We start from the raw sequence: 57671 nt of genomic DNA, 5'->3' as shown, positions 1-57671 counted from the left end.
CATGGCGAAGACCGCCCGCTGCCGCGCGGGTCCGAGCGAGATTTCGGTCGTCCCGCGCCAGGCGCGCAGCGGGCCGAGCACTGTCACCCGCACATCCCCTGGCATGCCGTTCCATTCGCCGTGTTGACCGAGTTTACCGGTCGATCATGGACGCGAGTCCACCCCGGTTCACTCTCCTGCCGCACGCGCGCGGACCGGACTGGCCCGCCGGATGCCGTACGGCTGCATCCGTGTCTCGGCCCGCCGCACGTCCCAAGCCGCGCCGACCGAGGTGTAGCTGGTGAGTGCCGCGAGGAAAGCCGTGCGCGCCTCGTCGAGACGGCGGTACTCGGCGAGCAGGATCGCGGCGTCCTCGCTGGCGCGCGCGTGCTTGAGCATCCGTCCGGCGGCCTCGTAGTGCGTGGCGGCGCCGAGGATCGCGTCCGGATCCGCGGTGACTAGGCCCCGGCAGTGCGCGGAGGCCGCGGTGTGCGACGGCGGGGTGTCGTACCCGCTGGTGTCGCCCATCAGCCGCAACGCCCGGAACGCGTGCGGTTGGTCGCCGAGCTGCATGGCGAGCCGCGCGAGGTCCGGCAGCCACTGCTGGCGCGCGGCGGGCGGGTAGCTCTGTTCCAACAGCGGCAGCAGCGCGGCGAGGGCGGCTTCGGGGTCACCTTCCAGCTCGGCGAGCTGGGCGCGCGCGGCGAGCAGGTAATCGCCGCCGTTCGGTTCGAGACCGTGCGGGAACTGATGCCGGGCCGCCGCGTCCAGATGCGCGCGGGCTTCCTCCGGCTCGTCCCGGTGGCTCGCGATCAACGCGCCGACGCCGTGCACGAGCAACGCCGATCCCGGGCTGCGCAACACATACGACGCGGTTTCCGCGCCACCCCGGATCACCGTGTCGAGTTCGGAGAGCGCCTCGCCCCAACGGCCGCGCCAGTAGTAATGCACCGCGCCGGCCAGGTGCATCTCGCCCGGCACCGCGCGGGTCGCGGCCAGCCTGCGCGCGGTGCTCAGATCGGCGTCGTTGTCGAGGCCGTCCAGCACGCCCAGTTCGGACAGATCCGGCGCTGCGGCTTGATGATCGACGGCGAACCGTTCGATAGTCACGCGCAGCGTTTCGTGCCGGCCGCGCCACATCTCCGGCACCTTCGGATCGGCCAGCGTACGGCGGACTTCCGAGGAGGCTTCGGCGAATTCGCCACGGCGGTAATAGATGTAGGCGAGGATCCAGCGCATTTCCGCGGCCTGCCTGCTGTCCTTGGTGCGCGCCACGACCGACCGCGCCTCCGCCTCCGGTTCGCGGCCGAGCCAGAACAGCAGCCGGGCGAGCGTGGCGGTGAGCGGTTCGCGGGCCTCGGCGGGCAGCACGGCCTGCTTGACGACCTGTTTGAGCAGGTCCACCGCGACCCGCGGCGACTGCGCGGCGACCGTGCCGATGTGTTCGACCAGCCAGTTCGCGACCCACGGGTCCACCTGCGCGGGCGCGGCGGCGAGCTGTTCGGCGACGCGTTCCGCGCCCGCCCCCGCTCCGTCGAGCGCCTCGGCCAGCTGCCGGTGCAGCGCGACGCGCATCGCGGCCGGCGTCTTTTCGTACAACACGCGGCGTAGCAACGGATGCCGGAACGCGAGCAGATCGCCGGACTCGACCAGCACTCCCGCCGTGAGCGCCTCCTCGACCGCGGCGACGAGCGCGGTCGGTGCGCGTTCGGTGGCGATCGCGATGTCGGCGAGCGAGAATTCCTTGCCCAGCAAGGCTGCCCAGCGCAGCAGGTCCCGCGCGGAGCTGGAGAGGAAGATCAGGTACAGCGTGATCCGCGAGCCGAGCGGCGACGGGATCGAACGGCACGAGGAACCGTCGACGATCGCGTGCGCGCCGTCGAGCAGGATCATCGAGTTGGCGAGCAGCGTTTCGACGATTTCCGTGGCGTAGCGCGGATTCCCGGCGGCGTGGCTGAGCAGCAGCGAGAACATCCGGTTCGGCGGCGCACCGGTGAGGTCGGCCGAAATCTTCCGGATCTCGCTGTCCCGCAACGGCTCCAGCCGCAGCAGCGACGTCGCGCCGGACGACAGGTCCGCGGCCAGCCCTTCGAGCGCGGCCGAGCGGGGGAGCGGACGGCTCGCTCCGACGAGCAACAGCGGCAGCCGCCGGGTTTCGCGGGCGAGGTGCTGCCACACCTGCAGCGTCGTTTCGTCAGCCCACTGCAGATCGTCGACCACGAGCGCGAGCGGACCGTCCGCGCACAGCTGTCGGACCAGTCCGAGAATGCCCTGGACCGGGTCCAGCTCCGGGTTCTCGGCGAGCGCCACCGCCAGTTCCGCGCGCCGCAGATCCGAGGCGCGCGAATGCACGCCGAGCGCGTCCAGCAGCGGCCGGAGAGCAAAGCCCTGGTCGAGCGAATCGGCGGCGGCGAACAGCGCGGTGTAGCCGGTTTCGTGCGCCAGCGCGACGGTTTCGGCCAGCAGCGCGGTCCGGCCGATCCCCGGTTCTCCCTTGACCCACACCGAACGGCCGAGGCCGCCGCCGAGACCGGCGACGGCCTCGCTGAGCAGCTGAAGCTCGTTCTCCCGCCCGACAAACGTCGCCGGGCGCGGCGGCAGCACCGGCAACGGGAAGCGCGGGACCTTCGTGACCGGCGCGGGCGTGACCGCCTCGTCGGCGGCCAGCAGCTTCTCGTAAAGCTCCCGCAGCGCTGGCCCCGGCTCGGTCCCGGACGCTTCGACCAGCCGCTCGCGCAGTTCGGTGTAAACGGTGAGCGCCTCGTGATGCCGTCCCGCTCGGTCGAGCGCTCGCATGAGCAGACCGTGCAGCGGCTCGCGGAACGGGTGGTCCGCGGCGAGTTCGCCGAGCTGCGTGACGAGCCCGGCGGATTCGCCCGAGTCCATCGCCAGCTCGGCCCGGCGTTCGACGGTCGCCAGCCGGAGCTCCTCCAGCCGCACCCGCTGCGCACTGGCGTAATGACCGGACAGGCATTGCAGCGGTGTGCCGTCCCACTCCGCGAGAGCTTCGTCGAGCACGCTTCGCGCTTCGGCCCGGCGTCCCTCGGCGAGCAGCCGGTTGCCTAGATCGCGCAGCGCGCTGAAGCGGTGGACGTCGACCTGCTCCGGTTCGACGCAGAGCGAGTAGCCGGACCCGGTGGAGGCGATCAGCCGCGATTCGGCGCCTTTGCGGCGGCCCGGTTCGAGGACGCGGCGCAGACCGGAGATATAGGTGTAGATGCTCCCCTGCGCGCTGGCCGGGGGCGCGTCGCCCCACACCGCGTCGATGAGCACTTCGCGGGAGACCGTGCGGTTCGGGGAGAAGGCCAGTACGGCGAAGACCGTGCGCCGATGAGCAGAACCGAGGTCGAGCTGCCGGTCGCCGAGCCAGGCTCGTACCGGTCCGAGCAGCTGGATTTCCGGCGCCGGGACGCCGCCGGATGCCGACATCGGTCTCCCTTCACGCGCTGACGGATCGTCACACGCCGGATGCCACTGGTGAGCTTACGCCGAAAAGGTGACGTGGCGGGACCGCCCCGGGTTGCTTTTGCCGGTCTTGTCCAGCGAATTGTCCGGTGGACAGAGTCGAGGGGGCGGCCCCGCGGTGAACGCCGGGCAAACCGGCCGGGCGGTCCGGCAGGCACACCTCCCGCGACAAAGGGGCATCCGGCCCGCTCCCCGGTTTCCGAACCGGAATCCCTGCGGCAGCCTCGATGAGGAACCCGCGCGCTCGATCGCGGTCTTGACGTGCGGACGGTGAGGAGGAGGCGTGGACCCGGTCCCGGGCCTGCCGGAACAGGCGGTGCCGTTCGCCGCGGCGATCGACGCCGCGAACGCCTGTTTCGGCACGGTGAACAGCGAAATGGCGGCGCTGCAGGCGTCGTGGCGCGGCGAGGCGGCGGTCCGGTTCGGCCAGGCGATGAACGATTGGGAGCAGCAGTTCGATCGCATTCTGGGCAGTCTGGCAGATCTCGTGGACGTCGCGCGCGGTACGGCCGCGTCCTCGGCCGCTGAGTGCTCAAACGAGCGCTTGCGGTGCGCCGACCGTCGATGAGCGGCGATCCCGGCTTCGATCAGGCCGCCGAGGTGCTGTCCCGGATCCGCCGGACCACCGGCGACCTCGGCGCGGTGCTCGCCGAGCTGGAGTCCACAGTGGAGCCCGAGGTGGCAAGCTGGCCGTCGGCGGCGCGGGCCCGCTACCGGGAGGCCAAACGGGAGTGGTCGACCGCGCTGGACCGGATGCCCGAATGCCTCGACCGGGCCGCCGAGGCCTTCCGCGAGATCTCCGCCGAAGACCCGAAAAGAGGCGGCTGAGCTGCGAGAACCCCGGTTTTCTTCATCGGCCTTCACGAGCGCGCCAGAAAACGTGAAGTCTCGCCCTCCACACTGCGTGCAGGCAATGTGGAGGGGGTAGTCGTGAAGCTCGTCAAGGTCGCAGTTCTCGCCTCGGACCCGATCACCCGGGCCGGAGCCGCGAGCCTGCTGGGTTCGCGCCCGGAGCTGGTCCTGCTCGGCCAGGACGCGGCGAGCCAGGCGGACGTGGTCCTCGTGATGGAGGAACACGTCACCGACCGGGTGCTGTCGCAGGTGCGGGAGCTCGGCAGGCAGTCCGAGCAGTTGACCGGGCCGCATCTGGTGATCGTCGTCGACCATTTCCGCGAGAGCGACCTGATGACGGCCGTCGAATGCGGCGTCGTCGCGATCCTGCCGCGCCGCGAAACCGGCGGCGGCGAACTGGTCGCGGCAGTGCTGGCCGCGGGGGACGGCACGGCGACGCTGCCGCCGCGGCTGCAGGGCGCGCTGCTCGCGCAGGTCCAGCGGATGCGCCGCGACGTGCTGGAGCCGAACGGCCTCACGCTGTCCGGCCTGGCCTCGCGCGAATGCGACGTGCTGCGGCTGGTCGCCGAGGGCTACGGAACCGAGGAGATCGCGACGAAGCTCTGCTATTCGGAGCGGACGGTCAAGAACGTGCTCTACGGCTTGATGACCCGATGCGGTCTGAACAACCGCGCGCACGCCGTGGCCTATGCCCTGCGCGCCGGCGCGATCTAATGTTCTGATCATGGCGCAGACGGCGGTAGAAATCGCTCGCGGAGTGCGGGCGGGGGAGCTGGACCCGGTCCAGGTGACCGAAGAAGCACTCGCCCGGATCGCGGCAGCGGACGGCGTCGTCGGCGCTTTCCGCCGCGTGCGCTTTGCCGAGGCACGAGCCGAAGCCGCCGAAGTCGCGGCCCGCTCGGACCTGGCTTCGCTGCCGCTGGCCGGTGTCCCAGTCGCGGTGAAAGACGTCACCGAGGTCGCCGGCGAGTACATGGGCTGGGGCTCCGAAGCAGGCCCCCGCACCCTCGCCGACGCCGACGGCCTGATCGCCTCCCGCCTGCGCGCGGCCGGTGCGGTGATCGTCGGCCTGACCCGCGTGCCGGAGCTGTGCGTCTTCCCGACCAGCGACGATCCCGACGGCATCGCCCGCAACCCGCGCAACCCGTCCTTCACCGCAGGCGGCTCCTCCGGCGGAAGCGCCGCCGCGGTCGCGGCCGGCCTGGTCCCGATCGCCCACGGCACCGACGGATTGGGCTCCATCCGGCTGCCCGCCGGAATGTGCGGAATCGTCGGCCTGAAACCCGGCCGCGACGTGGTCCGCGAAGACACCCCCGGCTGGTTCGGCCTCTCCACCCACGGCCCGCTCGCCACCACTGCCGCCGACGCCGCTCTCCTGATGTCAGTCCTGGCCGACCGCCCAGACTGGGCCACGGTCGCGACTCCCGGCGCACAACGAATCGCGACCTCGACCCAGGTCCCGTTCACCCGGGCCCCGCTGCCGCGCCCCCTGCGCGCCACCGTCGACCAGGCAGCCGACCTCCTGCGCGCATCCGGCCACTCGGTCGATTCCGCGACCCCCGCCTACCCGCTCCGCGCCCTGGGCGGCCTGGTCGCCCGCTGGTTCGCCGGTCCGGCCGAGCAAGTCGCGGGTTCGTTCGACCTCTCGCGACTGCAACCCCGAACCCGCGTGCACGTCCGCCTGGGCCGCCTGACCTCGCGCCTGGTCACCGACCGGGCCCGCGACGAATGGCAAGCGATCGCGGCGCGGTTCTTCGAGTCGCACGACGTCCTGGTGACGCCGACTTTGGCGACCTTGCCGGTGAAAGCCCGCCGCTGGCACCGAGAATCCTGGCTGGCGAACGCGGTCCCGTCGTCGAGGGTGGCGTCCTTCACCGGCCCGTGGAACCTGGCCGGATACCCGGCGCTGTCGGTTCCGGTCGCCCGGCATCCTGTCCACGACCTGGCGATGTGCGTGCAGCTGGTCGCTCGCCCCGGCGGGGAGCCAGTGCTGCTGGGGCTGGCGGCGGAGCTGGAGTCAGCGAACCCTTGGCCGCGGACAGTCTGAGGCTCCGCCTGCATGCCGTGAAGGACTCCTTGAAGGAATCTGATTCCCTCAAGGAGTCCTTCACGGACCTCAAGACGCGGTCACCTGGCGACGAATCGGGCATTCCGGCGCTATTGGCGTCCTTTGTGGACGGTCAGCGGGCCGAGCTCACGCGACTTGAGTTCCTGGCATCGGGAATCAGAGTCCGTGAAGGTGGCCCTCACGGACTTGGCCCCACAACCGAGCGGCTCGCGACCTGGATCGCCCGCTGACTGCCCGCCGCCGTTCGGAGCGAAACGTCGTGGTCGCGCACTTGTCAGTCGAGCAGTCGGCGGACGCGCTGCTCGCCAACGTGCTTTCCCGAGCCGCAGGTCTCTGAGCAGGTTCCCGGCTGGCTGGGCGCGGCGGTGTTCGGCTTGCCCGCTGACGTGCCCTTTCCGGAGCCGCGCGTAGAAGTCTTGTAGCCGCAGCGAATGCCCGCCGGACCGTTTCCGGGCCGACGGGCTCACTGCGGTCCGCGGGTCAACTGCTCGGCTTGCCCGCCGTCTGCGGCTGGGACTTCGCGCCGTTCCCCGTCGAGCCGCTGCCGGTCTTCGCGCCGTTTCCGGCCGCGCTTTCCGTCGACCCGCCGTTCGCCGAACCGCCCTTTCCGGCGCCGCCATTCGCGGACGAGCCGTTCCCCGCAGGGGCCTTCGCGGCGGAACCGTTCTCAGCCTTCGGCTTAGGCGAGGGGGACGGAGCAGTCTTCGACTCGACCGGCGCGGGAGACGGGTCCGGCTTGGCCGGGTCGTCGCCGCCAACCAGCTTCGAGGCAGCAGGCAGCACCGATTCCGACGGCAGCGCGGTCAGCAGACCCTCGCTCCGGCCGAGCACCTCGTCCGCCATCGCCAGGTTCTTGCGGGCCTGTTCGCGGATCTCCGCGAGCCGCTCGACCTTCCGCGTCGCCGCGGTGGTGCGCTGGGCCGCCTGCGTGGTCGCCTCGTCGAGACGGCGCTTGGCCTCCGCCGTCGCCTCCTCGACGCGGCGGGCCGCCTCCGCGGTGGCTTCCGAGATCCGGCGTTCGGCCTGGTTCTTGCTGGCCGTGCGCTGGTCGGTGATCATCTTTTCGTGCGCGGTGCGCTCGGCGGTGATCTTCGAGTCGAAATCGCGCTCGATCTTGCGACGCTTGCGCTCGGCCTCGTTGTCGAGGAGTTCCCGGCGCTGCGCCGCCTCGACTGTCAGCCGCTGCACTTCGGCGCGGGTTTCCTTCAGTGCGGCCTCGTGCTCCGAGTGCAGCGCTTCGGCCTGCTTGTCCAGCTCCGCGACCAAGCGGTGGTACCGCTCGCGCAGCTTCGTGGACGCCTCGGTCGACGACGCCCAGTGCTTCTCGGCCGCCACCTGAGCGCGCTTGGTGATCTCGTCGGCCCGCGCGTGCGCGAGCGAGACGGTGCGCTGCATCCGCTCGTCCAGGTCCTCGAGCCGCTCCGGCGGCTTCAGCAGCTCCTCGACCCGGGACTGCAGCTTCGACACCTCGCCGCGCGCCGCCTCGAGTTCGCGCGACAGCGTGGCGACCTGCGTGGCAGCCGCGTCGCGGTCGGTGATCAGCCGGTGCAGCTGACCCTCGAGGTGGTCGAGGTACTGCCGCACCTCGGTGCGGTCGAAGCCGCGCCAGGCTTCGGTGTACTCGCGCCGCAGCGGGAGGAGGCCGTTGTCTCGCTCGGGAACCATGCCCACGACCGTACCCGCGCACCTGGCGTGCGTGCCGCCAGGAGTGGTGAATCACCGCCCCGGGTCGATTCTTCGTGGCGATCTCGCCTGAACGGCCTCACCCGCCGCGCGAAGCCGTCACTACCAGTGGAACCCGCGCGACAGCCGGGCCAGCGCCATCGCCGCGCGGGACAGGTGTTTCTCGCCCCGCCCGATCTTCAGTTTCCCGCTGCCGCCCGCCGCCGCGGAGTCCGGGAAAATCCGGAAACCCTGGTACGCGATCGCGTCGGTGAGCCCCGGCGCGAGCGTGTAGGTCAGCCCGATCGCCTGGCCCGCCGGGGTGCCGATGTGCTTCGGCCGCTGCACCAGCGCTTTCAGCACCATGTCCGCCGCCTGCTCCGGCGATTTCGTGGGGAAGGCGTCGTAGATCTTCGTCGGCCGGATCATCGGCGTGCGCACGAGCGGCATGTGGATGGTGGTGAAGGTGATCCCGTCGCCGTGTGTTTCGGTCGCCGCGATCCGGGAGAAGTAGTCCAGCGCGGCCTTCGACGCGGCATAGGCGGAAAAGCGCGGCGCGATTCCCTGCACGCCGATCGAGGAAACGTTGACGATGTGCCCGAATTTCCGCTCCGACATGTGCGGGAGGACCGCCAGGATCAGCCGCACCGCGCCGAAGTAGTTGATCGCCATCGCGCGCTCGTAGTCGTGCATCCGGTCGTACGACAGCTTGATCGAGCGCCGGATCGACCGGCCGGCGTTGTTCACGAGCATGTCGATCCGGCCGTGCTCGGACAGCATCGCGTCCACGGCCTTGCGCACCGAATCCTCGTCGGTGAGGTCCGCCGGGTACACCGACGCGGTGCCGCCCGCCGCGATGATCTCGTCGCGCACTTCTTCCAGTTCGTGCTGCCGCCGCGCGACCAGCAGCGGCACCCCGCCCGCCGCGGCGACCTTCAGCGCGGTGGCCCGTCCGATGCCCGACGACGCGCCGGTGATGATCACCCGGCGGCCGTCCAGTTCGCCGCGCGGACCGTGCTTGCGCGCGCGGAACGGGTCGAGGTGTTCGCGCCAATAGCGCCACAGCGTCGCGGCGTAGTCGTCGAGCCGGGGCGGCTCGACGCCGCTTCCGGCCAGCGCCTTCCGTGTTTCCGCGGAAGCGAACACCGAGGGGAAAGCCATTGTTTCCAGCAGCACCGGCGGAATGCCGAGCCGTTCCAGTACCGCGTCGCGGGCGATGGTGAACCCGGGAATGTGCTCGCTGAGCTTGACCAGCCCGACGATTCCCTTCGACACCTTGTCGCCGAGCTGCACCGTGATCGTCGGCGCCCCGGCGGCGCGGGCGAACGCGTTGTAGACCGACACCACCGGCTGCGGCTCGGGGTTCACCAGATGGAAGGCGCGGCCGTCGAGACCCGGCGTGGTGACCAGTTCCAGCAGTGCCTTCGCGACGTAGTCCACCGGAACCACGTTGGTGTCGCCCAGATCCGGGCCCGCGGACGGCACATCGGGCAGCCCGGCGAGCCTGCTGATCGCGGGGAAGAGGTAGTACGGGCCGTCGATCTTGTCCATCTCGCCGGTCTGCGAATCGCCGACCACGACCGCGGGCCGGTACACCCGCCACGGCACCTCGTGCTGGTCCCGGACGAGCTTCTCGGCCTCGAATTTCGTGCGGTGGTAAGGCGTGATCAGCCGCTGGCCGACGTCGAACATGTCCTCGGTGAACAGTCCTTCGTGGTCGCCCGCGACGGCGACCGACGAGACGTGGTGCAGGCAGCCGGCGTTCAGGTCCGCGGCGAGGTCGAGGACGTTCTGCGTACCGTCCACATTGGCCCGGACGCTCGTTTCGTCGTCGGCGGTGATGTCGTAGAGCGCGGCGAGGTGGATGACGTGGTCGACTCCGCGCAGCGCCTCCCGGTCCGCTTCGGACACTCCCATCAGCGGTTCGCCGAGGTCGCCGGTCACGAGCGTCACGCGGTCCGGATGCGGCCACCCGTCGACGAGCGCGGCCAGCTTCTCCCGCGACGACGCGCGCACCACGAGCGCGACCCGCTCCACGTCCGGCCGGGTGAGCAGCTGCCGGGTGACCTGGCGTCCGATCAACCCGGTCGCGCCTGTCACCAAGAACGTCGCCATCTCCATCACCCTCCGCCGTGCCGCCGCCTGGACCCATGGGCATTCTGCTGCATGGACGCCGCCCTGACCACAACGCGGCAGGGTGAGGTTACTTGCAAGTAACTTAGCTTCCGCACGGGGTGCCGCAGGTCGCGGCGGATTTCCGCGGGCGGCGGGCTGGCCAGAAACTGCGCGAATGGACCCCTCGCGCGGTTTCAGCGGGGCACGAGGGGACCCCTCACGCCGGGTCCGCGATCACCACGCGGTTCTCCTCGTACCCGTCGCTCCCGCCGATCCAGCGTCCGCCGCAGGTCACCAGGACCACCCGATGCGGACCGGCCTGCCCGAAGAGATCGTCGGCGCGGCTGGGCAGGTCGTTCTTGTGCACGGTGACCAGTTGGGAAATCCGGTACCGGCTCGTCTTGCCCGCGCGGTCCACGATCGTCACCACGCCGCCGATTCGCTCGCTCCACAGTTCCGAGAACGGGCCGGTCGCGCCGCGCCAGTTCACGTGGCCCGCGAACACGCTCGCGCCGCTGACCGCTTCCAGGTCCGCGCCCCACCACGCCGCCTGACCGATGTCCGACGGCACCGGAAGCGTGTTGCCCGGCCCGAGGTCCTGACGCACCATCGCCGCCGTCCCGCCGCCAGGCAGCCGGATCGTGCCCGGCGCCTGCGGTCCCGGTTCCGGCGCTTGCCGATGCTCCGCGGGCGCGGCAGGCGGCGGTGGTGCTGCCGCCGAACTGCTGGGCGGCGCCGCACTGCTCGACGGCGGCGGCGCGGGAGCCACTTGCTGCGGGGAAGCAGCCGGTACGGCGGCAGCGGCCGGGAACGCACTCCCGGCCACTGCCGTCGTCGGCGGCGAACTGATCACGACCGTCGCGAGTTCCACTGCCAGCACGCTTGCCGCGCCCAGCACGAACCCGCCGATCAGCCGTCCTTTTCCGGTCATTGCCCTTGCTGCTTTCGATTACCGCCGGGCCGACCGCCGAGCGGCGAACCCGACCAGCGCCGAACCGACGAGCACCAGCGCCGCGAGACCCGCGATGCCGCCCGTGGAGAAACTCGTCTCGACCGTGCCCTTGGCCATCGTCACCGGCAGATCGCCGGCGGGAATCGCGTGCGGCACTTCGTTCGGCGTATTGGCCACTGTCAGTGCGAGTGTGCCGCCCGGCGTCAGCGATCCGCACGCGGCGGGCGGGTTGTTCGGGTCGAACGCGTTGGTGTAGCCCGGCGGCGCGTTCACCTCGACCACGCAAACCTCCTGCGGCGCCAGCAGATTCTCGACGGTCGCGGTCCCGTTGTCGCCGCTGGTGGTGACCACCGCGGGCTGGCCGTCGGGCCCGTTGAGCGCCTTGCCGTCCTGACTAGTGGCCGCGGTCTTGCGGTCCTTGCCGGTGATCCGCAGGGTCGCGCCGCCGATGCCCTTGCCGGTCTTGGCGTCGGTCTTGGTGACCTGCACCTTGCCCGGCTTAGCCACGGCGACGACGCCTTGGGCGGTCAGTTGCTTCTCGCCGCCGGTGCCGACGACGCTCTGGATTCCGTCCTTGGTGTTGACCGGGTTCTGCACGGTCGGCTTGTCCGCGGGCGCGGACAACGAGGCGGCGAGCTTCGGCTGATCGCCGGTGGGCGTGACCTTCACCGTGACCGTGCCGTTCGCATCGGTCTTCAGCGTCGTGTCTTTCTGCGCGGCCTGGGGTGCGGAGTTGCCGGAAGAAGAGTCGGACGCCTTCTCTTCGTCGGCCTTCTTGTCTGCCTGGCCGACCGTCCCGTCGGTGGCGGTCAGCTTCACCGGAACGTCCGGGATGCCCTTGCCTTTGGAGTTCTTTACCGTGACCGTCCAGGTCGCTGGCTGGCCGAGGTGCTGATCGCCCTTCGGTGCGGCGACCGACGCGGTCCACGGGCCGCGGTTCGCCTCGGCCTCGGCCTTCATCTTGGCCACGTCGTCCTTGGCAGCCTGGGGGAGAGCGGTGAAGTATTTCTGCTCCGGATAGGCCGCCTTGTCCGCGGGTGTGCCGAAGTCCGTGTCGCCGGGCGTTCGGGACTTGGCGGTCCACGAGTGCAGCAGATGGGCCAGCGCGGCGGCTTCGTTGTTGTCAGAGGTATTGCCGTAGCGCAGCAACAGATACGAGATGTTGCCCGCGACGTCGGGCTCCAGCTTCTCGTTCCACTTCGTCCGCAGTTCGTCGCCTGGTTGGTACGCCTCGTCGCTGCCCGGTGCCTTCAGATGGAACCGAACGCAGAAGACGTCCTTGCCGCCCACCTTGTACGAGCCGAGCCAATCTTCGTAAGGGGTGCTGCCCTCGTTGTGGACGATCGGTAGGCCAGGGCCCTTAACCGGGTCTGCGGCGGCCGAGGCGATTCCCGGCGTGGTTACGGAGAGTGCGCCGAGCAGTGCGGTCGCGACCAGCCCGGTGGCCGCGCGCCAGCGAGCGCGCGGGCGTGAGATCCACCCCATGGTGTGTTGGCTCCTTCGACGTGCCTGCCGACGCTTGAACGGCGTTCTCGCAGTTCACCTGATCGAACAACTCCCCGACACGCGTTCGGTCACTTCCCGGACACGCGATGTGAAGGTTCGCGGGTCACCATGGGAGTTGTCTAGAGACCATCGGGTGACCTGCGGTGAACGGTCGTGACCTTCATCGCCTACGGTGGCCGTAACGGGGGTCGCCCCACCCGTGCGGGTGATGAGTAAAATCGGCTTTACCCGAACGGGAACCAGCGAGCCGCCGCGGTCGTTGAACCCGATGCAAGGTGCCATAAAGTCCAGGAGGACAGGTGCGTTCCAGCAGCAACCCGGCGTTCCGCAATCTCCCGCGCGGCGCGGCCGCGACCGGGCAGTACGGGCCGAACGTCGGCTTCGACCAGCCCTACGGCCAGCCGCAGGGCCAAGGCGGCGTCCCGGGTTACGGCCCTGGGCAGATGGGTACCGCCTCCGCCGACCGTCCGATGACGGTCGACGACGTCGTCATCAAGACCGGCATGTCGCTCGGCGTCGCGCTCGTCGTCGGCGTGCTCACGGCGATCTGGGCGCAGTCCCAGCTCGTCCGCGATTCCCTCGGCAGGCTTTCGCCGAGCGGTCCGCTCCTCGGCGCGCTGATCGGCGGGCTCGTGGTGGGCCTCGTCGTGTCTCTGGTGATCATCTTCAAGCAGAAGCCGAGCGGTCCCCTCACGCTCGTCTACTCCGGTGCCGAGGGCCTGTTCCTCGGTGCGCTCAGCGGCCTGTTCGAGGTGTTCCTGCCGGGCATCGCCCTGCAGGCGCTCATCGGCACCGCGGGCGTGTTCGTCGCGATGCTGGTCGTCTACAAGACCGGTGCGGTGAAGGTCACGCCGAAGCTCACCAAGTGGATCGTCGGCGCGGTCGCGGGCGTGGCCATCCTGATGCTGGTCAACCTCGTCACCGCGCTGTTCTTCGGCTTCAACCCGCTGCGCGACGGCAGCCCGCTGGCCATCGTCTTCAGCCTGGTGGTCATCGGCATCGCCGCGTTCAGCTTCCTGCTCGACTTCGACCAGGCCGACAAGATGATCCGCGCCGGCATGCCCTCGAAGTGGGCCTGGTACGCCGCCTTCGGCCTGATGACCACGCTGGTGTGGCTGTACCTCGAGATCCTGCGTCTGCTGTCTTACCTGCGCGACTAGCTTCTCGCACAGGTTGCCGGGAAGGGGCGCTCCGCGTTACGCGGAGCGCCTTTTCTGTTTTTCTGCACCGAACCTCTGCGAGCCCCCGCGACCGTCGTGTTGGATGTGCCCGGTCGGAATGTTTCTTTCGGGTTTGCGAGGTATCACGTGAGCGTCCCGCCGCACGGGCACGGACCGCAGCCGGGCTACGGCCAGAACGGGCCGTCGCCGTTCCAGCAGCACTACGGTCCGGGCGGGATGCCGCCGCGGCAGAGCCCGAAGCGAAACTTCCCGACCAGGACCGTGGTGCTCGTCGCCGTCGCGGTGGTGGTCGTGGCGGCTGGGGTCGCCATCGGGTTCTTCGCGTTCGGCAACTCGACCAGCAACACCCACGCCAGCGACTGCATGCACATCGAGAAGTCCGGCTCGACCACGACGACGAAAACCGTCGACTGCGCCGACCCCGGAGCGAACGTCAAGGTCGCCGTCGTCCGCGCCAGCCGGAGCGGAACCTGCCCGCACGGCGACTACTACCGCTACACCACCGGCGGCAAGAACCGCCGCGTGCTCTGCCTCGTTCCCAACGTGCAGCAGGGGGATTGCCTCTCCGGGCTCCAGACCGCCACGACGACCTACCAGAAGGTGCCGTGCACCGATCCGCAGAAGAACGCGGAGATCGTCAAGCTGGTACCCGGCGCGAAGGACCGTTCGGCGTGCGAGGGCAGTGGTTCGACCAGTGCCCGCTGGTACTCCGATCCCGAGGAAGCCATCTGCATCAAGAGCTGAGCCGGGGCGGTACAAAGGGGCCGTCCGGACGCCCGGTTTCGGCCGTTCGTCGCACTCCGTGGGACAGGCTGCGTCCAGGGCTCACCGGGACCTAACGTGGATCGCCGCCCGCCGCCGGGCGGGCCCGTTGATCCCCGACACCCCCAGGAGACGTGGTGGCGACCACCGATTCCCCTGTCGACGAGCGAAAGCTGCTCGATTTCCCGACCTCCTGCGAGGCTCCGGCACCGAAACCGGAGGAGCCGGTCAAGATCGTCCCGCTCGCCGCAGCCGCGGTGCTCGCGGTCGGGCTGACCGCCTACGTCTGGGCCGCGCACGGTGCGAAATTCGGGGTCCTGCTCGTGCTCGGGCTGCTGCTCGGCCTCGCCCTTTTCCACTCCCGCTTCGGGTTCACGTCCGCCTGGCGGCAGCTGATCGCCGTCGGCAACGGACAGGGCCTCCGCGCGCACACCCTCCTGCTCGGCACGGCCGCGACGCTCGTCGCCCTCATCTGCGGCACCGGCGCGGGGCTCTTCGGCAGCAAACCGGTGCCGGTGGCGAACGTCGGGCCGATCGGGCTCGCGCTGTTCGTCGGGGCCACGCTGTTCGCGATCGGCATGCAACTCGGCGGCGCGTGCGCGTCCGGGACGCTGTTCGCGGTCGGGGCGGGCCAGTCGACGATCGTGCTGACCCTCGGCGGTTTCATCACCGGATCGGTCCTCTACACGTGGGGCTACCCGCTTTTCACCGGCTGGCCGCAGGTTTCCGGATTCCTGCTGTCGGACCACGTCGGCTGGTTCGGCTCGTGGGCGATCACGATCGCGGTGCTCGTCGCGATCGTCTTCGCGACCCGGCTCGTGCAGAAGCGCCGCGTGCCGCCGCCGGTCGACACCGTGCCGACCGCGCGCGGGTTCGCCCGGATCTTCCGCGGCTCCTGGCCGATCCTCGTCGGCGCCGTCGTGCTCGGCGTGCTGGCCGGCGCGGTGTACCTGGTTTCCGGCGGGATCTGGGGCGTTACGAGCGCGTTCAGCCTGTGGGGCGCGAAAATTCTCCAGGTGTTCGGGCTGCACCCGGAGCAATGGGAGTTCTGGCAGCTGAAGGCGAACGCGACGTCGCTGTCCAAGCCGATCTGGCAGGACAAGACGAGCCTCACCGACATCGGCATCATGATCGGCGCGTTCGTCGCCGCGGCGGCCGCGGGTGCGTGGAAGATCCACAGCTCGATCCCGTGGCGCACCGCCGTCGCCGCGATTCTCGGCGGGATCCTGATGGGCGTCGGCGCGCGGCTGGCGAACGGCTGCAACATCGGCGCGTACCTCGGCGGCATTTCCGTCGGCAGCCTGCACGGCTGGCTGTGGGGCGTGTTCGCGCTTTTCGGCACCTGGATCGGGCTGAAACTGCGGCCGTTGTTCGGTTTGGGCAACCCGGTGCGCACGGACAGTATCTGCTGACCCCCGTGGGGGCTTTTCGCAGGTCATCGTGACTGCGCGAAAAGTCCCCACGTATTTCTTTCGCCAGCGAAAAAGGCTGTGGAGCCGCTTGCCGTTCGGCTAGTCTGGAGCGCGCGCAAGGGGGAACCGCTGTCGTATTGTCGCGTCGCGGGCTTGCGCTTCACCACTAACAGATGGGGTTCCGCATGTCCGCACCAGCGACTCCGGCCGCGCCGGATGCCGGTGACAAACTCGACAGGGGAGTGCTGAAGGTCGCTTCCGTGGTGGTGCTCGGCGCCATCATGGCGATCCTCGACACCACCGTGGTCAACGTCGCGCTTCAGAAACTCACCATTCAGTTCACCACGTCCTTCGACACCATCCAGTGGGTCGCGACCGGCTACATGCTGGCGCTGGCGACGGTCATCCCGGTCACCGGATGGGCGTCCGACCGGTTCGGCACCAAACGGCTGTACCTGCTCGCGATCGGCACCTTCCTGGTCGGCTCGATGCTGGCCGGGCTCGCCTGGAACGTCGAATCGCTGATCGCGTTCCGCGTCGTGCAGGGCCTCGGCGGCGGCATGCTGATGCCCGCGGGCATGACGATCCTGACCCGCACCGCGGGCCCGCAGCGGATCGGCCGGGTGATGTCGGTGCTCGGCGTGCCGATGCTGCTCGGCCCGATGTGCGGCCCGATCCTCGGCGGCTGGCTGGTCGACTCGGTGAGCTGGCGCTGGATCTTCTACATCAACGTCCCGATCGGCCTGATCGCCTTCGTGCTCGCGCTGAAGCTGCTGCCGAAGGACGACCCGGAACCGTCCGGCCGCTTCGACTTCCTCGGCATGCTGATGGTGTCGCCTGGCCTGGCGGCGCTGATCTTCGGCGTCTCGCGGATCCCGTCGACCGGCACCGTCACCGCGCTCGAGGTGTGGCTGCCCGCGCTGGCGGGGCTCGTGCTGCTGGTCGCGTTCGTTCTCCGCGCCCGGACAGTGGAGCATCCGCTGATCGACCTGAAGCTGTTCCGCAACCGGTCGTTCTCGGTCGCGATGATCACGATGGCCGTGTTCTGCATCGGATTCTTCGGCGCGATGCTGTTGCTGCCCACGTATTTCGTGCTGGTGCGCGGCGAAACCGCGCTGCACGCCGGTCTGCTGCTGGTGCCGCAGAGCCTCGGCGCGGTGGTGTCGATGCCGGTCGCCGGACGGCTGGCGGACAAGATCGCGCCGCGCAAGATCGTGGTGCCCGGCCTGGTGCTGATCGTCGTCGGCATGGTGGCGTTCACCCAGGTCACCGCGACCACGTCGTACCCGCTGCTGCTCGCCGCGCTGTTCGTCGTCGGGCTCGGCCTCGGCTGCACGATGATGCCGATCACCTCGGCCGCGCTGCAGACGTTGCAGTCCAAGGACATGGCGAAGGCCTCGACCGCGACGAACATCCTGCAGCAGACCGCGGGCGCGATCGGGTCCGCGGTGATGTCGATCATCCTGGCGGCGCTGCTCGCCGGGAAGTTCGGCGTCCCGACGAGCCAGGGCCAACTGGTCGCCACCGCGGCGACGATGAACCCGGCCACGCACGACGCCGCGGCCGGCCTCGCGGGCGAGTCGTTCGCGACGACGTTCCTGTGGGGCACGATCCTGCTGGCGCTGTGCCTGGTGCCCGCGTTCTTCCTGCCGAAGAAGCGCGTCGTGCCGACGGAGCCGGAATCCGGCGAGGTCGCCCCGCCGGTGCTGATGCACTGACGCTTCACCTGAGGAAAGGGCCGTCCGCGTTGCGCTCGCGGACGGCCTTTTCCGTTGCCAGGACAAGGAAAACCGCCTCGCTCTAGCGGGGACCGCCGCACGCACGCTACCGAGAAAACCCCAATGTGGCATTGGGTGCGTCAGACGCACCGAACGCCACATTGGGTGCGTGAGATGCACCCAATGTGGCATTGGGGCGCTTCCGGCCAGAAGCCGCGTCGCTCAGGAAAGCCGCTCCAGAACCATCGCCATGCCCTGTCCGCCGCCGACGCACATCGTCTCGAGGCCGAACTGCTTGTCGTGGTGCTGCAGGGAGTTGATCAGCGTCGAGGTGATCCGCGCGCCGGTCATGCCGAACGGGTGCCCGACCGCGATCGCGCCGCCGTTGACGTTCAGCCGGTCGAGGTCGATGCCGAGGTCGCGGTAGGACGGGATGACCTGCGCCGCGAACGCCTCGTTGATCTCGACGAGGTCGATGTCCGAAATGGACAGTCCGGCGCGGGACAGCGCCTGCTTCGACGCCTCGACCGGGCCGTAGCCCATGATCTCCGGCGACAGCCCGGTGACGCCGGTGGACACGACGCGCGCCAGCGGCGTCAGGCCCAGCTCGCGCGCCTTCGTGTCGGACATGATCACGACAGCCGCCGCGCCGTCGTTGAGCGGGCAGCAGTTGCCCGCGGTGATGCGGCCGTCGGGGCGGAAGACCGGCTTCAGCCCGGACACGCCCTCGATCGTGACGCCCGCGCGCGGCCCGTCGTCCTTCGACACGACCGTGCCGTCGGGCAGCGTGACCGGCGTGATGTCCTTGGCCCAGAAGCCGTCCGCGATGGCCTTCTCGGCGAGGTTCTGCGACCGGACGCCGAACTCGTCCATCTCCTCGCGGGTGACGCCCTTGAGCCGCGCCAGGTTCTCCGCGGTCTGGCCCATCGCGATGTAGACGTCCGGGAGTTGCCCGTTCTCGCGCGGGTCCTGCCAGCTGTCCGCACCGGACTCGGCGGTCGCCTTGGTGCGCGCCTCGGCGTCGGCGAACAGCGGGTTGTGCGTGTCCGGCCAGGAGTCGGAGCTGCCCTTCGCGAACCGCGACACGGCCTCGACGCCCGCGGAGATGAAGACGTCGCCCTCGCCCGCCTTGATCGCGTGCAGCGCCATCCGGGTGGTCTGCAAGCTGGAGGAGCAGTACCGGGTGATCGTGCAGCCGGGCAGGTGGTCGTAGCCGAGCTCGACGGCCACCGCGCGGCCCATGTTGAAGCCGGACTCGCCGCCGGGAAGGCCGCAGCCGAGCATCAGGTCGTCGATGTCGGCCGGGTCCAGCTGAGGCACCTTGTCCAGCGCCGCGCGCACCATCTGCACGGCGAGGTCGTCGGGGCGCATCCCGACCAGTGAGCCCTTCCCCGCGCGGCCGATCGGGGAGCGGGCGGTGGAGACGATGACGGCTTCGGGCATGACAGACACATCCTCGGGTCGGCGGCACTAAGCGGTTGCTCACCATCTTGCCGCCTCCGGCGTCCGTCCGAAAGCCGAAGGCGACATGCACCACCCTGCGCCCGTGGGAGGATTTCCGCCGTGACAGAGCGCAACCGGGTGTTGTCCACGCGCACGATCGCGTGGTGGGGGACCGGCATCGTGCTGCTCGCGGCGGTCGCGGCGGCGTTGCTGCTGTGGCTGCTCGGCGGCGGCACCCCGGCGGATTCGTCGCGGCTCGACGCGTTGCGCACGGCCTCGAGCATCGTCGTCGGGACCGGCGGCGCGGCCGCGCTCCTGCTCGCCGCGCGGCGGCAGCGGTCCGCGGAACTGGATCTGGAACAGAAGGACCACGACGCCACCCAGCGCCGGATCACCGACATGTACGGCAAGGCCGCCGACCAGCTCGGCAGCGACAAGGCCCCGGTCCGGCTGGCCGGGTTGTACGCGCTCGAACGGCTCGCCCAGGACTACGCGGACCAGCGGCAGACCATCGTCAACGTCGTCTGCGCGTACCTGCGAATGCCGTTGGACGGCACGGCCGAAGAGGTCCAGGTGCGCAAGGCCGCGCAGCGGATCCTGATGCTGCACCTGCGTCCGGGCGGCGGCGAGGAGCCGGCCGGGTCGTACTGGCCGGACATCGACCTCGACTTCTCCGGCGCGCGGCTCGTCGAGCTGACGCTGACCTACTGCCGGATCCGTTCCATTGTCTGCCACGAAACCACGTTCACCGAAGAATCGAAGTTTTGTTACACCGAATTCCGCACCAAAGCGGATTTCACCGATGCGACGTTCGAGAAACGCGCGGACTTTCGCGGCGTAGTCATCGGCGGCGAACGCGACGCATTCCGCGGCGCGAAGTTCGAACAGCACGCGGAATTCGCCGAGGACGCGCGAATCCGGCTCGCCGGAGCCCTCGCGAAGCCCGGATACCGCCGCGGCTGGCCCGCCGGATGGGCGGAGGAACCCGGTGACGACGGCTGGCTCCGCCTGGTCCCGCGCTAGCCGGTCCGGCACCCGTCTGTTTAGGCTGGTCGCGTGGAGTACGCAGAACACATCGTGGACCTCGTCGGCAACACCCCGCTGGTCAAGCTGAACTCGCTGGCCAAGGGGCTCAAGCCGCTCGTGCTCGCCAAGGTCGAGTACGTCAACCCGGGCGGCAGCGTGAAGGACCGGATCGCGCTGCGGATGATCGAGGCCGCCGAGGCCTCCGGAGAGCTGCGCCCCGGCGGCACGATCGTGGAGCCCACCTCGGGCAACACCGGGGTCGGGCTCGCCATGGTCGCCCAGCGCAAGGGCTACCAGTGCGTGTTCGTCTGCCCGGACAAGGTGAGCGAGGACAAGCGCAACGTGCTGCGCGCGTACGGCGCCCGCGTCGTCGTGTGCCCCACCGCGGTCGCGCCCGAGCACCCCGACTCCTACTACAACGTGTCCGACCGGCTCGTGCGCGAGATCGAGGGCGCGTGGAAGCCCAACCAGTACGCCAACCCGGAGAACCCGGCCAGCCACTACCACTCCACCGGCCCGGAGATCTGGAAGCAGACCGACGGCAAGATCACGCACTTCGTCGCGGGCGTCGGCACCGGCGGCACGATCTCCGGCACCGGCAAGTTCCTGAAGGAGGTCAGCGACGGCCGCGTCCAGGTCGTCGGGGCTGATCCCGAGGGCTCGGTGTACTCCGGCGGCAGCGGGCGGCCGTACCTGGTCGAAGGCGTCGGCGAGGACTTCTGGCCGGAGACCTACGACCGGAACGTCGCGGACCAGATCATCCCGATCAGCGACGCGCATTCGTTCGAGACCACGCGCCGGCTCGCGACCGAGGAAGGCCTGCTGGTCGGCGGTTCGTGCGGGATGGCGGTAGCCGCCGCGCTGAAGCTGGCCGAGGGGCTGACCGAGGACGACGTCGTGGTCGTGCTGCTGCCCGACGGCGGCCGCGGCTACCTCACCAAGGTCTTCAACGACGCCTGGATGTCGTCCTACGGCTTCCTTCCGCCGGACTCCTCCGGCGCGACCGTCGGCGACGTGCTGACCCGCAAGTCCGGCGCGCTGCCCAGCCTCGTGCACTCGCACCCGAACGAGACGGTCGCCGAGGCGGTGGCCATCCTGTCGGAATTCGGCGTGAGCCAGATGCCCGTGGTCAGCGCCGAACCGCCGGTCATGGCCGCCGAGGTGGTCGGCGCGGTCAACGAGCGCGACCTGCTCGACGCGCTGTTCACCGGCAAGGCCCAGCTCGCCGACCGGCTGGAGACGCACATGTCGCCGCCGCTGCCGACGATCGGGGCCGGCGAGCAGGTGAGCGCCGCGATGAAGGCGCTCGAAGGGGCCGACGGCGCGCTGGTGCTGATCGACGGCAAGCCGGCGGGCGTCGTCACCAGGCACGATTTGCTCGCGTTCCTCGCGGGCCGATAGGGCTAACCTCACGGCTGCCGGTCGGGGCGTCTTCGCGCGTCCCGGCCGGGCATCCGATAGCGTTACGGCCGAATAGAACTTTTTCGCGTCCTCGTCAAGGGGGTTCAAGACCCACATGAGTGCTCCGCAGCCACCGAACCAGCCCTGGGACGGCGGACAGCAGCCGCCGCAGGGCCCGTCGAGTGGTCCTACACCGCAGCAGGACAGTCCCTTCGGCGCGTCGGAGCCGACCCAGGTGGTCCAGCCGGGCCAGCCGCCGCAGCCCTCCCACGGCGGCGGCGCGTTCGGCGACACCCCGGAACCGACGCAGGTCGTGCAGCCGGGACAGCCGGCCGACGCGAACGCCACCCAGGTGGTCAACCCCGTGAGCGCCGAGGGCAACGCCGAGTCGACGCAGCTCGTCCCGCCGAGCCAGCAGCCGCAGAACATCCCGTACGCCCCGCCGCCGAGCGCCGCGGACAACCCGGCCGCGGTCGCCGGGTTCGGCGCCCCGCAGGGCTTCGGCCAGCCGGGTCAGCCCGGGCAGCCGGGTCAGCCGCCGCAGGGCTTCGGCCAGCCGGGCGGGTACGACCAGGGCGGCTTCGGCGCTCCGCCGCAGGGCGCGTTCGGCCAGCCCGGGCAGCCGGGTCAGCAGGCCTTCGGCCAGCCCGCTCCGTTCGGCGCGCCCGCCGCGCCCGCGAGCGGCGGCGGCAACGCGCTGTACGGCTACATCGCCGGCGGCGTCACCGCGGTGCTCGCCCTGATCGCGCTGATCGTCTCGTTCAGCTACATGAGCGACACCAGCGACTACTCGAAGCTGTACGACAGCTCGAGCCGGTACCAGAAGCTGTTCGACGAGGCCGGTCTCGCTTCGCCGGGCACGCTCTGGCTGTACGTGATCATGATCCTGGTCGGCGCGGTGGTCGCGCTCGCGGGCGGCGTCGCGCTGGCGATGGCCTCGCGGGCGGCTGTGATGCGCAAGCTCGCTCCGATCGCGGTGCTGGTCGGCGGCGTGCTGTTGCTGCTGTTCTCGATCCTGGCGAAGTCCGGGACGTCGGTCAGCAGCTCCTTCGCGGACAAGTACGGCGGCGCGGGTTCCAGCGCGACGAGCGGCGGCGGCATGCTGACGCTGATCCTCGGCATCATCATCCTGATCGTCGGCGTGGTCGCGATCATCCCGGCGACCTCGCAGTACGTCGGCCTCGGCTCGTCCTCGGGCGGCCCCGGCGGACCGGCCGGCCCCGGCGGACCGCAGCAGCCGGGCGGCTTCGGCGGCGGACAGCCGGGCTTCGGCCAGCCGCAGCCGGGCGGCTTCCCGCCCCCGGGCGGACCTAACCCGGGCAGCGGGGGCTTCCCGCAGCCGGGCGGGCCGAACCCGGGCAGCGGCGCGAACCCGCAGCCGGGCTTCGGGCAGCAGCCGCCTCCTGGCTACGGCCAGCCGGGCCAGCAGCCGGGTTACGGCCAGCCGCCGCAGCAGCCGGGCGGTTTCGGCCAGCCGGGCCAGTACCCGCCGCCGGGCGGGCAGCAGCCTCCCCCCGGTTACGGCCAGCCGGGCCAGCAGCCGCCGCAGCAGTGGTGAGCCGCTGAATTTCCGCGAAGGGCGCCTCCGTCTCACGACGGCGGCGCCCTTCGTCGTTTCCGGTCCGTTTTTCGCGGGATTCCGGGAAAGGTGGTGGCCTTTTCCCGGCCGTTCCGGCAGCCGGGGGAATTGCGGCGCCCATGCGCTCGTGCCGGTCCCCAACCGCGCATTTCCGGGCTAGGGTGAGCGCCGTCCGAATCGCCTTCCCAGCCCGAGGGGGACCTCCCGTGAGCGGCCTGCACGGACTTCCGGCACGGCAGCGGGAACGGGAATCCCCCGTGGCGGATCCGGTGCCGTACCGGCCGAACGGGAGCACCGCGATCGCCGCCGGACTGTTCGGGCTGATCGCCGCCGTGACGTCCGGCTATCTTCCGGCAAGGCTGTTCCTCGACATTCCGTCCGGGTTCAGCCTCGGCGACCTCTCGCCGTTGACGCTCGCCGATCTCGCCGCGTACCTAGGCGCTTCGCTGTTGTTGCTGATCGGTGCCATCGCGACCTTTTTCCGTGCGACGGCAGGCGCGGTACTGCTTATCGCGGGCGCGCTGCTCGCACTCGGCGCGCTTCTGCTGGAGCCCGCGCTCGGCGGTTCCCCGGCGTACGTCGAATACTTCCGGACGCTGCTGCGCTTCGAAAGTTTCGCCGCGCTCGACCGCGTCGCGCTGACGGCCGCGGTGCTGCTGGTGCTCGTGCTGGCGGGGTTGCCGCGGACCTTCGGCTACCTGCGTTATCGCGTACCCGCGGTGCCTGCTTCGTCACCCTCGCGACAGTGGTAATTCCGCCCCGAAAACGGGGCGGGCCTGGCACGATACAGGCATTCCACCCGCCGCCCGGCGGGAACAGATATACCGAGGACTCCCCGTGACCTACCCCCAGAACCCGCAGGGCCAGCCCCAGCAGCCGCAGAGCGGCCCGTTCCCCGGGCAGCCGTACCCGGCGAGCCAGCCGACGCCGGCCCAGCCGTACCCGGGCGCGCCGCAGCAGCCGTTCGCTCCGCCTGCCGCGGGCCAGCCGTACCCGGCCTACCCCGGCGGGCCTGGTGTTTATCAGCAGAAGCCGAACGGCGCGACCGCGATCATCGCGGGGATCCTCGCGATCCTCGGCGGCGTTTTCGCGATCATCGCGGTTGTCGGCCTGGTCATCGCGCTGTCGACGCTGCACATCACGGTCTGGCAGCTCTACTTGTCGCTCGTCGTGAACGTGCTGCTGGTCGGCCTGCTGTTCTTCGGCGGCATCGGGTTGTTCCTGCACAAGCCCGCCGCTCGGCTGTGCACGATCGTCGGTTGCGGATTGGTGATCGCGTTCAACGTCCTGAGCGTCGTCCTCGCCGGAGCCGCGGCCGCGGGATACGAAGACAGCGCGCGGCTGTTCGGGCGGGGCGTCGGCTTTACGCTGGTCGGGCTGATCCCGCCGATCGCGACCCTGGTGCTGGCGATCGTGAAGCCGACCGCCGACTGGGTCAACTACCGTCCGGGCGCACCCGCGCAGCAGGGCGCGTACCCGCCGCCGCAGCAGGGCTGGTGACCCGCGGGGCTGCCGGTGCGATTTTGTACCGGCAGCCTCTCCCGCATGGTGAGTTGCCTCCCAGCTGATGGGATTGTCGGGGGTGCCCCGTACCCTGGGAACCATGGCCGACGACTACTCCGTCCTGGGTTTTGAAACACGCGCGATCCACGCCGGGCAGCAGCCCGATCCCCGCACGGGTGCCGTCATCGTGCCGATTTACCAAACGTCCACGTACGCGCAGGACGGCGTGGGCGGCACCCGCGAGGGCGGCTACGAGTACTCGCGCACCGCGAACCCCACGCGGACCGCGCTGGAGGAAGCCCTCGCCTCGCTCGAAGGAGCCCGGCACACGCTGGCATTCGCGTCCGGCATGGCAGCGTCCGACGCGGTGCTGCGCACAGTCCTGCGCCCCGGCGACCACCTGGTCCTGGGCAACGACGCGTACGGCGGCACGTTCCGGCTGATCGACAAGGTGCTCAGCCTGTGGGGCGTCGAGCACACGGTCGCCGACCTGAGCCGCATCGACGACGTACGGGCCGCGATGCGCCCGGAAACCAAGCTGATCTGGTGCGAGTCGCCGACCAACCCGCTGCTCGGCATCGCCGACATCGCCGCGCTCGCGGGTGCCGCCCACGACGCGGGTGCGAGGCTGGTCGTGGACAACACCTTCGCGACGCCGTACCTGCAAACCCCGCTGGCCCTCGGCGCGGACATCGTGGTGCACTCGACCACCAAATACCTGGGCGGCCACTCAGACGTCGTCGGCGGTGCGGTCGTCACCAATGAGGACGAACTGCGCGAGCAGCTCTTCTACCTGCGCAACGCGGCCGGTGCCGTCCCCGGCCCGTTCGACGCCTGGTTGACGCTGCGCGGTCTCAAGACGCTGGCCCTGCGGATGGAACGCCACAGCGACAACGCGGACCTGGTCGCCCGCACGTTGGCGAAGCACCCGAAGGTCACCAAGGTCTACTACCCCGGCCTCCCGGAACACCCCGGCCACGAAGCAGCGGCGAAGCAAATGCGCCGCTTCGGCGGAATGGTGTCCTTCCGTGTGGCTGGTGGGGAGGCAGCCGCGCTGGAAGTCGCGTCCCGCACGAAGCTGTTCGTGCTGGCGGAGTCGCTCGGCGGGATCGAAAGCCTGATCGAGCACCCCGGGAAGATGACTCACGCCTCGACGGCTGGCTCGACCCTTGAGGTCCCGGAAGACCTGATCCGGCTTTCGGTGGGCATCGAGGACGGGCGCGATCTGGTGGCCGACCTTACGCAGGCGCTGGGCTGATCTTTTCTTCTCTGGGCGGGGCACTGGGCTGGTTTCTGGTGCCCCGTTTCTAGTTGGGGTTGGTCGTGGTGAACGGCAGCCGAATCCGGAGTCCAGCGCGCGGCTTCAGATGAGGTTGCTCGGCCCAAAGCTGCTCGCACGGCCCGAGTTCTCGTTCGTCCCGCGGCGACCCCGGCAGCCTCCGCTGTCTCGGCGAATCCTGCGTGAGCCTTCGGCGGACCTTGCCATGACCGAAGTGGTCTGTCACGCGCAACTCGGTGTGTGGTTTCAGCCGGAATCTGCCTGGTCAAAGCCGCTTGCTGTACCGAGTTCTTGCTCGTTTCCGGGTGCTTCGGCGGCGGAATCTCGCTAATTCGCCGTCTCGGCGAATCCTGTGTGGGGTTTCGGCGAAGCTTGCCGTGGTTGAAACGGCCCGTCGCGCGGAATCCGGTGCGCGGCTTCAGCCGAAGTCTCCCCGGTCAAAGCCGGTTGCCGCATCCATCGCCCCGGCGGCCGGGTTCTGTTGGATTCGTAGCCTCAGCGAATCCCAGGCGAGCTTGTGGTGGAGCCTGCCATGGGTCGAGCGGCCGTCGCGCGGAATTTGGTGCGTGGCTTCGGCTCAACCCCTCGGTCAAACGCTGCCCGCCGCGCTGAGTTCTTGCCCGTTCCCAGGCGCTCCGGCGGAACCTGCGAACAACTTCCCCATCTCGCCTAACCCCAAGCACCACCGAGCCAAAACCAGTGCCGCAGCCAGAGTCAGGGCTTGCTGTTCTCCCGCATCGCGTTGGCCTGCCGGGTCCCGGGCGTAGCCGGGAGTTCGGTGCCGTTCACGCAGCCGCCGACCAGTTCGATGTGGTTGTCGTGCCGGATGTACTGGGCGGGGCCGGTGCAGGCGGCCGCTTCGACTGTCGCGAAGGCGGCTCCGGTGAGGGCCACCGCGGAGAGAATGCCCGCGGCGAGCGGCAGCAGACCGGTGCGGGACTGGGCTCGGGACTCGGCCCGGGCGGTGGTCCCGTGCTGCGCGCGTGCCATGGTCGCACTCCCTGATCATGTGTGGCTGCCGTTATCAGGGTACCGGTCCGGCGGGCGGCGCACCCCGGCCGTCCGTCGGTGGCATCATCGGCGCCATGGAACTGGTCAGCGTCGAGCGCATTCAGGAAGCTCGGAAGCTTCTCGAGGGCATCACCCGCGTCACGCCGATGGAGCATGCCCGCGACCTGCGCCGGCTGCACGGCGGCCCGGTGTACCTCAAGTGCGAGAACCTGCAGCGCACCGGCTCTTTCAAGATCCGCGGCGCCTACACCCGCATCCACGGCCTGACCGCCGAGGAACGCGCGCGCGGCGTCGTCGCGGCCAGTGCCGGCAACCACGCGCAGGGGGTCGCGCTGGCGTCTTCGCTGCTCGGCATCTCCTCGACCGTCTTCATGCCGCTGCGCGCTCCGCTGCCGAAACTCGCCGCGACCCGCGGTTACGGCGCGGAGGTCCATCTCCACGGCGCCGTCGTCGACGAAACCCTCGCCGAGGCCATCGCCTTCTCGGAGCGCACCGGCGCCGTTTTCATCCACCCGTTCGACCACGCCGACGTCATCGCTGGTCAGGGCACCGTCGGACTGGAGATCCTCGAACAGGTGCCGGGCGTGAAAACGATCCTCGTCCCCACGGGCGGCGGCGGGCTGGTCGGCGGCGTCGGAGCGGCGGTGAAGGCGCTGCATCCGGAGATCCGCGTGATCGGCGTCCAGGCCGAAGACGCTGCCGCGTATCCGTCCTCGCTGGAGGCCGGCGCGCCGGTCCGGCTGCGCGAGGTGCACACGATGGCGGACGGCATCGCGGTCGGCGAGCCGGGCAAGATCAGCTACGCGCACGTCCAGTCGCTGGTCGACGACGTCGTGACGGTCACCGAGGAATCCTTGTCGCGCGCGGTATTGCTGTGCCTGGAACGACGAAAGCTGGTCGTGGAACCGGCCGGTGCCGCTTCCGTGGCCGCGCTTCTGCAGCACCCCGGCGCCTTCGAACCGCCGGTGGTGGCGATCCTCTCCGGCGGCAACGTGGATCCCGTTCTGCTGCAACAGATCATCCAGCACGGCATGACCGCCGGCGGCCGCTATCTGAAGCTGCACCTGCGCGTGCCGGACCGTCCGGGCTCGCTGGTTTCGGTGCTGTCGTGCGTGAAGGAGCTGGGCGCGAACGTCCTCGACGTCGAGCACTCCCGCATCTCCGGCAGCCTGGCGCTCGGCGAGGTCGACGTCGCCCTCGCCCTGGAAACCCGCGGCCCGGAGCACTGCAAGGACGTCGAAGCCGCCCTCGCCGACGCCGGGTTCACGATCGTCGACTGAGTGTCTACTGTGGACTCTCCGGCAGCCGGAGGCTGAACCACAGCGGGAGGTAGTCCTCGTCGCGCGGGTACAGCTCCTGGTCCAGCGCGTAGTCCTCGGGCCGGGGCGGCGTGTGGAAGGCCGGTTCGTCGTCCTCGTCGAAGCTGGCCTGGTAACTCGACGGTGCGTCGATGACCAGCGAGAGCGTGTACCACGTGCCCCGGCCCTGGACGTACTTGCTGCGCCGCAGCTGAGCCAACGGCTTCGACAGCTCCCGCGCGACGGGCACCTGCTGCGTGCTGCCGTCGGCCATTCGCGCGCCGCACGCGAGGTTCGCGTGCCTGCCCAGCGTCATGAAGTCGAACACGATCTGCTGCCACCCCTGCGGAGCCGTCGCTGCGAGTGCCGTCGCGATCTCGCTCAACAGCTCGTCGGGATCCCGCGGCGCACTCTGCGGTTCCGGACGGCTCCCCTCGGCGGGCGGGCTGGTCATCGCCGCCAGCATCCGGTCCCGCGTCGCTTCGTCCACCTCCGGCACGGTGTATCCGGCCGCCCGGATGTGCTCGACCAGCTCCGGATCCGGCGAAATCCCGTGCTCACGCAGGTAATAGCCGACCGCGCCGGGCCACACCCAGCTGCCGTCGGTCCGGAAATTCAGCGGAACAGCGTCCGTGCGGGACGGATCGAAGGCGTCGGTGTCGCTGCTGCGAGAAGCCAGGATGACCGGCGCGTTGTCGAGATAGCCGAGCACTCGTTCGCGCTCCTCGGGCGACAACGCTTCTCGCTCGACGACCGGATTCCCCGCCTCGTCGAACCCGTCGTAGACGCGCGGAGTGCGCAGCTCGCCCGTCGGTTTCCCTTGGGAGGCAACGACTTCCGGCTCGGAAGTTTCGGCAGCGATCTCGGCCGCCGCGACTTCACTGGGCTCGGACTGCGCCTCGTCTCCAGCGGATGCCGGGATAGCAGCGGCTGTTTCCGCGAGGGGCGGGGAGACGGCCTGCTCCGGAGCAGGCGTGCTGGTCTCGTCGACGGGAAGCGCGGGAACAGATTGCGCAGGCCCTGCAGCCTGTTCCGCACCGGGCAGCGCGGGAGGCGTGACGGCTTCGTCCGTGGGAAGCGCAGGAACAGGCTGCGCAGTGTCTGCAGCCTGGCCTGCACCGGGCAGCGATGAAGACGTGCTCGGCTCGTCCGCGGAGAGTTCGGGGACCGCGTCCGCGGCCCGTTCGGCACTGGGAAGCGGCCGAGACGTGCTCGGCTCGTCCACGGGGAGTTCGGGGACAGCGTCCGCAGCCTGTTCGGCGCTGGCCAGCGGTGGAGGCGTGCCAGGTTCGTCTGCGGGGACCGCAGGAACAGATTGCGTAGCGCCCGCGGCCTGTTCGGCACCAGGCAGCGGTGGAGGCGTCGCGGCTCCAGTCGAGGGAGCCGAACTCTCCGCGCCCGGCAACGGCGGGACCTGCTCCGCGTTCGGCAGCGGCGGCGGAACCGCAGGGCCCGAGCTAGGAACGGGCGGCGGAACCGGTTGTCCAGCACCAGCAGGCGGCGGAGCAGCGCCAGGCACCGGCGGAGGAGGCACCGCACCAGCCCGTTGTCGCAGCCACGGCGGCACGAACCGGTCCTCGCGCGGGAAGAAGCGCAGTTCGTCCTGGAAGCCGATCGGCGGCGGGACCTGCCGCCACCGCGGTTCGACGTCCGGCTGGTAGTCCGCGAACGGCGGCCGTTGCGGCGAGAACACCAGCGTCGCGCTGAGCCACGTGCCGCGGCCCGGCTGGTACATCCCGGTGCGCAGCACGCCGAACAGCCGCGGCAGTTCCGGATGCGGCTGGACCGGGTAGGTCCGGTTGTCCGGGGCTAGCACGTTGACGTCGACTTCCACGTGCCGTCCCGCGGCGCGGCAGACGACCTGCAGCTGCTGCCAGCCAGCGGGCAGCGCGGTCGCGGCCGCCTGGCCGATTTGCTGGACGAGCTCCTGCTGCTGGGCAGGAGTGAGCGGCACCGGTGGCCGGGTCATGATTTCTGCGGCTCCTCGCCGGGCGGACGCGTCATTTCCATCAGCTGTTCTGCGGCGGGCGGATGCCCGCGAGCAGGTTGGCGGGCGTGTAACCGGACTGCACGTCGAACGTCATCCCGACCGAGCGGGCGAGCACCGCCACCGCCAGCGGGGCCAGCGCGAGGAACCCTTCCGGGTCGGTGGCGCGGTCCTCGGCGGTCCAGTATTCGCGGTGCCGCTCCAGCGCGGCGACGAACGCCTCGGCGAACTTCTCCGAGTCCCGGCGCAGCACGTAGTAGAACATCCGGATCGGCGGGTACACGAGCTGCAGCATCGCCGCAGGAGGAGTGAACTGCGCGGTGTCCGGGTCGGTGCCGTCCATCGCGGGCAAGAACATCTCCGGGGTGACCTCGCGGTGCGCGAGGAACGTCTGCAGCGTCTCGACCCACGGGTACATGTAGGCGTCGTGCTCGACGCCCGAGGCGCGCAGCACGTCGAGCGGCACCGCGGCCAGCTGCTGGATCAGCACGTCGTCCCGCTGGATCACGGCGAGAAAAGCCGCGGTGATCCAGGCGGCCGGGTCAGCGCGCGGCGTGGGGCCGGTCGCCGCGAAGCGCCGAGGGCGGCCGATCACCGCGTCGACCTCCTGTCCCTCCGGCGCGCCCGCCGCGGTGAAAACGGCGGCCGCGGCCTGTGCGGCGAGGCTGAGATCGCCCCACGTGTCCGGGTCCTCGGCGTCCGGATCGACGACGCTGCGGTACCGCGCGAGCATCAGTTCCCGGCGCAGGACGTTCGCCAGCGCGCTGGTGTCCTGCGTGATGTAGTCGAAGTAGAAGGCCACCTGCGGCGACAACTTCTCGATCTGCTTCCACGCGACGTCGATGCTGACGGAATGCCTGGGAACGGCGGTCATCTATCTCATTCCTCACCGGACGCTGGGGTCAGCGGCGACTGGTAGTCGTAACCGTTGAAGGGTTTGTAGGCGTAGCCGAGGCTCTTGTGCGTGCGCTCGGTCTGGTCGACCAGCGCACGCACCTCCACATAATCGAGCCTCTTCTGGAGCTTCGCACGCTCGAGCGCGTCCGCGAGGTCGGGGTCGGTGCGGGCCATCTTCGTGACGATGTCGTCGAAGTACGCCGGGTGGCCCTGCCGGTAGGTGCGCTTGTCCTCGGGCACGTACCGCGTGCTGGGCTGGCCGCCCGGCCCCTTGGCCTCGTGCACGATGTAGTGCGGTTCGCCGCCGTTGTGGTAGTCGACCTCCCAGATGTGGTCGAAGTTCCCGGCCCCCGGCTTCTCGCCGTCGATGGGGTGGCGCGGCGTGATGTCCGCGCGCACGTTCCCGTCGCCGTCGACGACCTGGTAGCGGTGGCTGCCCTCCGGCGCGTCCGGATGCTCCCGGACGTCGAAGTTCTGGTCCGGGTGGGCCTGGGTGAACTCGCGGTGCAGCCGGTCGCGCACCGCGTGCCCGGACGCCTCCTCGCCCAGCTTCTCGGACGCGTCGTTCTTCGCGTTGTGCGCGTCCTTCCACTCCGGAGAATCCTTCGGAGTGTCGTTGAGCTCGTGGTACTTCGTTTCGCGATCGTGCACCTTCTGGTCGATCGCGTCGTAATCCTTCTCGCGCCAGTTCGACGTGTCGGAGTGCGTTCCGGGCACGTGCTGCTCGCCGGGATGCTGGCCGTCCCCGGAGTCGTGGCTGTCGTGCTGCCCGGCGTGGTCGCCCTGGTGCTGGCCGTTGCCCGTGTCGTGCTGCGGGGTCGCCCCGTCGACGCTGTCGCGCTGCGGTGCGTGGGTGCGCGACCGGGCGTCGTCGTAGCCCATGAACTCCGCCGCGGGCCGGTCGTGCTTGAACACTGGCTTGCCGTCGACGAGGTCCACCGGGTGCGGCGGGTTCTCCGGATCGACCGCGGAGTGCTTGATCCGCAGTTCCTTGCGCCCCGTGGTCTGGTCGGTCCACTCGTAGTAGTGCTTCTTCAGGTACTCCGGGTCGGCGAGGTTTTCCCTCGGCGTGCGGCCGTCGGGGCCGGGCCGGTCGCGCCAGTCGAGGCCGTCGTCGTCCCCGTCTTCGCCGCGATGGCGGGAGCTGTCGGCGTCGACGCCGTGCGGGTCGTGGTGCTTGCCGTCCGGAGCGAAACCGTCGTCGCCGACGCGGTGTGCCGTGCCGTCGGGACGGTGCACCGACCATTCGCCGTCCGGCGGGATCCGCGGCCGCATCCGTCCGTCGGGGCCGATTTCGTAGTCGGAGGAGAAGACGTGGCCGTTCGAGTCGGTCCACGCCGGCTTGCTCGGCGCCATCACCTCGGTGTCGAGGTCGCGCGAGAGCCGGTGCGCGAAGTCGTTCGACCCCGCGTCGCAGCCGATCAGCCGGATCGGCCCGCCGTCGTAGTTTCCGTTGCGCCGCAGGATGTCGGCGAACTCTTCCGGCGTGTACAGCCGGTCGCCGATGCGGGCGTGGCCGTCCGCCGTGACGTGCACGTCCACCGTGTAGCGCCCGTCCGGGTCCGGCTGGACGCGGTGCGGCAGGTCGCCGAGTTCCGGGTCGTCGCGGTGGTACGAACTGCCCGCCGGGGTGTCCTCGGCGTGCCGGTGGTTGACCTCGTCCGGCGACAGCGGCTCGTCGTGGTGCGGCGGAGTGCCGTCGTGGTCGGGGTGGCTCGGCCCGTCCGAGTCATGGTGTTTCGGATCGTGCTGCTCCGGGTCGGCGTGGTCCGGCTTGGGCCCGGGCTTGTCGTTGCCCGGCTTGGTTTCCGCGTCCTCGTGCTGCCCCGGCTTCTTGTTCGGCTCGGTGTTCTCGGGCTTGCCAGGCTTGTCGCCGTTCTTCGGCTTCCCGGACTCGTCGGCGTTCGGTTTGCCGTTCTGCGCCGGGGATTCTTTTCCAGTCCGTTGTGGACTGCTGGCTTCGCCGGGTTTGGCCGGCGCGTCGGTACGCGCGCCACCGCGGGCGACGGGCTCGGGGGAGCCGTCGGGACGCCGCGCGCCACCGCCTGCCTCCGGGCCGCGCTGGCCTCCTCCGGGGCCGGTCGCGACCGCCGCCACGGCCGGGGGTGCGGAGCCGTCGCCGGACCCGCGGTTCGCCGAGGAGGGCGATCCGCCGCCGGACGTCGGTGCGGGCTCCGAACGGCCGAGACCCGGCTCGGCGCCGGGACGTTTGGGCTGCCCGGCTTCGCCGCCGTCGCCGGGGCGCTGTGGACCGCTGCTCGACGAATCCGACGGACGCTGCGGCGAAGAACCACCGCCGCCCTCGGACGGCCGCTGCGGGGAGGAGTCGCCAGTGCGCTGCGGAGACGAACCGCCTTCAGAAGTCCGCGGCGAAGAACCGCCGTCGCTGGGCCGCTGCGGCCCAGGCCCGGAACGATCCGGAGTACGGCTCGGTCCGCCGCCGTCCGAAGGGCTCGGGCCGCCGCTCGGCCGCCGACCCGAAGGACCGCTGTCCGGAACCCGGTTCGGCGCCGCCTCGGGAGCGCGCGTCCCCGGCGTCCCGGTCCAGCCGCTGCCGCTGGGCCGGGGTGCCGGACCGCCGCCACCGGCCGGGGCGCTGGTCGGACTGCCGCCACCGCCCTGCTGCGGAATTCCGCCGCCCGCCGGATTCTGGTTCGGCGAAGAACCGCCCCCGTCGTTCGAGCGAATGTGTTGCGGGGGAGCGGATTGCGGAGCGGGAGCGTCCGCGCGAGGCGGGGCGTACCCGCTGGCCGACGTCGAGTCGCTGCTGCTCGAGTGATGCGGGCTCGGCTCGCTGCCGCCGGAATGCGTGCCACCGCCCGACGACGCCGACCCGCCGGAATGCGGAGCCCCGCCGGAGTGCGGAGTACTCGGCGGAGCGCTGACCGAGGACGGCCCGTCGCTGTGCGAAGAGCTTTGCGGCGAGTAGGAGCTGTCCGCGGGACTGTCTCCGCCGCCGCGAGACGTCGGACTCGAGTCACCGGCGAACGTCGACGGGCTGGAGTCGGGGTGGCTCCCGCCGGGACTGTCGGAACCACGCCGGGACGACGACGTCGCAGTGTCGATTGTGGATGGTCCGGTGCCATCCGGCGACGAGGAATGCGAACCGCCCGGCGAGGACGGACTGTCGCTGCTCGGACTGTCGGATCCGTTGTGGCTGCCGGAATCGCCGGAGTGGTCGCCAGGTGCGTCGGAGCCGTCCGAACTATTGTGGCTGCCGTTCGGGCGGTCGCCGCCGTCCGCACTGTCCGACCCGTTGGAGCGGCGCGACCCGGACGGCGAGCCGGGATCCGCGTCGCCCTCTCCGGAGCCGCCGTGGTGACCGCCGCCAGAGCCGCCCGCACCGCCCCCGCCGGAGCCGCCGCGGTGGAAGAAACCGCCCGCCTTGATGTTCTTCGTGCTGATCACGTCGAGGCCGGTGACCTTGCCGGCCAGCTTGCCCAGCACCTTGATGATCTTCGTGAAAACCTCGGCGAGCTTGCCGAGCAGCGGCGAAACGCGGCGCATCGTCTCGCACAGCTTCGTCAGCAGTTCGCTGATCTTCTCGCCCCATTTGGAGATCGCCGTGACGGCCTGCGCGACCACCAGCGGCGTCCCGAACCCGAGCGAGAACACCTCCTCCATGACCCAGGAGATCAGCTTGCCCACCAGATCCGCGATGAGCTGGCGCACCAGGCCGCGCACGAAGGCGACGACCTGGCCCATGATCATCGTGACGGTGTCGATCGCGCTCGCGACCGTCGCCGCGCCGCCGATCGCGTCGGCCGCCTCCGCCGCGGACTTCCGGTAGGCGTCCGCGCCGTCGCCCTTCCACTCCGCGGTGCCGTTCTTGACCGCGTTCTCGAGGTCTTTCTGCCGTTCCTGCAACGACTTCGCGACGTTGCCCCAGGTGTCGGCATAGGACTGGATCACCGGCGGGTTGCCCGCGACCGAGTCCAGCATGTCCTTCAGCGGCTGCACGTGCTCCATCAGAAACGACGCCACCGACGACATCAGGTAGCCGAACGGGTCGATCGCCGCGCCCGCGATCTCGCCGGCGAGGCTCGCCACGCCGAGGCCGCCGGAAACCCAGTCGCCGTCCGCTATTCCCTTGAACGCGTCCGTCGCCGATTCGGCGATGTTGATGCCGGTGGCGTAGCCGTAGTCGCCGTTGCCCTCGGTGAAGGGCCCCGGCCCGTCGCCGTCCTTTTTGGACTGTGCGACCAGCGGATTGGCGTCGGGCATCAGTCGCTCGCCTTCATCGAACCGGCGGCTTCGCCTTCGTAGCTGTCGTACGCCTTCGCCGCGTCGCGCACCTTCTGCGCCTGCGCGTCCATCGCCGTGACGGTGTTCTCCAGCGCGGTGATCCCGTAGTTCTCGACCGGGTCGAGCATCATCCGGAACGGCTGGCAGAGAATGCCGTACGCGTCGGTGGGCATGCTGACCTGGTTCGCGGCGTCGACAGCCTGCTTCAGCCCGTCGGCGATCCCGTCGAGTTGACGGGCGTGCGCCTCGAGATCGCCGCCGATCTCATAACCCCTGGGTGCCATGGTTTTTCTTCCCCTGGAACGGCTTGGACTCAGGACAGGATCGATCCGCCGAAGTCGTCGTCATCGTCCGACGAGCTCCGGCGGCGGCGTTGCTGCTGAGGCGGTTGAGGAGGTGTCGGCGGGGCGGCCGAGCGCGGCGGCGCCGGAGGTGCGGCGGTGCCTGGTTCTTCGGCGTCCTCCGGCAGGAACCGGCGCACCCGGTCCGGTTCGGACTGGCCCTCTTCCTCGGCGGGCGGCGCGGGGAAGGTCCGCTGCGCGTCGGCCACCAGCGTTTCCGTGGTCTGGTCGCCGCCGACGGTTTCGGCCGCGGCCTGCTGCAACAACTCCGGGATCCGGGCCTGCGCGCGCTGCACGAGCCGCATCACCTCGGCGGAGACGTCGGCCATCTTCTTGCCTGCCGCGGAGTCCGCGAGCACCAGGTTCTTCAGCAGACCCTTGGCGTCCACAGTGACCTCGACCGCACCGTCCTTCGACCGCTCGGTGACGGTTTGGCCTTGCATGCGCTCGGCCATCGCCTGATAGCGGGCAGCGGTCTGCTGGAGCTGCTTCGTCCAGCCCTCGACCATCTGCTCGCTGGCGTCGATGCTGTCGGGCATCGGGCCCCCTTCTCCACGGTGACTTCTCCAGAATGACGGACGCGTGACCCCGTCGGTTCCGCGCGGTTCCGATTTGTCCGCGCGACGCCGTTCCCCATGTGTTGCTGACTACTGTACGCGAACTTCTGATAGCTCGCCGTAACAAAAACCGGCCCGTCCGCGAAACTCGCGGACGGGCCGGGGAAGGGAGGGAGCGGATCAGAGGTTGCCGCGGCGCTCCTGCTCCCGTTCGATGGCTTCGAACAGGGCCTTGAAGTTGCCCTTGCCGAAGCCGAGCGAACCGTGCCGCTCGATGAGCTCGTAGAACACGGTGGGCCGGTCGCCGATCGGCTTGGTGAAGACCTGCAGCAGGTAACCGTCCTCGTCGCGGTCGACCAGGATCCGGTGCTCCTTCAGCGTTTCGATCGGCACGCGCACCTTGCCGATCCGGGCGCGCAGCTCGGGGTCGTCGTAGTAGGAGTCCGGGGTGTCGAGGAACTCGACGCCCGCCTCGCGCATCGCGGTGATGGTGGCGATGATGTCGTTGGTGGCCAACGCGATGTGCTGGCAGCCGGCGCCCTCGTAGAACTCGAGATACTCGTCGATCTGCGACTTCTTCTTCGCGATCGCCGGCTCGTTGAGCGGGAACTTGACCCGGTGGTTGCCGTTCGACACCACCTTGCTCATCAGCGCCGAGTAGTCGGTGGCGATGTCGTCGCCGACGAACTCCGCCATGTTCACGAAGCCCATGACGCGGTGGTACCAGTCCACCCAGTAGTCCATCTTGCCGAGCTCGACGTTGCCGACGCAGTGGTCGACCGCCTGGAACAGCCGCTTCGGCGCGCCCTCGGGCCGCTTGACGGTGCCCTCGCGCGGCTCGTAGCCGGGCAGGTAAATGCCGTTGTAGCGGGACCGGTCGATGAGTGTGTGCCGGGTCTCGCCGTAGGTCGCGATGGCGGCGCGGCGGATCGTGCCGTGCTCGTCGGTGACGTCGTGCGGCTCCTCGAGGATCGTCGCGCCCTCCTTGCGGGCGTGCTCGATGCACTTGTCGACGTCGGTGGTCTCGAGGGCGAGGTCGATCACGCCGTCGCCGTGGCGGCGGTGGTGGTCGAGCAGCGGGGAGTCCGGCTTCACGCCGCCGGTGATCACGAAGCGGCCGGAGCCGGACTTGAGCACGAAGGCCTTGTGGTCGAGCTGTCCCGTTTCGGGACCGGAGTACGCGACCAGCTGCATGCCGAACGCGACCTGGTAGAACCACGCGGTCTGGGTCGCGTTGCCCGCGATGAACACCACCGCGTCGAGGGCCTTGACCGGGAACGGGTCGGTCGAGGCGTCGTGGTCCACCAGTCCGACGAGCTGGCGGAGCTGGTCATAGCTGACGTCGTCGAGTGCGCCGTGCGGATCCATCGTGGAGGTCATGCACTGAGCATGAGTTGCGCCTGGCAAGCTGCGCAACGGTTTCCGTTTCAGCTGGACAATGTGTTCAGCTTATCCTGGAGAAGCTCGGTCATCTTGGACAACCTGCGCAGGGAGAAAACCGGTGCTTGACTCGCTCGACGCGCGGCTGCTGCTGTTGCTCACCGACTCGCCGCGCCTCGGCGTGCTCGAATGCGCGCGCCGGCTCGGCGTCGCGCGCGGCACCGTGCAGGCGAGGCTGGACCGGCTGACCGAACGCGGCATTCTCGGCGGCTTCCCGCCCGAACTCGATCTGGCCGCGATGGGGTACAGCCTCACCGCGTTCGCCGTGCTGGAAATCGCGCAGGGCAAACGCGCCGGCGTCGCGGAGGCACTGGCTGCGATCGACGAAGTGTGCGAAGTGCACGCCACCACTGGGCAAGGCGACCTCTTCGTACGCCTTGTCGCGCGAGATAACGACGATCTGCAACGTGTCATCGACGAAGTGGTTGGCGTGCCCGATGTCTTGCGTACGTCAACTTCGATCGCGTTGTCGACACCAGTGCCGCCGCGAGTGCGGCCGTTGCTCGAACGAACGGCTAGGACACGTACGTGAGATAGCGCTTCGCGGAGCGCTGTACGACGTTATGAGCGTCCGTACGCACAATGGCGTCCCACCACGCGCCGTAGAGCGCGTCGAATGCGTACGGCTCCAACAGTTCCGCGGCGTGCCGCACGACGCTCGGCCGCTCCGGGATGAGGTTCGGGTAGCTGTACATGAAAGCGACGTGCGTACGGTCCGGAATGACCTGCACGATGTCGCCGGTCAGCAGCGCGCCGCGGCCTTCCTCGCCGTCCGGCCAATGCATGACGGTGCCGCCGGGGAAGTGCACGCCGAGGTTGATCAGCTGGAGATCCGGCGAGACGTCGAGCGTCGTGCCGGTCCACAGCTGGATCGACGGGTCCGGGCGGCCGATCCACTGCTGGTCGTTCTCGTGCAGGTAGACCGGGACGCCGAAGGCGTGCGCCCATTCGACCATCGTCGTGTAGTAGTGCGGGTGGCTGATCGCGATGCCGGTGATGCCGCCGAGTTCGGTGATCTTGCCGATCAGCTCGTCGTCGAGGTAAGCGGAGCAGTCCCAGAGGAAGTTGCCGCTCGCCGCGCGGACCAGCAGCGCGCGCTGGCCGATCGCGAACCTCGGATCCGAACCGACGCCGATGAGGCCCGGGCCCTGCTCCTCGACCCGCGGTTTGAGGCCGCTGTCCGCGCGGAGCGCCGCCAGGTCAGTCCACTGCTGCCCGCCCGGCGGGACGTACTGGCGCTCGTCCTCGCAGATCGGGCAGTCCGCGCGCGGGGCGGCGTACTGCGTCCCGCAGGTCAGGCAGAGCGGGTGGGTAGTCATCGGTGTCCTCCAGTGGTTTTGCTGAAAGACACGCTAGACCGCCGAACGCGCGCCGGGCCACGGAAATCCGGGCGGGCGCGCGTTCGGCGGAAACGAGTCAGGACTCGCTGTAGGGCACCGCCTTGACCAGGGTGACCTTCATGGTCTTGCCGTTCGGCAGCTCGTACTCGCGGGACTCGCCCTCCTTGGCGCCGAGCAGCGCCTTGCCGAGCGGCGATTCGGGGGAGTACACGTCGAGCGCGCCCTCGGCGCCTTCCTCACGGGTGGCGAGCAGGAACTTCTCCTCCTCGTCGTCCCCGTCGTACTTGACGGTGAGCACCTTGCCGGGGCCCGCCGTGCCGTCGTCGTCCGGAGCCTCGCCGACCTTCGCGTTGCGCAGCAACTCCTGGAGGTGCCGGATCCGGGCTTCGGCCTGGCCCTGCTCTTCGCGGGCCGCGTGGTAGCCGCCGTTCTCCTTGAGGTCGCCCTCTTCGCGGCTGTCGTTGATGCGGGCGGCGATGACCGGACGATTCTCGATCATTTCGTCGAGCTCGTGCTTGAGCCTGTCGTAGGCATCCTGGGTCAGCCAGGTCACCTTGGTGTCGCTCACGGTCACCATCTCCTCGTAGGGCCTGCCAGGCTTGGGTGTACAAGCCGGCCACCGCGTACGCACGCGGCTGAGATAAAGGAAAAACACGGCCCGTCGGGGGCCGTGCTGGTGTACGAGCGTATCACGGCAGGACAGGTCGACGCCGGTCCATTTCACGCTACGCGGACGCTCGCCGCGCATTTCACTCCGTTGGCCGCTACGGGGTTGACAGATAGCGTGGTATGGAATATGAGCAGCCGAACACGTCTGAGGTCACCGGGGCTCCGATGCTCTTCACCACTGTGCTCACCCTGCTGTGGCCGGCCCCGGCGGGAACCAGCACCTCCCGGCGGCCGCTTTCCGCGCCGGACCTGTCGCGCACCCGGACAACGCACACGCCGGGCTTGCTGTCGTCATCCCTCGTGACGTTGATGGTGACTTCCATCGCGTCGTTCGGCAGCTCTTTGAAGCCGATGCGCTCCGCGTCGATCGGAGTGCTGCCGAGATTGAGGTAGTAGATCCAGCCGATCGCGCCGCTCACGACCAGCGCGACGGCCACGAAAAGCCACCTCCGCCAGCGCTTCGACGGCTTGCCCTTGCCCGCGGTGCCGTACCGGTCCGCGGGCCGCGCCGATACGGCGTCGCCCTCGGCGGTCACGGTCTCCCCGCTCTGCAAATCCGGGCCTCCGGTCAAACTTGTCGTACCCCTGGGGACAATAGGCAGTGCGGCCGGTCCGGGGCACCACCCTGGTCGAGTATCCGCGACCCGTTCCGGCGGCGCGGAGCCGGGGCGGTTTACCGCGGCGCAACCAGGTGTCACGGAATAACAGGACAGGAAAGGGCCGTTCGGACCATGGTGGGAGCCGACGAGCTGACAACAGAAGACCGCAAGCAGCGACTGCGCCTGATGGCGGTGCACGCCCATCCCGACGACGAGTCGAGCAAGGGTGCCGCCACCATGGCCAAATACGTCGCCGACGGGCACGAGGTCATGGTCGTGACCTGTACCGGGGGCGAGGCGGGCAGCATTCTCAACCCCGCGATGGACCGGCCGGACGTGCTGGCGAACATGACCGAGATCCGCCGCGAGGAGATGGCGCGCGCGGCGAAGATCCTCGGCGTGAGCCACCGCTGGCTGGGCTTCATCGACTCCGGGCTGCCCGAGGGCGACCCGATGCCGCCGGTGCCGGAGGGCTCGTTCGCGGTGATCCCGCTGGAGGAGTCCACCGAGGCCCTGGTGCGCGTGATCCGGGAGTTCCGTCCGCACGTCATCACGACGTACGACGAGAACGGCGGCTATCCGCACCCGGACCACATCCGCACGCACGAGGTGTCGATGGCGGCCTTCGACGCGGCGGGCGACCCGGAGCGGTTTCCGGAGGCGGGCGAGCCGTGGCAGCCGCTCAAGCTGTACTACATGCACGGGTTCTCCAAGGCCCGGATGGTGGCGTTCGACACCGCGCTCAAGGAGGCCGGGATCGAGTCGCCGTACGAGGAGTGGCTCAAGTCCTGGGACCCGAACCGCGCCGACATCATGGAGCGGGTGACGACCCGGATCGAGTGCGGGGAATACTTCGAGGTGCGCGACGAGGCGCTGAAGGCGCACGCCACGCAGATCGACCCGACCAGCCGCTGGTTCGCCGTTCCGCTGGAGATCCAGCGCGAGGTGTGGCCCACTGAGGAGTACGAGCTGAACCGCTCCCTGGTGGACAGCACGCTGCCGGAGGACGATCTGTTCGCAGGCATCAAGGAGAAGGTGAGCCCATGAGTTTCGGTGTGCCGGCCGTCGCGGTCGTCCCGCTCACCGCGTCGGCGCTGGTACTGGCCCAGCAGCCGGACAGCGGGGACAACGGCGGCCAGGGCGAGGACTTCGGCAAGTCCTCGCCGGTCGGCCTGCTGGTGCTGATCCTGTTCCTGGTCGCGGTCGTCTTCCTGGTCCGGTCGATGAGCAAGCACCTGAAGAAGGTGCCGCAGACCTTCGACAAGGAAGAGGCCGCTTCGGAGACTGAGGCGGCAGCTGAGGCCGAGACGGCTGAAGCGGAGCCGGAGACGGCGGCAGCGGAGAAGAAGCCGGACGCGGCGGCGGCCAAGAAGAGCGACTGACCTCCGGCGGCGGGCCGGGGCTAACCGGCCAGCCCGTCGCGGAGGGCGGCGATCTTGCCCGTGAGCAGGCTGTCCTCGCCCGGCAGCACCGTGATGTACCGGTTCGCCTCGGGCCCGGACACCTCGAACGCGACGCGGCCGTCGGTGAGGTCGAGGTAGCTCAGCGGCCCGGCTTCCGCGCGCCCTGGCCGGGCCGGTTCGCGCACCGCGACGGTCACCTCGCCGACGCCGAACCAGGTCTGCTGGAACAGCGCGTCGACCGCGCGGGCGGCGGCGCTGCGGTCGTCGGAGAGCTCCGCCTGGAAGTCCTCCTGGGGCAGCGAGAACGCGCTCAGCTGGGCCGGCCGGTATCGCGGCAGGCTCGCGACCAGCGCACCGGCCGGGGTGCGGGTTCCGTCGAGCACCTTCAGCCGCACCCGGTCGCCGGAGCACAACGCCTTCACCCCGGTCCGGCCCCGGACGGCGACCAGCACGCCGTAGCGAGTGTCCTGGTTCTCGACGTGAGCGACGTACTCGGTGTCGGCCCGGCCCAGCGCGTACAACACGTCCTCGAACTCGTCGGCGAACCGTCCGTGGTCGAGCAGGCCCAGCCAAGCCAGCTCGGCGCGGACGGCCTCGTCGAGCCGCTGCTCCTCCGGCGTGAACCGGAGGCGGCCGGAGAACACCGGATGCGGCTCGTCGAACCCGGCGCCCCGGAGCGCGCCGAGGAGGGCGTCGAGGGAAAGCTCGGTCGCGCGCACCGCTGATTCCTTACCGACGGCCTAGCGGGCCGGTCGGTCCCCGATCACCGGAGGCGTCGGTTTGAGATCGCTCGTGCCGAATACGTCCGGATCGGTTTCTCGGAGGTAGGGCGGCGCGGTTTTCTCCTTGTCCTTTTCTCTGTTTTTGCCGGGTATTCCGCTGCCGACCAGGTTGCCGGGCTTCCCTGATTTCCCTGCTGCGCCTGGGGTTCCGGTGGTGCTGCCGCGCGTCGGCACCGATTCGCCGGGTGCGCGGGCGCCGATTCGGTTTCCCGCGCCGAATCCCTGGTTCGCGCTGCCTCCGATTCCTGGGTCAGGACCGAACCCGCTGGTGCCGAGAGGGTTGATCGACTGTCCTGAGGGACCGAATTGATAACCGGGCGGCAGCGCGGCTGAGCTGGGACTGTACGAACTGATCCGAGTCGAATCCGGCGGTTTGTCCGCTTCGGAAGGGGCCGCCTGGGGTGCGCTTTCCGCCGCGTCAGGTACGCGGCTGCCAGGGTGATTCACGGGGTGATCGCTGCTCGGAGCGGGCATCGGCTCGCGCGGCTTCGGAACCTCCGCGCCAGGAGGCGGCTCGATCGCGTCAGGACGGTGGCTGTCGGGAGGTTTGCCGCTCGGCCCGCCGGGACCCTCGACCGGCTTCGGCGGCGCGCTGGTGCTGGCGCTGGCGAGTTCGACGGACGCGCCGGTGTCGCTCAACTCCGCGTAGCGCGCCGGAATCCGATCGGAGTTCGTCCCCGTCGTCGAGTGATAGCCGGTGTAGGCGTCGACATTGTGCTGGGCATCGGCCTGCCACTGGTCGAGTTTGCCGAAGTAGCCAGGCCTGCCGTTGAGCGAGTCGTAGACGTCCTGTGCGGTGATTTCCGGCCGGTCGCCGACTGGTCGAACCGTGTTCTTGATGGCCTGAAACGCCGACAATTGCCCGTCCGCCGCATTCTGGGCGAACACCAGGTTCGCGCTGTGATCCAGGGAGGCGGCCAGCAGCGGCGAGGCCGAATTCGCGGCTTCCTCCGCGGAAACGCCCTGCCAACCGGCGCGCACCTTCTCCGCGAGACTGGCGATTTCGTCGGCGCGTTCCAGCAGCCGCTCGCTAAGGTCCCTTGCGGATCTTTGAGTCGTGCTCAGGGATTCGGGACCCGGTCCGCTGGTGACCTTGTGATAGATCTCCGCGGGAGTCATCGATTGACCAGCCATCAGTGCCCTCCTCGCAGATTGGCAAGTACTGTTTCCGCGACACCGCGAGCCGAGTCACATGGGTCCTTCTCGCCTTTGTGCGACGGAGATTGCGTGACCGATACGACTATGGTTTCGCTGTCGCTGATTCCCATCGCGATGTCGCATTCGCCGAGGCTCGCCCGGTGATCTTCTTCGCCGTAGGCGACGACGGGGTACCCGTCGACCGGGGCGAGAGGCAGGAAGAACGGGTAGACCTTGTCCTTGGCGCGGTAGAACGATGTCAGCCCGAGTTCGTTGATGTCAGGGAACACGATCACCACTTGCGCTTGAGCGAACCAGCCACACCCCGGTCCGCCTGCGCCGTGTGGTTCCGGCTTGACGTGGGAGCTGGTGCCGAGGAGGTCGGAGACCTGTCTTGCGGTCAGGGCGTCGCAAGGGTTCTGCTTGAACTTGGTGGCATCGAGGGGAATCGCTACTTTAGGTACGCCGGGGCCCGGCACTGGGTCGGTCGCGGTGCTTTTCGGTGTCTGTGAGACTGGCCGGTCGGAGTGCCCGCTCGGGGCGGCTCGGCCAGCCGTGGTGCTCGAGCAGCCGGCGAGGGCGCACAGGGCGGCCGCGGTGAGCGCGAAGACGCGTCTCACAGACTTCCCCCGGTGTTGTGGATCTCGGACGAGTGCGAGTCCTCGGCGGATGTGTATCTCCTGAGCGTGTCGCGGTATTTCGCGGCCTGGCTCCTGCAGAATTGCTCGCATTGGATCAACGAATCGAGCAGGGCCCGCCCGGAACTCCTGAACAAGGCCGCGTTGTCGGCACTGGAAAAATCCAGTCCGGGCGGCTGTGTTTGTGCGATTAATTGGGCACGTGTTCGATCTAAACGGTAATTGTCGCCGAGATGATCGTACAGCCTGGCGAGTTCCTCGAGTGTTCCTTGATCGTACGCGTACCCGTCGCCCAGCAACGGCGCGACCGCCATCGTCTCGATCGACTCGCCGCCATACCTCCGCACCGGAGGCAGGTTGGACTGCTGACTGTCGGCCACGATGTACGCCTCCCCTTGCGTAGATCGTTCCGGGTCCGCCGGGCCCAGACCTGTGGTCACCCTCTGACACCGGATAGTTACTGTAGTCGCCGCGATTAAGCCTGTCTGCAAATGCGAACTGCAACTCGCAGCCGAGTTCACCGTTTGTGGACTTGAGCAGGGCGACTGTCCTGCCGTCAACAGCAAGCTTCACTCGAACGTCTTAAGTGGCAGACACCAGAGGGGCCTCGTCAGCGTCGTTCGGCCAGTTGCTCGTCGTAAAGACTTTCCGGCGGCAGATGCTTGCCAGCCGACCCGATCTCGCCGCTCCGGTGGCCCGGCTGCGGTTTGCTCTGCGTTCCGGTGCAGCCGAGCGCCCAGTTGTGCGCGGTCGGCGGGTTTTCCACGAGGTACGAGCCGACGCCGCAGTTCCACAGCACCGAATTCGCGCCCGCCCAGCCCTGGCCGCTGCCCATCCACTGCCGGTCGGACAGTTGGAGATGTCCCGACGGCGGGCTCATCGTGAGGTCGTCGTAGAGAGTGCCGCTGGCCCAGCGTTGGTGCGGGCCGGCGTCGAGGATGCGCGAGCCGGTGTTGGTCGCGGTGCAACGGCTGACCACGTTGGGGCCGGGCACCCTGGCCTGCGTGACCCAGGCGTGCAGGTTGCTGCCGGTGACGGTGCATTGCCGCACCAGGGTTTCCTGGCCGCTGATGGTGTAGGCGGCGGGCTGGTCGTGGATGTCCTGCGGGACGGATTCGTCGAGGGACGACGTGCGCAGCAGGCTGACCCGGAGCGCGTTCTGCCCGATACCGAAGGCGGAACCGAAATGGTCCGCGACCACGTCGTCGACCCAGCTGTCCTGTGCGGTATCCACGGATACCAGCTGGGACTTGAAGAAACCGTCGTGATGCCAGGCGGGATCCTGCTCGAACTCGGCACCGTCCGCGGACAGGTGCGAGAGGCCGGAGCCGCTGATCCGGCCGGGATACGAGTAGCGGGTGACGGTGGCGTGGGTGTACTGGCTTTCCAGCGCGTTGGTCAGCGACACGTCGAAGCGGACGGTTTTGCCGTTCACGGCGGTGACTGTCCGGTCGAACTGCAGACCGGCGTTGGGTGTCCACTGCTTGCTCGGAGTGCCGTCCGGCCGCGGCGGGATCTTGTCCATGCCGATCGCGTGAATCCACGCCTGTTCCTGCGGACGCTGCACGATGACGTGGTCGCCGACGTGCAGCGACGAGGCATCGCTGACGTCAAGCTGGTCCGCGCCGACCGGGACGTAGTTGCTGGTGACCGGGACCGCCGAACCTGTTGAGGCACGCGAACCGGTGCCAGCGATCGTGACCAGAGTGTGCAGTTTGCCTGCCGCGACCAGCTTGGTCCCGTTCGCTCCGCTGCCCGCGCCGCGCAGTTCGACGTTGCTGGTGCTGATCTGCAGAGTTCCTTCGATCCGGTAGTCGCCGGCTGTCAGCTGGACCGCGCCGGGCCTGCCGCTGTTCGCGACCTGGTTGATGGCCTGCTGAATCCGCGCGGTGTCATCGCCGGACGACTGCGGCCCGACAGTCGCCGCGACCGGCAGTTCGGGCGGCGGAGCGTCGCCGTTGCGGTAGCCGACGCGGGAGAAATCGGGGACCCGGTTGCCTTGCGCGTCGGTGCTGTAGGCGAGGCGGCCGTTGGCGAAGGTGATCCAGTTCGGTGCCGCGGAAGCCGCATGGACACTGCAACCGGACAAACCAAGACATCCGATGAATGCGATCGCGGTGACGGGGAGCATCAAGCCTGCGCGAGAGAATCGCTTCATAGGGGCGGACTCTAGCGATCTTCGTGCTGCGCGACAAAGGCCGATCGTCGCATTCATCGGACTTCTCCGCGAATGCTCGGTTCTTGAGGGCTCGGTTCAACCGGCACTCTCCCGAAGGGCGCGAACGTGGATGTTCCAGGTTTTTCGGCCTTGCGGCGTCAGGGAAAGGCAGGTGCTTTCCAAGTCGGAAACTACCGTTACGGCGGGGACGGGACCGGTCTCCCGCGCCATGGGGCACACTCGGCACCATGTCGAACCGCCTCGCCGACGCGACGTCCCCGTACCTCCTGCAGCACGCCGGGAACCCGGTCGATTGGTGGGAATGGGGCCCGGAAGCGCTGGCCGAGGCGCGCCGGCGCGGGGTGCCGATTCTGCTGTCCGTCGGGTACGCCGCCTGCCATTGGTGTCACGTCATGGCGCACGAGTCCTTCGAGCACGAGGGCACCGCGACGCTGATGAACGCGCATTTCGTCAACATCAAGGTCGACCGCGAGGAGCGGCCGGACATCGACGCCGTCTACATGGCCGCCACGCAGGCCATGACCGGTCAGGGCGGCTGGCCGATGACCTGTTTCCTCACGCCCGAGGGCGAGCCATTCCATTGCGGCACTTACTATCCGCCCGCGCCGAGGCCGGGGATTCCGTCGTTCACGCAGCTGCTGGTCGCGGTCGCGGAGGCGTGGGAGGAGCGGCCGGACGACCTGCGCGAGGGCGCGAAACAGATCGTCGGGCACCTTGCCGAGCAGAGCGGTCCGCTGAAGGAATCGGCTGTCGACGCCGACGCTTTGGCTCAGGCGGCGGCGAAACTTGCGCAGGAGGCAGACCCGGCGCACGGCGGTTTCGGCGGTGCGCCGAAGTTTCCGCCGTCGATGGTGCTGGAGTTCCTGGTGCGCCACCACGAGCGCACGGGCTCGGCGGAGGCCCTGGCGCTCGCCGGGTCCGCGGCGGACGCGATGGCTCGCGGCGGCATCCACGACCAGCTGGGCGGCGGGTTCGCGCGCTACTCCGTGGACGCGGAGTGGATCGTTCCCCACTTCGAGAAAATGTTGTATGACAACGCTTTGCTCCTCCGAGTGTACGCGCATCTCGCGCGCCGCGGTTCGGCGTCGGCGCGTCGGGTGGCGGAAGGGGTCGTTCGGTTCCTCGAGCACGATCTTCTTACGCCGCAAGGAGGTTTCGCGGCGTCGCTCGACGCGGACACCGGAGGCGTCGAGGGCTTGACCTACGTGTGGACTCCCGCGCAGCTCAACGAGGTGCTCGGCGAGGACGGCACGTGGGCGGCTGAGCTCTTCAGCGTCACCGAAGACGGGACGTTCGAAGAAGGCGCGTCGACCCTTCAACTGCGGACAGATCCAGAAGACTTCGACCGATTCGAGCGTGTCCGGCAAGCGTTGCTCGAAGCGCGAGCGGAGCGTCCGCAGCCAGGCCGGGACGACAAGGTGGTCGCCGCGTGGAACGGTCTCGCGATTTCCGCGCTGGCCGAAGCGGGCGTCGCGCTGGAGCATCCACAGTGGATCGAGCTGGCTCGCAACGCGGCGTCGCTGCTGCTGGACCTGCACCTCGTGGACGGACGTCTCCGCCGCAGCTCGCGGGACGGCGCGGTCGGGACCCCGGTCGGTGTGCTGGAGGACTACGCCTGCCTCGCCGACGGTCTGCTCGCCCTCCACCAGGCCACTGGTGAACCTCGCTGGCTCACCGAAGCGACCAGGCTGCTCGACATCGCACTGGCGCATTTCGCGTCGGACTCCGCGCCGGGTGCGTATCACGACACTGCCGACGACGCGGAAGTCCTGGTGCAGCGTCCGTCCGATCCGACGGACAACGCGAGCCCGTCCGGTGCCTCGGCGCTGGCTGGTGCGCTGCTCACCGCGTCCGCGCTGGCCGGACCGGACCAGGCGGCGCGCTATCGCGATGCTGCTGAACTCGCGTTGCGTCGCGTCGGGCTGCTCGCCGCACGGGTGCCGCGTTTCGCCGGGCACTGGTTGTCCGTGGCGGAGGCGGCGCAGTCCGGGCCAGTGCAGGTCGCGGTTGTCGGTGCGGACCGTGCGGAGCTGATCACCGCCGCCGCGCGGCACATCCACGGCGGCGGCATCGTGCTCGGCGGAGAGCCGGACGCGTCCGGTGTCCCGCTGTTGGCCGACCGGCCGTTCGTCGATGGCAAAGCAGCGGCTTACGTCTGCCGCGGCTACGTCTGCGAGCGCCCGGTGACCGCGCCGGACCAGCTCATCGCCCAGCTCTGACGAATTCCGCCCCTGGTGAACGCGGTACCCACCTGGGTGGAATCGGCGTAGCTTCAGTAGTGACGTAATCATGTAATCAAGGATGGTGGACGTCATGGGGCGAGGTTGGAAAGGCCGGGGCTGGCAGCAGGCCGAGGCGCCGTCAGCCGACGACGCGGCGGCGTGGTTCGGCGGACGGCTCCCGGACGGCTGGTTCACCGGCGACCCGGAAATCACCGTGGACCGCGAAGAGATCCTGATCGTGGGCGAACTGCCCGCGCTGACCGGCGAATGCGCCGACGACGCGGCCCGCGCGGCCGCGGAAGACGGGCGGATCAGCCGGTTCCGCGAGGAAACCCGCGACGAGCGCATCGAAATCGCCCGGCAGGCCGAGCATCGCTACCAGCGCAAGGTGGCGTGGGGCGCGAAGCTGGGCGGTACGACGGTGCACTTCACGACGCTGTCGGTGCCGGTGATGACCAGGCTGCGGCAACCCGAACGGCTGGTCCTCGACACGCTCGTGGACGCGGGCGTCGCGCGGTCGCGGTCCGAGGCGCTGGCCTGGGCGGTGCGGCTGGTCGGCGAGCACGCGGACACCTGGCTGACGGAGTTGCGCGAGGCGATGACCAAGGTCGACGACCTGCGGTCGAAGGGGCCCGACCTGGGCTGAGCTGCGGGACTTCCTCCGCTGCGGCAGGCTGGTGGCAGCCTGCTGTATCGGAGGAACCGTGGACGTCCCTGCTGTGCCTGAGAAAGTGGACCCGGACGCGTTGACCGCAGTCCTCGATGGACGCTGGGCCCGGCTGAAGCGCGACGTGCGCGCGCAGATGAGCACGGAGAAGTTCCGGGACACGATCGGTCTCGACGTCGAGGCGCATCGCGTCCAGGTGCTGGACCAGCTGCGGAAACTCGCTGAAACGGACCGTCCCGCGCTCGGCTTCGACGCCGCGTACGGCGGGCTGAGCGACGTCGGCGGTTCGGTGATGTCGTTCGAGATGCTCGGCTACGGCGACCTGTCGCTGATGGTCAAGGCCGGGGTCCAATGGGGCCTGTTCGGCGGTGCGGTGCAGCTGCTCGGCACCTCGTCGCACCACGAGAAGTACTTGCGCCGCATCATGAATCTGGACCTGCTCGGCTGCTTCGCGATGACCGAGCACGGCCACGGTTCGGATGTCCAGCACCTGCATACCACGGCGACTTACGACCCTTCGGCGCACGAATTCGTCGTGCACAGCCCAGATCCCGGCGCCACCAAGGAATACATCGGCAACGCCGCCCGCGACGGACAGCTCGCGGTGGTCTTCGCGCAGCTGATCACCGGCGGCGAATCCCGCGGCGTACACGCGTTCCTGGTCCCGATCCGCGACGACTCCGGTGCTGCGGTTTCGGGCGTCACCATCGCCGACTGTGGCGTAAAAGCGGGCCTGAACGGCGTCGACAATGGACGGTTGACCTTCGATCAGGTCCGGGTGCCAAGGGAAGCGCTGCTGAACCGCTTCGGCGACGTAGCCGAGGACGGCACCTACACGAGCCCAATCGAAAGCGACGGCCGCCGGTTCTTCACGATGCTGGGCACGCTCATCCGCGGCCGAGTGAGCGTCGGCGGCAGCGCCGGATGCGCCACGCAACGCGCCCTGACGTTGGCAATCCGCTACGGCGACCAGCGTCGACAGTTCCAGCGCCCGGAGGGTGACGAGGTCGTCATCCTCGATTACCTGGGACACCAACGGAAACTGCTGCCGGCTTTGGCGAAGACTTACGCTCTGCACTTCGCGCAGGAAGAACTGGTCGCCGCCCTGCACGACATCGCTCCCGACGCGCCGGAAGAAGAACAACGCGAACTGGAATCCCGAGCCGCGGGCCTGAAAGCCGCGAACACCTGGCACGCGACCGCGACCATCCAAACGGCCCGCGAAGCCTGCGGCGGCAGCGGGTACCTCGCGGAGAATCTGCTGGCCGGTTTGAAGGCGGACACTGACGTTTTCACCACCTTCGAAGGCGACAACACCGTGCTGTTGCAGCTGGTCGCGAAGGGTTTGCTGACGCAGTACAAGGAACACTTCGAGGACCTCAGCCCACTGGCGACTGCCCGGTTCGTCGCTGAGCAACTGGTGGACACCGTCAAGGAGCGTTCTGTCGCGCTGCGGTTCGTAGAGCGCCTGACGGAGTCTGATGATGCTTCAGTGCTCTTTGATCGTGAGTGGCAGCAGCGTCTCTTTGAGGACCGTGAAGAGCACGTGCTGAGCGGCGTGGCCAACCGTCTCCGCAGGGCTGCTTCGGATCCCTTCGGGGTCTTCAACTCCGCACAGGACCATGTGCTGCTCGCTGGCCGCGTACACGTGGACCGCCTGATCCTCGACGCCTTCGCCCGCGCTGTCGACGCGTGCCCGGACCCGGACGCGGCTGCGCTGCTTTCGCGGCTCTGCGACCTGTACGCCCTGTCAACGATCGAAGCGGACCGCGCGTGGTTCCTCGAGCACGGTCGCATCTCCGCGAGCCGGTCCAAAGCGGTGACTGCGGCGGTTAACGCGCTGTGCGGGGCATTGCGGCCGCATGCGCGAACGTTGGTGGATGGGTTCGCGGTTCCGGAGCAGTTCTTGGCCGCCCCGATGCTGAACGGCTGATCTCGGTACGCTTGGCGAGGTGTCGAAAGTCTTCGGAGATCATGCCGAGCGATACACGGGCTTTGCCGAAAACAGCGGGCCGAACGCGCATTATGACCGTCCAGCGATCCTGCGCCTGGCCGGAAAGCTAATCCTGGAACTAGGCTCCGCTGGCGGCGGCCTGACCGAGCATCTGGCCGAGCCAGGTTCGAGACCGCGGACCTGAACGAGCCGCTGACCATGGTGCCGAGCGCCTCGCCGAACTGCGGCGCTGCCTGAAACCGGGCGGCGCGCTGGTGTTCTCCATCCACCACCGGATCACCGGCTGGCTCCGGTCGGACGGTACGGACTACCACCGCGTCGAACTGATCAGCGAAGACTGGGATTGGGACGGCGTGACGGTGACCGGGCAGATGTACCGCCGTCCGGTGTCAGCGGTCTTCACCGCATTGCTGGATGCCGGGTTCGCGATCGACGCGGTCGAGGAGCCGCAGCCGACGGCGGGGGTGGAGGACCCGGAACTGGCGGAGATCTTGCGGGCGCAGCCGGTGTTCTTGTTCGTGCGGGCGGTGCGCTAGGCGTACATCGCCGACCAGATCACGACGACGTGATGATTAATCGCAGTCCTTGCCTCTCTCGTCAGGGAGCGACGGCGTGGAACGCGATGCGTTCGATCATCGCGTCCAGCCCGGCTTCCAACGCTGCGGTGCTGCGCTGCGCCTGCGCGAGGATCAGGCCGCCCTGCAGCGCGGCCATCGTCGCCAACGACAGTCGGTGCGGGTCGGCGTCGTCGCGCAGTACGCCCCGGTCGAGCATGTCCTGCAGGCCGTCGCGGATCGCAGCGGTCCACTGCGTGAAGCCTTCCGCCAACGCGGTGCGCGCGGCGGGGTCGTGTTCGGCGAGTTCGCTGGTCAAGCTTCCGAGCGGGCAGCCGCCGCGGCAGTCGAGGCCGTGTTCGATCTGCACGATCGCGTCTCGCCAGTCCCGCAGTGCCTCGAAGCTGTCCAACCGGGAGAGAAGCACTCGCTGGCCGGTGAGGATGCGAGCCGTCTGGAACTCGATCACCGCGCGGGTGAGAGCGCTCTTGTCCGCGAAGTAGTGGTAGATCTGCGACGAGCTGACCCCGGCGGCATCCCGGACGTCGGGAGTGCTGGTGCCGGCGACGCCGCGCTCGAACATCAGCTGCGCGGCGGCGGCGACGATCCGCTCACGGGTGACGAGCCCACGGGTCGTCCGTCTCGTCGCGCCGGCGCCCTCGGCTGCCGGGGTCACGGTCTCGCTCACTTCCGCAGGATACGGAAGCTCGCCAAAACTGGATTTGACTATCCAGTCTGCCGTTGCTACTACTGGATAGAGCAATCCAGTTTGAGGTTCGGCCCCGCGTCCCGCAAAGCATCTCCTCGTGCCCGAAAGGCTTGACGTGACCACCACTAACAGCACCATTGCCGAGCGGGTATCCGCCATGCAGCAGGGCCTCGCAGGTCAACTGCCGGCCGAGGCCTTGGCGGCTTTCAGCGGCGAGCAGGCGGAACTGGATGCCGCCGGTTTGCCGGAGGGCGTGCTCGCCGCGGGCGCGGCGATGCCCGACGGAGAGCTGCTCGACGTCCACGGCAACCCGGCGACGCTCGAATCCGCCCGCCACGGGAAGCCCGCCGTGGTCGTGACCTACCGAGGGGCGTGGTGCCCGTACTGCAACGTGGCGCTGCGTGCCTACCAGGAGCAGCTCGTGCCCGTGCTTGCTGAACGGGGCATCGAGCTGATCGCGATCAGTCCGCAGAAGCCGGACGGCTCGCTGTCCATGGCGGAGAAGAACGACCTGACCTTCACCGTGCTGTCCGATCCCGGCAACCAGATCGCCGCCGCACTCGGTGTGCTCACCGCCCCCACCGAGGACGCCCGCACCGCGCAGGCGGCTCTCGGGCTGGACCTCGCCGCGACCAACGCCGACGGCGGCCACGGCGTACCGATGCCGACGGTCGTCCTGGTCGACGCCGACGGTGCGATCCGGTGGATCGACGTGCACCCCAACTACACCACCCGCACCGAGGTTCACGAGATCGCGACGGCACTCGAGCTGCTCTGAGCGGAACGACCTCTGTCCGGAGAAGCTCCCGCCGAGCCGACGGCCTGAGGAAGATCCGCAAAGGCAAACCGGCAGCTAGGAGTACATCGCCAACCAGATCGCGATGTAATGCGACACCGCAGCCAACACCGTGCACGCATGAAAGAACTCGTGGTACCCAAAGGTCTCCGGCCAGTGGTTAGGCCACTTGACCGCGTAAAAAACCGCCCCCACGGTATAAAACAGCCCGCCCACGCAAAGCAGCACCAAAGCCGCGACCCCGGCATGGCTCAGCAGCTCGGGCAGAACGAAGACCGCGACCCACCCCAGTGCGATGTAGATCGGCACTCCGAGCCAACGCGGCGCGTGCGGCCACAGCATCTTCATCGCCACGCCGAGGACCGCGCCGCCCCAGACGATGGCCAGGACGATGTATCCAGTCGGCTTAGACATGGCCAGCAGGGTGAACGGCGTGTACGTGCCGGCGATGAAGAGGAAGATCATCGAATGGTCGGCGCGCTTCATCCACTTGTACGCGCGCGGGCTCCACAGCCTGCGGTGATACAGCGCGCTCACGCCGAACACGCCCAGCACGGTGAGGCCGTACACGGACGTCGCCAGCGCGGCTACCCCAGAAACCGTCGAGGCGGCGAGGCTGATCAGCGTGGCGGCTCCGGCGACCGCGCCGAAGAACGACCAGAAGTGGATATGGCCGCGCAGCCGGGGGCGAGTGTCCTCGGGGACGGGTGGGGGCTCGGTCGTCACGCTCACCGAGCCAAGGCTACGGGACCGTAGGTTTTTCGCCAGCCCCCGTGGCGCGTCACACCCTTACTCCAGGGGTGCGTACGCTCGGGCGACGTGAGCCTCCGGTCCTTCATGTCCGACGTCGTCTACAGCGTCTACAGCCGCCGACTGATCCAGCAGTCGGCAGGCCGTCATCCCCGGCATATCGCGATCATGCTCGACGGCAATCGCCGCTGGGCCCGCGAGGCCGGGTTCGCCGACGTGGCCGACGGGCATCGCGCCGGGGCCAAGAAGATCGCCGACTTCCTCAGCTGGTGCCAGGAGGCCGAGGTCGAGGTCGTGACGATGTGGCTGCTGTCCACCGACAACCTGAACCGCGATCCGGACGAGCTCACGCCGCTGCTGAAGATCATCACCGACGTCACCGACGAACTCGCCGGGGCCGAGGCGCCGTGGCGGCTGCGCATCGTCGGCGCGCTCGACCTGCTGCCGCTCGAGGTGGCGCAGAAGCTCACCGCCGACGCGGCGCGGACTGAGAACCACTCGGGCATGGAGGTGAACATCGCGGTCGGCTACGGCGGACGGCAGGAGATCGCCGACGCCGTCCGCAAACTTCTCCTGCAGCACGCCGACGAGGGCACTTCGATTCGCGAACTCGCGAAAATCCTCGACGTCGACCACATCTCGGAACATCTCTACACATCCGGCCAGCCGGATCCGGAGCTGATTATCCGAACGTCCGGTGAACAGCGGCTTTCCGGATTTCTGCTCTGGCAGTCCGCGCATTCGGAATTCTGGTTCACCGAGGCTTACTGGCCGGCATTCCGGCGCGTCGATTTTCTCCGCGCGATGCGCGACTACGCCTGGCGGCACCGCCGGTTCGGGGTCTGAGCGGCGGACCGGCCCGGCGGACCCACCCAGCCGGGCCGGTCAACCCGGGCCGCTGACGCCGCGAAGGCCCCGGAGCCGGGCTCCGGGGCCTTCGCGTCAAGACGGCTCAGCCGTGGTGGTGCTCCATCGAGTGGGCCACCAGCGCCGGGGTCAGCGCGACACCGGTGTAGGCGCCGGCGACCAGCGAAGCGGCACCGTAGCCGAGCGCGCCGCCGCCCTCGATGAAGGTGGCGTAGGCGTCGCCGAACGTCGGGTCCGGAGCGCCCTGGGTCGCGGCCGGGGAGGCGAACGCCGTCCCGCCGATCATCATCAGACCCGCGGCGGCACCGGCGACAATTCCAGCCTTCTTCAGCACTTCGCACACTCCTAGGTAGAGATACTGGGATTCGGGGCACCGGAGTGTTCCGGTGGTGTGTCCCGCAGTAAGGAAATTACCCCCGAATGGCCTCTAGTGAATGGTGCGTACGCCCATTGTGTGAGCGCTTGAAGGCCCAGTTCACTCGGACCGGTTCAGTGTCCAGGACGCGAAATGCATTCCGGTCTTGCGCGTGGTACAAGGCCCTTTACCTGGGAATTGCCTGCACTCGGTGATTAATTTTCCTTGATCATCCATCTGTGCGACCCCCCGATCGCCGGACCTGGTGACGCTGGGTGAGCACTGTGGACACTCTGTTGCGGGCGACCGACGGTGGGATGACGAATCGGCGAATCACCTGTGTGGCTGCCTGCACGACGGGGCGGACGTAGGTACCTTCCGGGATAGAGGGCTCGCGTTCCGTGCGGGTTCTCGCGGGAGGCCCTGGTCGTGGCGTTGATCGAGGGGGCGGCTCAGCCGCCCACGAGATGCACGAGGGGGCCGGCACCCGGCCCTCGTGGCCGTGCCGCCTGACGCAGCCAGCGTCAGGGAGTGCGGACTCAGCCAGGGAGGTGCCCGGCCCAGCGAGTGCGGGCGTGGGGTGCACACGCCCTCGAGGGAGATGCCGTCGTGACTGCGCAGCGTTCACCCCGCAAGGCCTCAGGCCGTTCTTCGACCGGTGCCCCGGCGCCGGAGAAAGCCTCGATCTCGCCCGAATCCCCACGCATCACTTATGTGCTCGACACGTCGGTGCTGCTCTCTGACCCGTGGGCGGTCACCCGGTTCGCCGAACACGCGGTGGTGCTCCCGCTGGTCGTCATCAGTGAACTGGAGGCCAAGCGCCACCACTCCGAACTGGGCTGGTTCGCCAGGGAATCCCTCCGGCTGCTGGACGATCTCCGGCTCAAGCACGGCAGGCTCGACGCCCCGATCCCGATCGGCGAGGCGGGCGGAACCCTGCAGGTGGAGCTGAACCACACCGATCCGTCCGTCCTCCCGGTGGGCTTCCGCACCGACTCGAACGACCACCGCATCCTCGCGTGCGCGCTCAACCTCGCGACGGAGCAGCCGCAGGTCGTCCTGGTGACGAAGGACATCCCGCTGCGGGTCAAGGCGGGCGCCGTCGGGCTCACCGCGGACGAGTACCGGGCGCAGGAGGTCACGCCGTCGGGCTGGACGGGCATGGCGGACGCGGACGCTCCCCAGGAGCTGATCGACGCGCTCTTCTCGGGCGGTTCGGCGGATCCGGCGGAGTTCGGGCTCGGCGAGGTGGGCGAACTGCCGTGCCACACCGGGCTGCGGCTGCTCGCGGGCAGCTCCAGCGCGCTCGGCCGGGTCACGGCGGACAAACGGGTGCGGCTGGTGCGCGGCGACCGCGAGGCGTTCGGCCTGCACGGCCGCTCGGCGGAGCAGCGCGTGGCGCTCGACCTGCTGCTGGACTCCGACGTCGGCATCGTCTCGCTCGGCGGGCGCGCGGGCACCGGCAAGTCGGCGCTGGCGCTGTGCGCGGGCCTGGAGGCGGTGATGGAACGCCAGCAGCACCGCAAGGTCGTGGTGTTCCGCCCGGTCTACGCGGTCGGCGGCCAGGATCTCGGCTATCTGCCCGGGTCCGAGAGCGAGAAGATGCAGCCGTGGGCGCAGGCGGTGTTCGACACGCTCGGCGCGCTGGTCAGCCAGGACGTGCTGGACGAGGTGTTCGACCGCGGCATGCTCGAGGTGCTGCCGCTGACGCACATCCGGGGCCGCTCGCTGCACGACACCTTCGTGATCGTGGACGAGGCGCAATCGCTGGAACGCAACGTGCTGCTCACCGTGCTTTCGCGGCTCGGCTCGGCGTCGCGGGTGGTGCTCACGCACGACGTGGCCCAGCGCGACAACCTGCGGGTCGGACGGCACGACGGCGTCTCGGCCGTGATCGAGAAGCTGAAGGGGCACCCGCTGTTCGCGCACGTGACCCTGACCCGGTCGGAGCGCTCGCCGATCGCGGCGCTGGTGACCGAGATGCTGGAGGACCACGGCTGAGCTAGTTCCGTGAAGGACTCCTTGAGGGAATCAGATTCCCTCAAGGAGTCCTTCACGGACTTGCTGCGGGGTTACCAGCCGGAGGGCAGCGGGCGTCCCTCGGCGAAACCGGCCGCGGACTGCACGCCCAGCACGGCGCGCTCGTGGAACTCCTCCAGCGTGCGCGCGCCCGCGTAGGTGCAGGACGAGCGGACACCGGAGCAGATCGAGTCGATCAGGTCCTCGACGCCGGGCCGGGTCGGGTCCAGCGCCATCCGCGACGTGGAGATGCCCTCCTCGAACAGCGCCTTGCGCGCGCGGTCGAAGACGTTGTCCGTGCGCGTGCGGGCCCCGACGGCGCGCTTCGACGCCATCCCGAACGACTCCTTGT

General features: G+C 69.3%; 52 protein-coding genes (2 of these 52 running past the window's edge). 26 read left to right on the top strand and 26 right to left on the bottom strand.

Features of this window, described 5'->3' with window-relative positions; translation table 11 throughout:
- Together ACFORO_RS37790 and ACFORO_RS37785 are read right to left on the bottom strand one after the other, a co-directional pair.
- Positions 1-105: the 5' portion of a BTAD domain-containing putative transcriptional regulator gene (locus ACFORO_RS37790; protein WP_377873253.1), read on the bottom strand. Its footprint begins 3516 nt before the window's first position; the window shows 105 of its 3621 coding nt (coding positions 1-105); the start codon lies at positions 103-105; its stop codon lies beyond the left edge, outside the window.
- A gap of 63 nt (positions 106-168) precedes the next feature.
- Positions 169-3408, bottom strand: coding sequence for a BTAD domain-containing putative transcriptional regulator (locus ACFORO_RS37785; RefSeq protein WP_377873252.1), 3240 nt, complete (start codon positions 3406-3408; stop codon positions 169-171).
- A gap of 319 nt (positions 3409-3727) precedes the next feature.
- Between ACFORO_RS37785 and ACFORO_RS37780 the strand changes: the two genes are divergently transcribed.
- The 4 genes from ACFORO_RS37780 (at position 3728) to ACFORO_RS37765 (ending at position 6343) form a co-directional block, all read left to right on the top strand.
- Complete coding sequence (locus tag ACFORO_RS37780; RefSeq protein ID WP_354740249.1) at positions 3728-4012, top strand: WXG100 family type VII secretion target; 285 nt, start codon at positions 3728-3730, stop codon at positions 4010-4012.
- Complete coding sequence (locus ACFORO_RS37775) at positions 4009-4272, top strand: WXG100 family type VII secretion target (protein ID WP_354740247.1); 264 nt, start codon at positions 4009-4011, stop codon at positions 4270-4272. The genes ACFORO_RS37780 and ACFORO_RS37775 overlap by 4 nt, the downstream gene beginning before the upstream one ends.
- 102 nt (positions 4273-4374) lie before the next feature.
- A complete protein-coding gene (locus ACFORO_RS37770) occupies positions 4375-5010 on the top strand; it encodes a response regulator transcription factor (RefSeq protein WP_344279883.1) in 636 nt (211 codons plus the stop codon).
- Between the two features lie 10 nt (positions 5011-5020).
- Complete coding sequence (locus ACFORO_RS37765; RefSeq protein ID WP_377873251.1) at positions 5021-6343, top strand: amidase family protein; 1323 nt, start codon at positions 5021-5023, stop codon at positions 6341-6343.
- A 501-nt stretch (positions 6344-6844) separates the two neighbouring features.
- On the opposite strand, the gene ACFORO_RS37760 is transcribed toward ACFORO_RS37765, so the two are convergent.
- The 4 genes from ACFORO_RS37760 to ACFORO_RS37745 all read right to left on the bottom strand — a co-directional run bounded on the left by ACFORO_RS37760 (position 6845) and on the right by ACFORO_RS37745 (position 12578).
- Positions 6845-8029 (bottom strand): cell division protein DivIVA, encoded by a 1185-nt coding sequence (locus ACFORO_RS37760; protein WP_377873250.1) that lies wholly within the window; start codon positions 8027-8029, stop codon positions 6845-6847.
- Positions 8030-8149: 120 nt separating this feature from the next.
- The gene (locus ACFORO_RS37755; protein ID WP_377873249.1) at positions 8150-10141 is read right to left on the bottom strand and encodes an SDR family oxidoreductase; all 1992 of its coding nucleotides are present in this window, start codon (positions 10139-10141) and stop codon (positions 8150-8152) included.
- Positions 10142-10358: 217 nt separating this feature from the next.
- A complete protein-coding gene (locus ACFORO_RS37750) occupies positions 10359-11072 on the bottom strand; it encodes a class F sortase (RefSeq protein WP_377873248.1) in 714 nt (237 codons plus the stop codon).
- An 18-nt stretch (positions 11073-11090) separates the two neighbouring features.
- The gene (locus ACFORO_RS37745) at positions 11091-12578 is read right to left on the bottom strand and encodes an MSCRAMM family protein (RefSeq protein WP_377873247.1); all 1488 of its coding nucleotides are present in this window, start codon (positions 12576-12578) and stop codon (positions 11091-11093) included.
- Positions 12579-12898: 320 nt separating this feature from the next.
- Between ACFORO_RS37745 and ACFORO_RS37740 the strand changes: the two genes are divergently transcribed.
- From ACFORO_RS37740 to ACFORO_RS37725, 4 genes are all read left to right on the top strand, one after another.
- Complete coding sequence (locus ACFORO_RS37740; RefSeq protein ID WP_037816748.1) at positions 12899-13759, top strand: Bax inhibitor-1/YccA family protein; 861 nt, start codon at positions 12899-12901, stop codon at positions 13757-13759.
- 147 nt (positions 13760-13906) lie between these two features.
- Positions 13907-14524 carry an LppU/SCO3897 family protein gene (locus ACFORO_RS37735; RefSeq protein ID WP_354740235.1) on the top strand — a complete coding sequence of 206 codons (618 nt, stop codon included), beginning with the start codon at positions 13907-13909 and terminating at the stop codon, positions 14522-14524.
- Positions 14525-14676: 152 nt separating this feature from the next.
- On the top strand, positions 14677-15954 hold the full coding sequence (locus tag ACFORO_RS37730) for a YeeE/YedE family protein (RefSeq protein WP_377873246.1): 1278 nt from the start codon (positions 14677-14679) through the stop codon (positions 15952-15954).
- A 185-nt stretch (positions 15955-16139) separates the two neighbouring features.
- Positions 16140-17672 carry a DHA2 family efflux MFS transporter permease subunit gene (locus ACFORO_RS37725; RefSeq protein ID WP_354740231.1) on the top strand — a complete coding sequence of 511 codons (1533 nt, stop codon included), beginning with the start codon at positions 16140-16142 and terminating at the stop codon, positions 17670-17672.
- Positions 17673-17894: 222 nt separating this feature from the next.
- On the opposite strand, the gene ACFORO_RS37720 is transcribed toward ACFORO_RS37725, so the two are convergent.
- Entirely contained in the window at positions 17895-19115 is a 1221-nt protein-coding gene (locus ACFORO_RS37720) for an acetyl-CoA C-acetyltransferase (protein WP_377873245.1), read from the bottom strand.
- A gap of 120 nt (positions 19116-19235) precedes the next feature.
- On the opposite strand from ACFORO_RS37720, the gene ACFORO_RS37715 reads away from it, so the two are divergent.
- The 6 genes from ACFORO_RS37715 to ACFORO_RS37690 all read left to right on the top strand — a co-directional run bounded on the left by ACFORO_RS37715 (position 19236) and on the right by ACFORO_RS37690 (position 25882).
- Positions 19236-20138, top strand: a complete 903-nt coding sequence (locus ACFORO_RS37715; protein WP_377873244.1) for a pentapeptide repeat-containing protein — start codon at positions 19236-19238, stop codon at positions 20136-20138.
- A 33-nt stretch (positions 20139-20171) separates the two neighbouring features.
- Positions 20172-21542 carry a cystathionine beta-synthase gene (locus tag ACFORO_RS37710; RefSeq protein ID WP_370934213.1) on the top strand — a complete coding sequence of 457 codons (1371 nt, stop codon included), beginning with the start codon at positions 20172-20174 and terminating at the stop codon, positions 21540-21542.
- Between the two features lie 235 nt (positions 21543-21777).
- A complete protein-coding gene (locus ACFORO_RS37705) occupies positions 21778-23100 on the top strand; it encodes a hypothetical protein (RefSeq protein ID WP_446681612.1) in 1323 nt (440 codons plus the stop codon).
- A 227-nt stretch (positions 23101-23327) separates the two neighbouring features.
- On the top strand, positions 23328-23873 hold the full coding sequence (locus ACFORO_RS37700; protein ID WP_354740221.1) for a hypothetical protein: 546 nt from the start codon (positions 23328-23330) through the stop codon (positions 23871-23873).
- An 85-nt stretch (positions 23874-23958) separates the two neighbouring features.
- Positions 23959-24621: a hypothetical protein gene (locus tag ACFORO_RS37695; RefSeq protein WP_377873242.1), complete on the top strand. Its 663-nt coding sequence runs from the start codon at positions 23959-23961 to the stop codon at positions 24619-24621.
- Between the two features lie 103 nt (positions 24622-24724).
- A complete protein-coding gene (locus tag ACFORO_RS37690) occupies positions 24725-25882 on the top strand; it encodes a cystathionine gamma-synthase (protein WP_377873241.1) in 1158 nt (385 codons plus the stop codon).
- Between the two features lie 735 nt (positions 25883-26617).
- On the opposite strand, the gene ACFORO_RS37685 is transcribed toward ACFORO_RS37690, so the two are convergent.
- Positions 26618-26893 carry a hypothetical protein gene (locus ACFORO_RS37685; protein ID WP_354740215.1) on the bottom strand — a complete coding sequence of 92 codons (276 nt, stop codon included), beginning with the start codon at positions 26891-26893 and terminating at the stop codon, positions 26618-26620.
- 95 nt (positions 26894-26988) lie between these two features.
- Between ACFORO_RS37685 and ilvA the strand changes: the two genes are divergently transcribed.
- Positions 26989-28194 (top strand): threonine ammonia-lyase, encoded by a 1206-nt coding sequence (ilvA, locus tag ACFORO_RS37680; RefSeq protein ID WP_377873240.1) that lies wholly within the window; start codon positions 26989-26991, stop codon positions 28192-28194.
- A 4-nt stretch (positions 28195-28198) separates the two neighbouring features.
- Here ilvA and ACFORO_RS37675 read toward each other — a convergent pair whose 3' ends face one another.
- The 6 genes from ACFORO_RS37675 to hppD form a co-directional block, all read right to left on the bottom strand.
- Entirely contained in the window at positions 28199-30181 is a 1983-nt protein-coding gene (locus ACFORO_RS37675) for a hypothetical protein (protein ID WP_377873239.1), read from the bottom strand.
- Between the two features lie 40 nt (positions 30182-30221).
- On the bottom strand, positions 30222-31073 hold the full coding sequence (locus ACFORO_RS37670; RefSeq protein WP_377873238.1) for an immunity 49 family protein: 852 nt from the start codon (positions 31071-31073) through the stop codon (positions 30222-30224).
- A 5-nt stretch (positions 31074-31078) separates the two neighbouring features.
- Positions 31079-35320, bottom strand: a complete 4242-nt coding sequence (locus ACFORO_RS37665; RefSeq protein WP_377873237.1) for a hypothetical protein — start codon at positions 35318-35320, stop codon at positions 31079-31081.
- Positions 35320-35625: a type VII secretion target gene (locus ACFORO_RS37660; protein ID WP_354740207.1), complete on the bottom strand. Its 306-nt coding sequence runs from the start codon at positions 35623-35625 to the stop codon at positions 35320-35322. The genes ACFORO_RS37665 and ACFORO_RS37660 overlap by 1 nt, the downstream gene beginning before the upstream one ends.
- A 29-nt stretch (positions 35626-35654) precedes the next feature.
- Positions 35655-36221, bottom strand: coding sequence for a YbaB/EbfC family nucleoid-associated protein (locus ACFORO_RS37655; protein ID WP_377873236.1), 567 nt, complete (start codon positions 36219-36221; stop codon positions 35655-35657).
- Between the two features lie 198 nt (positions 36222-36419).
- The gene (gene hppD, locus ACFORO_RS37650) at positions 36420-37619 is read right to left on the bottom strand and encodes a 4-hydroxyphenylpyruvate dioxygenase (RefSeq protein WP_354740203.1); all 1200 of its coding nucleotides are present in this window, start codon (positions 37617-37619) and stop codon (positions 36420-36422) included.
- A 121-nt stretch (positions 37620-37740) separates the two neighbouring features.
- On the opposite strand from hppD, the gene ACFORO_RS37645 reads away from it, so the two are divergent.
- On the top strand, positions 37741-38211 hold the full coding sequence (locus ACFORO_RS37645; RefSeq protein WP_009083170.1) for an Lrp/AsnC family transcriptional regulator: 471 nt from the start codon (positions 37741-37743) through the stop codon (positions 38209-38211).
- On the opposite strand, the gene ACFORO_RS37640 is transcribed toward ACFORO_RS37645, so the two are convergent.
- The 3 genes from ACFORO_RS37640 to ACFORO_RS37630 form a co-directional block, all read right to left on the bottom strand.
- Positions 38195-38998 carry an MBL fold metallo-hydrolase gene (locus tag ACFORO_RS37640; RefSeq protein ID WP_377873235.1) on the bottom strand — a complete coding sequence of 268 codons (804 nt, stop codon included), beginning with the start codon at positions 38996-38998 and terminating at the stop codon, positions 38195-38197. The genes ACFORO_RS37645 and ACFORO_RS37640 overlap by 17 nt on opposite strands.
- A 97-nt stretch (positions 38999-39095) precedes the next feature.
- Complete coding sequence (greA, locus tag ACFORO_RS37635; protein WP_037816721.1) at positions 39096-39596, bottom strand: transcription elongation factor GreA; 501 nt, start codon at positions 39594-39596, stop codon at positions 39096-39098.
- Positions 39597-39783: 187 nt separating this feature from the next.
- A complete protein-coding gene (locus tag ACFORO_RS37630; protein WP_377873234.1) occupies positions 39784-40224 on the bottom strand; it encodes a DUF4307 domain-containing protein in 441 nt (146 codons plus the stop codon).
- Positions 40225-40419: 195 nt separating this feature from the next.
- Between ACFORO_RS37630 and mca the strand changes: the two genes are divergently transcribed.
- Both mca and ACFORO_RS37620 read left to right on the top strand, forming a co-directional pair.
- Positions 40420-41334: a mycothiol conjugate amidase Mca gene (gene mca / locus ACFORO_RS37625; RefSeq protein WP_377873233.1), complete on the top strand. Its 915-nt coding sequence runs from the start codon at positions 40420-40422 to the stop codon at positions 41332-41334.
- Positions 41331-41669: a hypothetical protein gene (locus ACFORO_RS37620; protein WP_377873232.1), complete on the top strand. Its 339-nt coding sequence runs from the start codon at positions 41331-41333 to the stop codon at positions 41667-41669. Before mca ends, ACFORO_RS37620 begins: the two co-directional genes overlap by 4 nt.
- 20 nt (positions 41670-41689) lie before the next feature.
- On the opposite strand, the gene ACFORO_RS37615 is transcribed toward ACFORO_RS37620, so the two are convergent.
- The 5 genes from ACFORO_RS37615 to ACFORO_RS37595 all read right to left on the bottom strand — a co-directional run bounded on the left by ACFORO_RS37615 (position 41690) and on the right by ACFORO_RS37595 (position 46405).
- Complete coding sequence (locus tag ACFORO_RS37615; protein ID WP_377873231.1) at positions 41690-42409, bottom strand: ESX secretion-associated protein EspG; 720 nt, start codon at positions 42407-42409, stop codon at positions 41690-41692.
- A gap of 21 nt (positions 42410-42430) precedes the next feature.
- Positions 42431-43606: a PPE domain-containing protein gene (locus ACFORO_RS37610; protein WP_377873230.1), complete on the bottom strand. Its 1176-nt coding sequence runs from the start codon at positions 43604-43606 to the stop codon at positions 42431-42433.
- On the bottom strand, positions 43606-44340 hold the full coding sequence (locus ACFORO_RS37605; protein ID WP_377896734.1) for a DUF3558 domain-containing protein: 735 nt from the start codon (positions 44338-44340) through the stop codon (positions 43606-43608). The genes ACFORO_RS37610 and ACFORO_RS37605 overlap by 1 nt, the downstream gene beginning before the upstream one ends.
- Positions 44226-44627, bottom strand: a complete 402-nt coding sequence (locus ACFORO_RS37600) for a hypothetical protein (protein ID WP_377873228.1) — start codon at positions 44625-44627, stop codon at positions 44226-44228. Before ACFORO_RS37600 ends, ACFORO_RS37605 begins: the two co-directional genes overlap by 115 nt.
- 230 nt (positions 44628-44857) lie before the next feature.
- Positions 44858-46405, bottom strand: coding sequence for a hypothetical protein (locus ACFORO_RS37595; protein ID WP_377873227.1), 1548 nt, complete (start codon positions 46403-46405; stop codon positions 44858-44860).
- 248 nt (positions 46406-46653) lie between these two features.
- On the opposite strand from ACFORO_RS37595, the gene ACFORO_RS37590 reads away from it, so the two are divergent.
- From ACFORO_RS37590 to ACFORO_RS37570, 5 genes are all read left to right on the top strand, one after another.
- Positions 46654-48645: a thioredoxin domain-containing protein gene (locus ACFORO_RS37590; protein WP_377873226.1), complete on the top strand. Its 1992-nt coding sequence runs from the start codon at positions 46654-46656 to the stop codon at positions 48643-48645.
- A 94-nt stretch (positions 48646-48739) separates the two neighbouring features.
- Positions 48740-49294: a hypothetical protein gene (locus ACFORO_RS37585; RefSeq protein WP_377873225.1), complete on the top strand. Its 555-nt coding sequence runs from the start codon at positions 48740-48742 to the stop codon at positions 49292-49294.
- Positions 49295-49352: 58 nt separating this feature from the next.
- Positions 49353-51248 (top strand): acyl-CoA dehydrogenase family protein, encoded by a 1896-nt coding sequence (locus ACFORO_RS37580; RefSeq protein WP_377873224.1) that lies wholly within the window; start codon positions 49353-49355, stop codon positions 51246-51248.
- Between the two features lie 19 nt (positions 51249-51267).
- Entirely contained in the window at positions 51268-51453 is a 186-nt protein-coding gene (locus tag ACFORO_RS37575; RefSeq protein ID WP_377873223.1) for a hypothetical protein, read from the top strand.
- Positions 51454-51523: 70 nt separating this feature from the next.
- Positions 51524-51805, top strand: a complete 282-nt coding sequence (locus ACFORO_RS37570) for a hypothetical protein (RefSeq protein WP_377873222.1) — start codon at positions 51524-51526, stop codon at positions 51803-51805.
- A gap of 61 nt (positions 51806-51866) precedes the next feature.
- Here the strand turns inward: ACFORO_RS37570 and ACFORO_RS37565 are convergent, their stop codons facing one another.
- On the bottom strand, positions 51867-52511 hold the full coding sequence (locus tag ACFORO_RS37565; protein WP_377873221.1) for a TetR/AcrR family transcriptional regulator: 645 nt from the start codon (positions 52509-52511) through the stop codon (positions 51867-51869).
- Positions 52512-52629: 118 nt separating this feature from the next.
- Between ACFORO_RS37565 and ACFORO_RS37560 the strand changes: the two genes are divergently transcribed.
- Positions 52630-53310, top strand: a complete 681-nt coding sequence (locus tag ACFORO_RS37560; protein ID WP_377873220.1) for a peroxiredoxin-like family protein — start codon at positions 52630-52632, stop codon at positions 53308-53310.
- A gap of 75 nt (positions 53311-53385) precedes the next feature.
- Here ACFORO_RS37560 and trhA read toward each other — a convergent pair whose 3' ends face one another.
- Positions 53386-54060, bottom strand: a complete 675-nt coding sequence (gene trhA / locus ACFORO_RS37555) for a PAQR family membrane homeostasis protein TrhA (RefSeq protein ID WP_377873219.1) — start codon at positions 54058-54060, stop codon at positions 53386-53388.
- 105 nt (positions 54061-54165) lie between these two features.
- On the opposite strand from trhA, the gene ACFORO_RS37550 reads away from it, so the two are divergent.
- Positions 54166-54924 (top strand): isoprenyl transferase, encoded by a 759-nt coding sequence (locus ACFORO_RS37550; protein ID WP_377873286.1) that lies wholly within the window; start codon positions 54166-54168, stop codon positions 54922-54924.
- 106 nt (positions 54925-55030) lie between these two features.
- Here the strand turns inward: ACFORO_RS37550 and ACFORO_RS37545 are convergent, their stop codons facing one another.
- The gene (locus ACFORO_RS37545) at positions 55031-55279 is read right to left on the bottom strand and encodes a hypothetical protein (RefSeq protein ID WP_067576545.1); all 249 of its coding nucleotides are present in this window, start codon (positions 55277-55279) and stop codon (positions 55031-55033) included.
- Positions 55280-56014: 735 nt separating this feature from the next.
- On the opposite strand from ACFORO_RS37545, the gene ACFORO_RS37540 reads away from it, so the two are divergent.
- Positions 56015-57301, top strand: coding sequence for a PhoH family protein (locus ACFORO_RS37540; protein ID WP_354740362.1), 1287 nt, complete (start codon positions 56015-56017; stop codon positions 57299-57301).
- 71 nt (positions 57302-57372) lie between these two features.
- Here the strand turns inward: ACFORO_RS37540 and guaB1 are convergent, their stop codons facing one another.
- Positions 57373-57671, bottom strand: the 3' portion of a protein-coding gene (guaB1, locus tag ACFORO_RS37535) for a GMP reductase (protein ID WP_377896733.1). 1141 nt of this gene lie beyond the right edge of the window; only the last 299 of its 1440 coding nucleotides appear in the window; the start codon falls outside the window, past its right edge — the gene reads right to left on this strand; the stop codon is at positions 57373-57375.

This window comes from Amycolatopsis halotolerans, from assembly GCF_042647905.1.
GTDB lineage: Bacteria > Actinomycetota > Actinomycetes > Mycobacteriales > Pseudonocardiaceae > Amycolatopsis > Amycolatopsis halotolerans.
The sequence above is the reverse complement of the archived record's forward strand: the minus strand, read 5'-3'. Positions and strand labels throughout refer to the sequence as shown.

Bases quoted from the DNA above. Each gene is read 5' to 3' on its own strand.
- ACFORO_RS37670 (WP_377873238.1), bottom strand. From the start codon at position 31,073: ATGACCGCCGTTCCCAGGCATTCCGTCAGCATCGACGTCGCGTGGAAG.
- ACFORO_RS37760 (WP_377873250.1), bottom strand. From the start codon at position 8,029: ATGGTTCCCGAGCGAGACAACGGCCTCCTCCCGCTGCGGCGCGAGTAC.
- mca (WP_377873233.1), top strand. From the start codon at position 40,420: ATGGTGGGAGCCGACGAGCTGACAACAGAAGACCGCAAGCAGCGACTG.
- ACFORO_RS37755 (WP_377873249.1), bottom strand. From the start codon at position 10,141: ATGGCGACGTTCTTGGTGACAGGCGCGACCGGGTTGATCGGACGCCAG.
- ACFORO_RS37620 (WP_377873232.1), top strand. From the start codon at position 41,331: ATGAGTTTCGGTGTGCCGGCCGTCGCGGTCGTCCCGCTCACCGCGTCG.
- ACFORO_RS37725 (WP_354740231.1), top strand. From the start codon at position 16,140: ATGTCCGCACCAGCGACTCCGGCCGCGCCGGATGCCGGTGACAAACTC.
- ACFORO_RS37675 (WP_377873239.1), bottom strand. From the start codon at position 30,181: ATGACCCGGCCACCGGTGCCGCTCACTCCTGCCCAGCAGCAGGAGCTC.
- ACFORO_RS37750 (WP_377873248.1), bottom strand. From the start codon at position 11,072: ATGACCGGAAAAGGACGGCTGATCGGCGGGTTCGTGCTGGGCGCGGCA.
- greA (WP_037816721.1), bottom strand. From the start codon at position 39,596: ATGGTGACCGTGAGCGACACCAAGGTGACCTGGCTGACCCAGGATGCC.
- ACFORO_RS37690 (WP_377873241.1), top strand. From the start codon at position 24,725: ATGGCCGACGACTACTCCGTCCTGGGTTTTGAAACACGCGCGATCCAC.
- ACFORO_RS37660 (WP_354740207.1), bottom strand. From the start codon at position 35,625: ATGGCACCCAGGGGTTATGAGATCGGCGGCGATCTCGAGGCGCACGCC.
- ACFORO_RS37720 (WP_377873245.1), bottom strand. From the start codon at position 19,115: ATGCCCGAAGCCGTCATCGTCTCCACCGCCCGCTCCCCGATCGGCCGC.
- ACFORO_RS37595 (WP_377873227.1), bottom strand. From the start codon at position 46,405: ATGAAGCGATTCTCTCGCGCAGGCTTGATGCTCCCCGTCACCGCGATC.
- ACFORO_RS37590 (WP_377873226.1), top strand. From the start codon at position 46,654: ATGTCGAACCGCCTCGCCGACGCGACGTCCCCGTACCTCCTGCAGCAC.
- ACFORO_RS37550 (WP_377873286.1), top strand. From the start codon at position 54,166: ATGTCCGACGTCGTCTACAGCGTCTACAGCCGCCGACTGATCCAGCAG.
- ACFORO_RS37610 (WP_377873230.1), bottom strand. From the start codon at position 43,606: ATGGCTGGTCAATCGATGACTCCCGCGGAGATCTATCACAAGGTCACC.
- ACFORO_RS37765 (WP_377873251.1), top strand. From the start codon at position 5,021: ATGGCGCAGACGGCGGTAGAAATCGCTCGCGGAGTGCGGGCGGGGGAG.
- ACFORO_RS37785 (WP_377873252.1), bottom strand. From the start codon at position 3,408: ATGTCGGCATCCGGCGGCGTCCCGGCGCCGGAAATCCAGCTGCTCGGA.
- ACFORO_RS37745 (WP_377873247.1), bottom strand. From the start codon at position 12,578: ATGGGGTGGATCTCACGCCCGCGCGCTCGCTGGCGCGCGGCCACCGGG.
- ACFORO_RS37655 (WP_377873236.1), bottom strand. From the start codon at position 36,221: ATGCCCGACAGCATCGACGCCAGCGAGCAGATGGTCGAGGGCTGGACG.
- ACFORO_RS37585 (WP_377873225.1), top strand. From the start codon at position 48,740: ATGGGGCGAGGTTGGAAAGGCCGGGGCTGGCAGCAGGCCGAGGCGCCG.
- ACFORO_RS37605 (WP_377896734.1), bottom strand. From the start codon at position 44,340: ATGCGAGCAATTCTGCAGGAGCCAGGCCGCGAAATACCGCGACACGCT.
- ACFORO_RS37685 (WP_354740215.1), bottom strand. From the start codon at position 26,893: ATGGCACGCGCGCAGCACGGGACCACCGCCCGGGCCGAGTCCCGAGCC.
- hppD (WP_354740203.1), bottom strand. From the start codon at position 37,619: ATGACCTCCACGATGGATCCGCACGGCGCACTCGACGACGTCAGCTAT.
- ACFORO_RS37640 (WP_377873235.1), bottom strand. From the start codon at position 38,998: ATGACTACCCACCCGCTCTGCCTGACCTGCGGGACGCAGTACGCCGCC.
- ACFORO_RS37665 (WP_377873237.1), bottom strand. From the start codon at position 35,320: ATGCCCGACGCCAATCCGCTGGTCGCACAGTCCAAAAAGGACGGCGAC.
- ilvA (WP_377873240.1), top strand. From the start codon at position 26,989: ATGGAACTGGTCAGCGTCGAGCGCATTCAGGAAGCTCGGAAGCTTCTC.
- ACFORO_RS37775 (WP_354740247.1), top strand. From the start codon at position 4,009: ATGAGCGGCGATCCCGGCTTCGATCAGGCCGCCGAGGTGCTGTCCCGG.